The 50,242-nt window shown below is 34.9% G+C and carries 45 protein-coding genes, 1 tRNA gene and 1 pseudogene (1 of these 47 running past the window's edge); 23 read left to right on the top strand and 24 right to left on the bottom strand.

Annotated features, from left to right (window positions below; genetic code table 11):
• The 3 genes from HJ01_RS02210 to HJ01_RS02200 form a co-directional block, all read left to right on the top strand.
• Positions 1 to 1,305 (top strand): gliding motility-associated C-terminal domain-containing protein (locus tag HJ01_RS02210; protein ID WP_138984265.1); only part of this gene is annotated, 1,305 nt, incomplete at its 5' end.
• A gap of 55 nt (positions 1,306 to 1,360) precedes the next feature.
• On the top strand, positions 1,361 to 2,278 hold the full coding sequence (locus HJ01_RS02205; RefSeq protein WP_007136638.1) for a type IX secretion system membrane protein PorP/SprF: 918 nt from the start codon (positions 1,361 to 1,363) through the stop codon (positions 2,276 to 2,278).
• Positions 2,279 to 2,294: 16 nt separating this feature from the next.
• On the top strand, positions 2,295 to 4,169 hold the full coding sequence (locus tag HJ01_RS02200) for an OmpA family protein (RefSeq protein ID WP_007136637.1): 1,875 nt from the start codon (positions 2,295 to 2,297) through the stop codon (positions 4,167 to 4,169).
• 90 nt (positions 4,170 to 4,259) lie between these two features.
• Here the strand turns inward: HJ01_RS02200 and HJ01_RS02195 are convergent, their stop codons facing one another.
• Positions 4,260 to 4,841 (bottom strand): tRNA-(ms[2]io[6]A)-hydroxylase, encoded by a 582-nt coding sequence (locus HJ01_RS02195; protein ID WP_007136636.1) that lies wholly within the window; start codon positions 4,839 to 4,841, stop codon positions 4,260 to 4,262.
• Positions 4,842 to 4,948: 107 nt separating this feature from the next.
• On the opposite strand from HJ01_RS02195, the gene HJ01_RS02190 reads away from it, so the two are divergent.
• Positions 4,949 to 6,196: a glycosyltransferase gene (locus HJ01_RS02190; protein ID WP_007136635.1), complete on the top strand. Its 1,248-nt coding sequence runs from the start codon at positions 4,949 to 4,951 to the stop codon at positions 6,194 to 6,196.
• Positions 6,197 to 6,276: 80 nt separating this feature from the next.
• Here the strand turns inward: HJ01_RS02190 and HJ01_RS02185 are convergent, their stop codons facing one another.
• The 5 genes from HJ01_RS02185 to porU all read right to left on the bottom strand — a co-directional run bounded on the left by HJ01_RS02185 (position 6,277) and on the right by porU (position 14,666).
• Entirely contained in the window at positions 6,277 to 7,917 is a 1,641-nt protein-coding gene (locus HJ01_RS02185; RefSeq protein WP_007136634.1) for a pyruvate dehydrogenase complex dihydrolipoamide acetyltransferase, read from the bottom strand.
• Between the two features lie 7 nt (positions 7,918 to 7,924).
• A complete protein-coding gene (pdhA, locus tag HJ01_RS02180) occupies positions 7,925 to 8,923 on the bottom strand; it encodes a pyruvate dehydrogenase (acetyl-transferring) E1 component subunit alpha (protein WP_007136633.1) in 999 nt (332 codons plus the stop codon).
• A 146-nt stretch (positions 8,924 to 9,069) separates the two neighbouring features.
• Positions 9,070 to 9,552, bottom strand: coding sequence for a cytidine deaminase (cdd, locus tag HJ01_RS02175; RefSeq protein WP_007136632.1), 483 nt, complete (start codon positions 9,550 to 9,552; stop codon positions 9,070 to 9,072).
• 74 nt (positions 9,553 to 9,626) lie between these two features.
• On the bottom strand, positions 9,627 to 10,796 hold the full coding sequence (gene porV, locus HJ01_RS02170; protein WP_040473612.1) for a type IX secretion system outer membrane channel protein PorV: 1,170 nt from the start codon (positions 10,794 to 10,796) through the stop codon (positions 9,627 to 9,629).
• A 39-nt stretch (positions 10,797 to 10,835) separates the two neighbouring features.
• On the bottom strand, positions 10,836 to 14,666 hold the full coding sequence (porU, locus tag HJ01_RS02165; protein ID WP_007136630.1) for a type IX secretion system sortase PorU: 3,831 nt from the start codon (positions 14,664 to 14,666) through the stop codon (positions 10,836 to 10,838).
• A 211-nt stretch (positions 14,667 to 14,877) separates the two neighbouring features.
• Here porU and gldJ point away from each other — a divergent pair, with 211 nt between their 5' ends.
• Together gldJ and HJ01_RS02155 are read left to right on the top strand one after the other, a co-directional pair.
• The gene (gene gldJ, locus HJ01_RS02160; RefSeq protein ID WP_007136629.1) at positions 14,878 to 16,563 is read left to right on the top strand and encodes a gliding motility lipoprotein GldJ; all 1,686 of its coding nucleotides are present in this window, start codon (positions 14,878 to 14,880) and stop codon (positions 16,561 to 16,563) included.
• A 67-nt stretch (positions 16,564 to 16,630) separates the two neighbouring features.
• On the top strand, positions 16,631 to 17,917 hold the full coding sequence (locus HJ01_RS02155; protein WP_007136628.1) for a UDP-N-acetylmuramoyl-tripeptide--D-alanyl-D-alanine ligase: 1,287 nt from the start codon (positions 16,631 to 16,633) through the stop codon (positions 17,915 to 17,917).
• Positions 17,918 to 18,076: 159 nt separating this feature from the next.
• Here the strand turns inward: HJ01_RS02155 and HJ01_RS02150 are convergent.
• The 7 genes from HJ01_RS02150 to HJ01_RS02120 form a co-directional block, all read right to left on the bottom strand.
• Positions 18,077 to 18,151, bottom strand: a tRNA-Val gene (locus HJ01_RS02150).
• A gap of 86 nt (positions 18,152 to 18,237) precedes the next feature.
• On the bottom strand, positions 18,238 to 19,458 hold the full coding sequence (locus tag HJ01_RS02145) for a bifunctional folylpolyglutamate synthase/dihydrofolate synthase (protein ID WP_007136627.1): 1,221 nt from the start codon (positions 19,456 to 19,458) through the stop codon (positions 18,238 to 18,240).
• Between the two features lie 52 nt (positions 19,459 to 19,510).
• Positions 19,511 to 20,308, bottom strand: coding sequence for an energy transducer TonB (locus tag HJ01_RS02140; protein WP_007136626.1), 798 nt, complete (start codon positions 20,306 to 20,308; stop codon positions 19,511 to 19,513).
• Positions 20,309 to 20,342: 34 nt separating this feature from the next.
• Positions 20,343 to 20,735, bottom strand: coding sequence for an ExbD/TolR family protein (locus HJ01_RS02135; RefSeq protein WP_040473611.1), 393 nt, complete (start codon positions 20,733 to 20,735; stop codon positions 20,343 to 20,345).
• 33 nt (positions 20,736 to 20,768) lie between these two features.
• Positions 20,769 to 21,473 carry a MotA/TolQ/ExbB proton channel family protein gene (locus HJ01_RS02130; RefSeq protein WP_007136624.1) on the bottom strand — a complete coding sequence of 235 codons (705 nt, stop codon included), beginning with the start codon at positions 21,471 to 21,473 and terminating at the stop codon, positions 20,769 to 20,771.
• Positions 21,474 to 21,709: 236 nt separating this feature from the next.
• Positions 21,710 to 22,936, bottom strand: coding sequence for a Glu/Leu/Phe/Val dehydrogenase dimerization domain-containing protein (locus tag HJ01_RS02125; RefSeq protein ID WP_007136623.1), 1,227 nt, complete (start codon positions 22,934 to 22,936; stop codon positions 21,710 to 21,712).
• 68 nt (positions 22,937 to 23,004) lie between these two features.
• The gene (locus tag HJ01_RS02120) at positions 23,005 to 24,075 is read right to left on the bottom strand and encodes an anhydro-N-acetylmuramic acid kinase (protein WP_007136622.1); all 1,071 of its coding nucleotides are present in this window, start codon (positions 24,073 to 24,075) and stop codon (positions 23,005 to 23,007) included.
• A gap of 220 nt (positions 24,076 to 24,295) precedes the next feature.
• Between HJ01_RS02120 and HJ01_RS02115 the strand changes: the two genes are divergently transcribed.
• From HJ01_RS02115 to HJ01_RS02065, 11 genes are all read left to right on the top strand, one after another.
• The gene (locus HJ01_RS02115) at positions 24,296 to 25,435 is read left to right on the top strand and encodes an acyl-CoA dehydrogenase family protein (protein ID WP_007136621.1); all 1,140 of its coding nucleotides are present in this window, start codon (positions 24,296 to 24,298) and stop codon (positions 25,433 to 25,435) included.
• A 98-nt stretch (positions 25,436 to 25,533) separates the two neighbouring features.
• Positions 25,534 to 26,211, top strand: coding sequence for a Crp/Fnr family transcriptional regulator (locus HJ01_RS02110; protein ID WP_007136620.1), 678 nt, complete (start codon positions 25,534 to 25,536; stop codon positions 26,209 to 26,211).
• A gap of 80 nt (positions 26,212 to 26,291) precedes the next feature.
• Positions 26,292 to 26,750, top strand: a complete 459-nt coding sequence (locus HJ01_RS02105) for a YHS domain-containing (seleno)protein (protein ID WP_007136619.1) — start codon at positions 26,292 to 26,294, stop codon at positions 26,748 to 26,750.
• An 11-nt stretch (positions 26,751 to 26,761) separates the two neighbouring features.
• Positions 26,762 to 27,151: a DoxX family protein gene (locus HJ01_RS02100; protein ID WP_007136618.1), complete on the top strand. Its 390-nt coding sequence runs from the start codon at positions 26,762 to 26,764 to the stop codon at positions 27,149 to 27,151.
• A 1-nt stretch (position 27,152) separates the two neighbouring features.
• Entirely contained in the window at positions 27,153 to 27,641 is a 489-nt protein-coding gene (locus tag HJ01_RS02095; RefSeq protein ID WP_007136617.1) for a hypothetical protein, read from the top strand.
• Positions 27,629 to 28,339: an NRDE family protein gene (locus HJ01_RS02090; protein WP_007136616.1), complete on the top strand. Its 711-nt coding sequence runs from the start codon at positions 27,629 to 27,631 to the stop codon at positions 28,337 to 28,339. Before HJ01_RS02095 ends, HJ01_RS02090 begins: the two co-directional genes overlap by 13 nt.
• A 14-nt stretch (positions 28,340 to 28,353) precedes the next feature.
• Positions 28,354 to 29,403, top strand: coding sequence for a D-alanine--D-alanine ligase (locus HJ01_RS02085; protein ID WP_040473609.1), 1,050 nt, complete (start codon positions 28,354 to 28,356; stop codon positions 29,401 to 29,403).
• A 1-nt stretch (position 29,404) separates the two neighbouring features.
• Entirely contained in the window at positions 29,405 to 30,046 is a 642-nt protein-coding gene (locus HJ01_RS02080) for a hypothetical protein (protein WP_238531060.1), read from the top strand.
• A 30-nt stretch (positions 30,047 to 30,076) separates the two neighbouring features.
• Positions 30,077 to 31,054, top strand: a complete 978-nt coding sequence (locus HJ01_RS02075) for a M28 family peptidase (RefSeq protein ID WP_040473608.1) — start codon at positions 30,077 to 30,079, stop codon at positions 31,052 to 31,054.
• 48 nt (positions 31,055 to 31,102) lie between these two features.
• A complete protein-coding gene (locus HJ01_RS02070; RefSeq protein ID WP_007136612.1) occupies positions 31,103 to 31,780 on the top strand; it encodes an SDR family NAD(P)-dependent oxidoreductase in 678 nt (225 codons plus the stop codon).
• A 12-nt stretch (positions 31,781 to 31,792) separates the two neighbouring features.
• Entirely contained in the window at positions 31,793 to 32,392 is a 600-nt protein-coding gene (locus HJ01_RS02065; protein ID WP_007136611.1) for a SprT-like domain-containing protein, read from the top strand.
• Between the two features lie 21 nt (positions 32,393 to 32,413).
• Here the strand turns inward: HJ01_RS02065 and HJ01_RS02060 are convergent, their stop codons facing one another.
• The 6 genes from HJ01_RS02060 to gcvP all read right to left on the bottom strand — a co-directional run bounded on the left by HJ01_RS02060 (position 32,414) and on the right by gcvP (position 39,810).
• On the bottom strand, positions 32,414 to 33,175 hold the full coding sequence (locus tag HJ01_RS02060; protein WP_007136610.1) for an ABC transporter ATP-binding protein: 762 nt from the start codon (positions 33,173 to 33,175) through the stop codon (positions 32,414 to 32,416).
• Entirely contained in the window at positions 33,172 to 33,921 is a 750-nt protein-coding gene (locus HJ01_RS02055; RefSeq protein WP_007136609.1) for an MlaE family ABC transporter permease, read from the bottom strand. Before HJ01_RS02055 ends, HJ01_RS02060 begins: the two co-directional genes overlap by 4 nt.
• 81 nt (positions 33,922 to 34,002) lie before the next feature.
• Positions 34,003 to 34,863 (bottom strand): glycosyltransferase, encoded by an 861-nt coding sequence (locus tag HJ01_RS02050; RefSeq protein WP_007136608.1) that lies wholly within the window; start codon positions 34,861 to 34,863, stop codon positions 34,003 to 34,005.
• Entirely contained in the window at positions 34,863 to 35,387 is a 525-nt protein-coding gene (locus tag HJ01_RS02045) for a hypothetical protein (protein ID WP_007136607.1), read from the bottom strand. Before HJ01_RS02045 ends, HJ01_RS02050 begins: the two co-directional genes overlap by 1 nt.
• A gap of 215 nt (positions 35,388 to 35,602) precedes the next feature.
• Positions 35,603 to 36,661, bottom strand: a complete 1,059-nt coding sequence (locus HJ01_RS02040) for a 3-oxoacyl-ACP synthase III family protein (RefSeq protein WP_007136605.1) — start codon at positions 36,659 to 36,661, stop codon at positions 35,603 to 35,605.
• A 305-nt stretch (positions 36,662 to 36,966) separates the two neighbouring features.
• Positions 36,967 to 39,810, bottom strand: coding sequence for an aminomethyl-transferring glycine dehydrogenase (gene gcvP, locus HJ01_RS02035; RefSeq protein ID WP_007136604.1), 2,844 nt, complete (start codon positions 39,808 to 39,810; stop codon positions 36,967 to 36,969).
• Positions 39,811 to 39,947: 137 nt separating this feature from the next.
• Here gcvP and HJ01_RS02030 point away from each other — a divergent pair, with 137 nt between their 5' ends.
• Positions 39,948 to 40,760, top strand: a complete 813-nt coding sequence (locus HJ01_RS02030) for a hypothetical protein (RefSeq protein WP_040473607.1) — start codon at positions 39,948 to 39,950, stop codon at positions 40,758 to 40,760.
• Positions 40,761 to 40,901: 141 nt separating this feature from the next.
• Here HJ01_RS02030 and HJ01_RS02025 read toward each other — a convergent pair whose 3' ends face one another.
• Positions 40,902 to 42,929 (bottom strand): M3 family metallopeptidase, encoded by a 2,028-nt coding sequence (locus HJ01_RS02025; protein ID WP_040473623.1) that lies wholly within the window; start codon positions 42,927 to 42,929, stop codon positions 40,902 to 40,904.
• A gap of 235 nt (positions 42,930 to 43,164) precedes the next feature.
• Between HJ01_RS02025 and HJ01_RS02020 the strand changes: the two genes are divergently transcribed.
• Positions 43,165 to 43,833 (top strand): hypothetical protein, encoded by a 669-nt coding sequence (locus tag HJ01_RS02020; protein WP_007136601.1) that lies wholly within the window; start codon positions 43,165 to 43,167, stop codon positions 43,831 to 43,833.
• A gap of 71 nt (positions 43,834 to 43,904) precedes the next feature.
• Here HJ01_RS02020 and purE read toward each other — a convergent pair whose 3' ends face one another.
• The 3 genes from purE to HJ01_RS02005 all read right to left on the bottom strand — a co-directional run bounded on the left by purE (position 43,905) and on the right by HJ01_RS02005 (position 46,246).
• Complete coding sequence (purE, locus tag HJ01_RS02015; RefSeq protein WP_007136600.1) at positions 43,905 to 44,393, bottom strand: 5-(carboxyamino)imidazole ribonucleotide mutase; 489 nt, start codon at positions 44,391 to 44,393, stop codon at positions 43,905 to 43,907.
• Between the two features lie 114 nt (positions 44,394 to 44,507).
• Complete coding sequence (locus tag HJ01_RS02010) at positions 44,508 to 45,659, bottom strand: 5-(carboxyamino)imidazole ribonucleotide synthase (RefSeq protein WP_007136599.1); 1,152 nt, start codon at positions 45,657 to 45,659, stop codon at positions 44,508 to 44,510.
• 56 nt (positions 45,660 to 45,715) lie between these two features.
• Positions 45,716 to 46,246, bottom strand: coding sequence for a hypothetical protein (locus tag HJ01_RS02005; RefSeq protein WP_007136598.1), 531 nt, complete (start codon positions 46,244 to 46,246; stop codon positions 45,716 to 45,718).
• A 112-nt stretch (positions 46,247 to 46,358) separates the two neighbouring features.
• Between HJ01_RS02005 and hpt the strand changes: the two genes are divergently transcribed.
• The 4 genes from hpt to obgE all read left to right on the top strand — a co-directional run bounded on the left by hpt (position 46,359) and on the right by obgE (position 50,066).
• Complete coding sequence (hpt, locus tag HJ01_RS02000; RefSeq protein WP_007136597.1) at positions 46,359 to 46,889, top strand: hypoxanthine phosphoribosyltransferase; 531 nt, start codon at positions 46,359 to 46,361, stop codon at positions 46,887 to 46,889.
• A gap of 22 nt (positions 46,890 to 46,911) precedes the next feature.
• Complete coding sequence (locus HJ01_RS01995; RefSeq protein WP_007136596.1) at positions 46,912 to 47,484, top strand: adenylate kinase; 573 nt, start codon at positions 46,912 to 46,914, stop codon at positions 47,482 to 47,484.
• Between the two features lie 199 nt (positions 47,485 to 47,683).
• A complete protein-coding gene (locus HJ01_RS01990) occupies positions 47,684 to 48,907 on the top strand; it encodes a hemolysin family protein (protein ID WP_040473606.1) in 1,224 nt (407 codons plus the stop codon).
• Positions 48,908 to 49,064: 157 nt separating this feature from the next.
• Complete coding sequence (gene obgE / locus HJ01_RS01985) at positions 49,065 to 50,066, top strand: GTPase ObgE (protein WP_007136594.1); 1,002 nt, start codon at positions 49,065 to 49,067, stop codon at positions 50,064 to 50,066.
• Positions 50,067 to 50,178: 112 nt separating this feature from the next.
• Here obgE and HJ01_RS18060 read toward each other — a convergent pair.
• A pseudogene (locus HJ01_RS18060) lies at positions 50,179 to 50,242 on the bottom strand (hypothetical protein); its annotated part runs 236 nt beyond the window's last position; the annotation flags it as partial.

Genomic DNA, 50,242 nt, shown 5'->3' with positions numbered 1-50,242 from the left:
GTAGATGCGACCTGTGTGACTTTATCAGCATTACCTACGACTATCAACGTCTTGCCAGTTGTACTTGTTCCAACTGCATCAAGCGTAGCACAACCTACATGCGCCGTGCCATCGGGAACAATAGTAATAGCAACGCAAGTAGGGGTAGAGTATAGCTTGAATGGGACATTGTACCAAACTTCGAATACGTTTTCAACTTTGGTCCCAAATAATTATACGTTATATGTTAGAAATATAGTTGACCCAAGCTGTATGGCAATCTCAGCATCTGCGACGAAAATTAATGCAGTTCCTGTCCCACCTCTCGTTCCAACAATAGCAAGTGTGATTCAACCTTCTTGTGCGACGCCATCTGGAAGTATTAACATAGTATCTCAATCGGGAGTAGAGTATAGTTTGAATGGAACGACGTTTCAAAGTTCGAATTCATTTTCAGGTTTGGCTCCAAATAACTATGTTTTATATGTTAGAAATGTGGACGATAACAGCTGTGTGACTCAAAGTGTATCAAGTACTAAAATTGATCCACTTCCTGCTTTACCGATAGTGCCTACAGTGGCTTTATTAGTAAATCCTACATGCGCTGTACAAACTGGAACGATTAGAATTACTGCTCAAAATAACGTTCAGTATAGTTTAGGTGCTGGTTATCAAGACAATCCTGAATTTAGTAATTTAAGTCCTGGGGATTACACTATGAGTGTGCGATTCACAAGTAGTATCGCCTGTATAACTGTAGGTGCAAAAATCACTGTAAAACCTGTTCCTGCCCAAATTCAATTTGAGAGTGTGGGTGATTGTATTAGCAAGGAATATATAATTACGGCTTCACCACTGGCAAGTTCGTATGATCTGAATAATGTTGATTACCAATGGAAAGATAATTTAGGGAATCCTGTGGGGACAAATACTAACACTTTAAATGTATCAGATATTGTATCATCTAGTATTTCTGAAGTTGCTTTTCCTTTAAATTATTCCTTGACAATTACTTCAACTGCTACAGGTTGTGAAACAACAGAAAATATATTTATAGAATCGGTATTTTGTAATATTCAAAAAGGAATTTCTCCAGACGGAAACGGCTCAAATGAGTATTTTGATTTGAGATTAATGGACGTCAAAAAACTTACGATTTTTGATAGATACGGTATTAAGGTTTATAGCCAAATTAATTATACGGATCAATGGAAGGGCCAATCTGATAATGGGAACGATCTTCCAAGTGCAACTTATTATTATGTTATGGAATTTAATAACGGGAACTCCAAAACAGGTTGGATTTATCTAATCAGAGAAAAATAGTTATTTAATAAACTCATGTTGGTATTTAATATCAACAAAATGAAAACAAATTGATATGAACAAAATATTTTTGGCGACTCTTTTAGTTCTTATTACTTACGTAGATGTAATAGCGCAGCAAAATCCGCATTATACTCAATATATGTATAATATGAATGTTATTAATCCGGCATATGCTGGTTCAAAAGAAAGTATTTCTTTTGGTGCTTTATATAGAAAGCAGTGGGTAAATATTGAGGATGCACCTACTTCGTTTACTTTTTCTGGACATGCTCCAACCGGTAATAATGTTGGTTTAGGATTATCTTTCATATCTGACAAAATAGGTCCAGTTACAGAACAAAACGTATATGGTGATTTCTCTTATACGTTAAAATTAAATGATGAGCATAGACTTGCACTGGGTGTTAAAGCAGGTGTTTCATTTCATAAGGTAGGACTTAGGGATATACAATCTTCCTTGCCAGATCCTACTGAAGGAATCTTCGGAGAGGATATCAACGATGCTTCATTAAATTTAGGTGCTGGAGCTTTTTATTATACTGATAGGTATTATGTCGCCTTTTCAATCCCTAACTTAATGAAATCTGCGCATTTGGATTATAATGGGCGAGAATATGGTTCTGATGTATCACATTATTTCTTAACTGCGGGATATGTTTTTGATGTTAATTATGATTTGAAATTTAAGCCTTCTTTCATGTTAAAATCAGCATTTAATGTATCGCCCTCTTTAGATGTCTCTGCAAACTTTTTATATATGGAGAAAATCGAAGTTGGAGCTAGCTATCGGTTGGAAGACAGTTTCGGTGCCATGGTTAATTTTGCTATTACACCAGAGTTACGAATAGGGTATGCTTATGATCATATTGTTTCTGACTTGAAGGTGACAGCACCTTCATCTCATGAGTTTATTATTCTGTACGATTTGTTTACAGCAAAAAAGGTTTCTCGTTCACCTAGATTTTTCTAATATAAATTTGTAATTGATGAAAAAATATACAACAATTTTGTTTTTTGTGCTGAGTAGCATGGCTATCTTGGCACAAAGTAGACAAACTAAGTCTGCTGATAAATTATTTGACAGATATGAATTTGTTAAAGCGGCCAGCGCTTATGAAGTATTAGTCAAAAGCGGAAATTCTGATTCTTATGTTTTTAAGCAACTGGGGAAAAGTTATTACTACATGAATGACACTTCTCAATCTGAAAAATGGTATGAGAAGGCAATGCAAGTAGAACAGGATGCAGATACTCATTATAGATATGCGCAACTTTTGAAATCAAATGGTAAGTATGCTGATTCAGATACACAAATGAAAGTATTTGTTTCAATGCAGCCAAACGACCCAAGAGCACAAGAATTCGTAAATAATCCGGATTATTTATCTAAGATTTCCGGTATAGAAAAATTGTTTGACATAAAGAAGCTAAATATAAATTCTACTAAATCTGATTTTGGAGCGATTCAGTACAATAACGTATTGTATTTTGCTAGCTCAAGGAATGAAATTAGGAAGATATACGGTTTAAATAATGAGCCTTTCCTAGACCTTTATCAATCTGATTATACTGAAAAGGAAGCAACTTATTCTGAACCTACTCCAGTTTCTGATTTAAATTCTATTTACCACGAAGGTCCTTTGACTATGAGTCAAGATGGGAAAACAGTTTATTTTTCTAGTGAAAGTTTTAATGAAAAAATATTTAAGAAAAATAGGCAGAAAAACATAAAGGATGGTCAAGTAAATTTATATAAGGCGACTAAAGAAAATGGGAAATGGGTAAATATTACTCCGCTACCTTTTAATAGTAAAAACTATTCGGTTAGTAATCCATCTTTATCTAATGACGGGAACGTACTTTATTTCTCTTCTAATATGGTTGGGACGATAGGTGGTTTAGATATTTGGAAAGTCGCCGTTCATACTGACGGAAGTTTTGGAACTCCTGAAAATTTGGGTAGCAAAGTAAATACTAGTCAAGATGAAAGCTTTCCATTTGTTTCAGAAGAAGGGATTTTGTATTTTTCATCAAAAGGATTAACTGGTTTAGGTGGCTATGATATTTTTTCAATTGATTTAATTAAAAATCAATCTGCAAGTAATTTAGGAAAGCCTATTAACTCTGAAAAAGATGATTTTGCTTTTACTTTTGATAAAAAGAATAAGTTAGGGTATATTTCTAGTAATCGTGATGGTAAAGACCAGATATACTCTTCTGCTCCGGTGATTAGTAATGGAAAAATAAGTACTGTTGTTACTAATTCTGTAAATGGAGACCTCTTAAGGAATGCAAGAATAGTTATTTCAGATATGGATAAGACGATATTGGATAAACAATTAACAAATGAGATTGGATCTACTGTTTACAGTGCAAAAAATGATAAATCTTATTTAGTAGAGATTAGCAAAGATGGATTTGTTTCGAAATCATTTCCGATAACTGTTAGTAATGGTGATGAATTTAGGGTCGAGGCTAAACTTGATCCTATCGATGTTGTTGTTACTGATACAGAATTTATTTTTAATCCTATTTATTTCGAATTTGATAAAAGCGATATTACTACATCAGGTGCAGTTGAACTTGATAAGTTGGTGTATATAATGTCGCAAAATAGCAAACTAGTTATTTTTGTTAGGTCACACACTGACTCAAGAGGTAATGATAATTATAATTTAAAATTATCAGAGCGACGTGCTAAAGCGACTGTTCAATATATTATTTCAAAGGGAATAAGTAGTGATAAAATTTCAGCAAAAGGCTTTGGAGAAACAGAGCCAATAGTTGATTGTCATCAGGACTGTTCTGAAGAGCAACATGCTTTAAACAGGCGTTCTGAGTTTATAATTAGACAACAGTAGTTTTATATGAAAAAAAAAGAGCACATTAAGTGCTCTTTTTTTTATTCAAGTATTTTAAGAATTGAAATAAGGTTATTTTTCTAATTCCTATTAACCATGAACGGTTTCGTTCTTTCCGTAATTTGTGATGATTGAAGTTTCAAATTCAATCCATTGCTTCCAGCGTTTATCGACATCTATATTATCAGCATATTTTTTCGCAAAACCTAAGAAAGTAGTGTAGTGTCCAGCTTCGCTAATCATCAAATCACGGTAAAATTTAGCTAGTTCTGGATCTTTTATGTTTTCTGATAAGACCTTAAATCTTTCACAGCTTCTAGCTTCAATCATAGCCGAAAATAGCAAACGATCACATAGCGCATCTTTCCGGCTTCCATCTTTCTTCATAAACTTAAAAAGTTCGTTTACGTAATGGTCTTTACGCTCTCGCCCTAAAGTTAAACCTTTACTTTTTATTAAGTCATGAACCATTTGCAGGTGATCGAGCTCCTCCTTTGCAATAACTAATAGTTCTGTGACTAAGTCTTCTAATTCAGAATTATATGTTACTAGGCTTATCGCATTTGAAGCTGCCTTTTGCTCACACCAGGCATGGTCCGTCAAAATTTCTTCAATGTTTGATTCAACTATATTTACCCATCGTGGGTCAGTGGCTAATTTTAATCCTAACATGTTAGTGTGTTTTATTATTGCAAAATTAGTGTTTTCTTTCTGATTTATCATTGAAATGATGGTAATGCGCGGTAAATAGCATTATTTTGCAACTCAAATTATAAGTTATGAATCAGGTGAAAATACTTTTGATAATAGGTTTTGTATGGCCTGAGCCCAAATCATCGGCTGCCGGTGGTAGAATGATGCAGTTGATCTCCCTGTTTAAAGAGGAGGGCTATGATATTACTTTTGCTAGTCCGGCGATGGATAGTGTTTACATGGTAGATCTTTCCGCTTTGAATGTGAGAAAAGAGTCGGTTTTATTAAATAGTTCCAGTTTTGATGTTTTTATAAAGGAACTAAATCCATCAATTGTTCTGTTTGATCGTTTTATGATCGAAGAACAGTTTGGCTGGCGCGTTGCCGAAAGTTGTCCTAATGCCTTACGGATTTTAGATACAGAGGATTTACACAGTTTAAGATTAGCACGTCAAAGAGCTTTTAAGGAAATGCGTAAATTTGAATTAACTGATTTATTAAAAGAAGATGTCGCTAAAAGAGAAATTGCAAGTATTTTACGTTGTGATCTTTCTTTGATGATTTCTGAATTCGAAATGGATTTGTTAAAATCTGTATTCAAAATAGACAAATACCTATTGTATTATTTGCCTTTTTTATTAGAACCCATTGATGATTTACAGCTAAATGATTTACCAAGCTTTGAGGAAAGAAAAGATTTTGTATTTATTGGCAATTTTCTTCACGAACCCAATTGGAATGCAGTACAGTATTTAAAAGAAACAGTTTGGCCGTTAATTAAAAAGGGATTTCCAGAAGGGAAATTGCATGTTTATGGTGCTTATCCATCTCAAAAAGTAATGCAATTGCATAATACAAAAGAGGGTTTTTATATTATGGGTCGAGCGGCAGATGCACATGAAGTTGTCAAGAAGGCTCGGGTTGTGTTGGCTCCGCTACGTTTCGGTGCAGGATTAAAGGGGAAGTTGGTAGAAGCAATGTTGTGTGGTACGCCAAGTGTGACGACAAATATCGGGGCGGAAGGGATGTTGGGTAGCTTTTCGTGGAATGGTGTTATTGATGACGATCCTCAAATGTTTGCTAAATCGGCGGTTGTATTATATCAAAATAAAGAGAGGTGGTTGAAGTCACAGTTAAACGGTGTTAGAATTGTTAGTCGACGATTTTCAAAAGAGTTATTTGCAGATGATTTTAAGAAAACTATACAAAGTTTAATAATTAATTTAGAAGAACATCGGTTGGGAAATTTTATGGGCGCAATGTTACAACATCATACATTGACAAGTACAAGATATATGTCACGATGGATTGAAGAAAAGAATAAAATCAGATAGTTTAGTTATGGTCAATAAAAAAATCCCATTTTGAAATTTCAAAATGGGATTCTTATTATATAAAAATAGAAAGCTTAGTTTTATGCAAGCATCGTAACTGGGTTTTCTATAAATTGTTTTAATGTTTGCAAGAACTGCGCTCCGGTAGCTCCGTCAATTGTTCTATGGTCGCACGCTAAAGATAACATCATTGTGTTTCCTACTACGATCTGACCATTTTTGACAACTGGCTTTTCTACAATTGCTCCAACTGAAAGGATTGCTGAATTTGGTTGGTTGATGATCGAATTGAATTCAGTTATACCAAACATTCCAAGGTTTGAAACAGTAAAAGTGCTTCCTTCCATTTCTGTAGGCAATAACTTTTTGTTTTTTGCTCTTCCTGCAAGGTCTCTTACGTTTCCTCCAATTTGAGATAAACTCATAGCATCTGTAAATCGCAACACAGGAACCACTAATCCATCCTCAACTGCAACTGCAACACCAATGTTTACATGATGGTTGATAAGGATTGAATCTTCTCTCCATTGAGAATTGATTTTTGGATGTTTTTTCAAAGCCATTGCGCAAGCTTTTATCACCATATCATTAAACGATACTTTTGTATCTGGTACGCCATTAATGATAGATCTTGATTTCATCGCTTCGTCCATTGTTACCTCAATTACTAAATTGTAATGCGGCGCAGTGAATAATGACTCTGCCAAACGTTTAGCAATTATTTTTCGCATTTGCGAATTCTTGATTTCTTCGGTGAAAACTTCTCCAGCAGGGACAAATACTTTTGGAGCTGCTACTGGTTCAGCTTTTGCTGCTGTTGGTGCAGTTGCACTTGCTGCTTGTGGAGCAGCTGCTGTTGCAGGAGTGAAATTTTCAATATCGCTTTTTACAATACGTCCATTTTCACCTGAGCCTTTAACTTGAGTCAGCTGAATTCCTTTGTCATTAGCTATTTTCTTTGCTAATGGAGACGCTAGAATACGTTGACCATCTGTTGAAGCCTCTTGTACAATTGGTTCTACTTTCTCAGCTGGTGCTGATTTTGCGTCTTCAGTTGCTGCTTCTGGAGTACCTCCAGCTGTATAATTTTTAGCAATTCCACTAATATCAGTTCCTTCAGGACCTATGATAGCTAATAAGCTGTCAACGGGAGCTGATTCTCCATCTTGAATTCCTATGTACAATAAAGTTCCTTCGTTGAAAGATTCGAATTCCATTGTTGCTTTATCAGTTTCGATTTCAGCAAGGATATCACCTTCAGCTATTTTGTCTCCTACTTTCTTCAGCCAAGTAGCTACAGTTCCTTCCGTCATTGTATCACTAAGACGAGGCATAGTTACAACGACAACTCCTTCAGGTACTGAAGTTGTTGATGGAGTAGCAGTCTCTTCTTTTTTAACTTCGGTTTTTTCACTAGTTTCCTCTTCTACTTCTGCTGTAGTAGTTGCTGGTTTTTCGGCCAATAGTGCAGATATATCTTCACCTTCTTCACCTATAATTGCCAATAAAGAGTCAACTGATGCAGTTTCACCTGCTGGTATTCCAATATATAAAAGTGTTCCTTCATTAAAGGATTCAAATTCCATTGTTGCTTTGTCGGTTTCAATTTCTGCAAGGATATCTCCTTCGCTTATTTTGTCTCCTACGTTTTTAAGCCAAGCCGCTACAGTTCCTTCCGTCATAGTATCGCTCAAGCGAGGCATTGTTATAATTGTTGCCATAATTGATTTATAGTTTATGAGGGATGAATGGATAGTTTTCTTGTTCGTATACTACATCGTAAAGTTGTTGCACCGGAGGATATTCAGATTCTTCAGCAAAATCTACACATTCTTGAACTAAATCTTTTACTCTTTTGTCGATGATTTCAATTTCTTCGTCAGTAGCGTATTTCTGATCCTTAATCAAATCTAAGACTTGTGTGATTGGATCGATTTTTTTGTATTCTTCAACTTCGTCTTTCGAACGGTAAAGTTGGGCATCTGACATAGAGTGTCCTCTGTAACGGTATGTTTTCATTTCAAGAAACGTTGGTCCGTCACCACGTCGAGCTCTATCAATTGCCTCTGTCATTGCTTCAGCAACTTTTACTGGATTCATTCCGTCAACAGGTCCGCAAGGCATTTCATATCCTAGACCTAATTTCCAAATGTCAGTATGGTTTGCTGTTCTTTCTACAGAAGTTCCCATTGCATAACCGTTGTTTTCAACGATAAAAACAACAGGCAGCTTCCACAGCATAGCCATGTTAAAAGCTTCGTGCAAAGAACCTTGACGAGCAGCTCCGTCACCAAAGTAGGTCATCGTCACGCCGCCAGTTTCAAAATACTTATCTGCAAAAGCGAGTCCAGCTCCTACAGGAATTTGTCCTCCTACGATTCCGTGTCCACCATAAAAACGGTGTTCTTTTGAGAAAATGTGCATTGATCCACCCATTCCTTTTGATGTTCCAGTAACTTTTCCTAAAAGTTCCGCCATGACGCGTCTTGGATCAACTCCCATTCCAATTGGTTGAACGTGATTTCTGTATGCAGTAATCATTTTGTCTTTTGTCAAATCCATTGCGTGCAATGCACCTGCAAGGACAGCCTCTTGACCATTGTATAAATGTAAAAATCCACGGACTTTTTGTTGTATGTATAATGCTGCAAGTTTGTCTTCAAACTTTCTCCAAAGTAGCATGTCTTCATACCACTTTAAATAAACCTCTTTTGTAACTTCTTTCATCTCAATTGTTCTTTTGCTAAAGTTTTTAGTGTGTTATCAACTAGTACCTAAATGTCGCAAAAGAGTTTTCTTTCACAAATTTGCGAATTGCAAAAATATGACATTCCAACTGAGAAGTAAAATTAAAAGGATACTTTTTAGTTTTTTTACAAGAAATTTTTATCAAACATAAAAGGAAGTAAGTTTTTTAGGGACTCAGATTTATAGATGTCACCTAGTTCTCCCATAAAATATATTTCAATAGGGGTGTCTTGTTTTGTTTCGTACTCAGCGATTGACTGTCTGCAAGCGCCACAAGGAGGGATGGGACTCGTAGTTTTGTTTGTGTCTGATGCCGCAGTAATTGCCATTTTTATAATTTTAGCATCGGGATAAATGGCTCCTGCCTGAAAGATGGCGACGCGTTCAGCACAAAGTCCAGAAGGGTATGCTGCATTTTCTTGGTTCGAGCCTAAAACAATTTTTCCATTGTCTAGTAAAAGTGCAGTTCCTACCCTGAATTTCGAATATGGTGCGTAAGCATTTTTTCTAACAGCAATAGCTTGTTCCATAAGATTTTGAATGTCGTTTGGTAATTCGTCAATTGCATTGTATGCAGAGAATCGAGTGGTAATTGTTATTTCTTTCATTATTTTTTTGGGAAAAAAAATCCAAATTTCAATAGTATGAAATTTGGATTTTTAAATTAAATATTTATTTGTGACTAGTATTGATCGTATTTGTCTCCAAAGTTAAAGGTTAAAGAGAAACGTAAGGTGTTTTCTAAAGGGTTTTTTACTTTTGATGCCGAAAATAAATAGGATAAATCCACTTTTACTACATTGTATGTAAAACCAGCGCCAAGAGAGAAAAATTTGCGAGCTCCCTTTAAATCACTTTCATTAAAATAACCTAGGCGCATAGCGAATGAATCTTGATATGAATATTCAGCACCCAATGCGTATGTAAATTCTTTAAGCTCCTCACTAAACCCATCAGGCGCATCTCCGAATGATTTGAATATGCCGGAAACCCATCCTATCGAACGGTAGTTGTCTAAATTTTGCGATCTTTCCTCAGAAGTAATCGTTCCATCTCCGTTTAAATCTGGGGTTTGAGGTGTTGGTACCAATAGTTTGTTGAATTCTAAGTTTACGGCTACTTTATTATAATCGTCAAGAATAAAATCAAATCCGGTTCCTATTTTTAAATTTGCGGGTAAAAAGTTAGTACTAAACTCATCGTTATCATAACTTATTTTTGGACCTAAATTCTGAATGTTGAACCCAGCTCTCCATCTCCCATTAAATTCGCTGTATGCCATTTCTTCTGACTGGTAGAATCCAGCAACATCTATTGCGAATGAATTTGCTGCAGATGCATCACCATTATCTGTAACGACTTTTAGGTTAGAGCGAATATATCTTCCTGCTACTGCCATGGAAAAGGTTTCGCTTAGTTTTAATGAATAGGAGCCGTCTAATGCAAATTCATTTGGAGCTACAGTTCGTGGAACTTCAGTGGGGTCTCCGGTTTCACGTAATTCAATATCGCCAAAACCAAAATATCGAAGGCTAGTTGCAAATGCACTTCGTTCACTGATTTTGTTGTAATAGGTAATTTGCCCTAAGGATATATCATTTGCTAAATCTGTTAGGTAGGGAGTGTAGCTTATAGAAAAGCCTTGTTTGTCAATGGCAAATGCATATTTTGCTGGATTCCATTGTTGCGAAAAAACATCACTTGAAGTTGCGACGCCCACGTCAGCCATACCCGCAGCTCTTGCATCAGCAGAAACTAATAAAAACGGAACCGCTGTAGTTATGACTCTATCTTGAGCATGCGCAAAAGAAAGGCCAAGTAGGCAAGCCGTGAAAAGCATTAATTTTCTCATTTTATTATTAAAAATTGATTAAACAAATATAGTATTTTATTAAAGTATCACAAGTTTTTCAATCTTTTCAGCTTTACTATTTGTAAAGCTAGACTTGACAGTTAGTTTGTAAATGTAAACTCCTTTTCCAATTTTATTACCAAAATCATCTCTACCGTCCCAAGTGATCTCTTTTGATAAAAATCCTTCAGTTGATATAATTTGGTTTTTTGTCCAAACCACCTTTCCTGTAATGGTGATTACCTGAATCTGAACTACCAAAGGTTCGAATGGTCTGTTGTGTGAAAACCAAAATTGAGTATAATTGACAAATGGATTAGGGTAATTTAATACATGTGTCAAAGTTATTTTGTCATCTCCCATTACCACAAACTGAATTTCAGCAGTTATTGGGTTGTTATATACGTCCCAAGCTTTAAAAGTAATGGTGTGTAATCCAGCTGTTATATTTCGTAATGGAAATCGGAGGCTTCCACTTGTATAATCGTCTAAACTGGTTTGGTAATAATCATTTAGTAAGTAAGGATTGCTCACATCGCCATCTAAAACAGCGACAATATCATGACCGATTCCACTAGCTGTGTTGATCCCGTTTTCATCTTCGAGAAATGCCAGTAAAAAGGGTGATGTATTGGTTATACCCCCTGAAACAAAAGTCTCGTCATTCATATATAACTTTACTTTTGGACTAATATTGTCTGCGACTGCATTTTCATTGATTCCGCCTATTTTTATTTTTGTATCAAAACCTGTTTGATTTTCAAATAATTGGTTTTTTTTAGCGTAGAAGCTGATTTTTCCATTAGCTACAGGAATGCGAATGTCTCGAGGGACAACAAAACTAAATTCAAATTTTCCGTTTGTCACAGTTGCGTTTCCTCTAAATATGGTTTCGCCTGAAGTGCTAAAATTTATAGGCGGACTATTTTCATCATTATTATATGTTATTCTGGGGATTATTTTGTCAAAAATAGTCGTGTATAGCTCTCCGTTATAATTAGAAAGAGTGTTTTCGTTTTCGTCAGTTATTTCGCCTGTTAACTTGATGCGCGCCAAAGATTTGAAGTCGTCAATGGTTTGTGTTATTGGAACGTCATTGACCTTTGTTAGTCGTATTTTAGGCTTTGGTATTGCAAGAAATAAGGCAGGATCGCCAATGTAAAAAACTACGTTAGTAGCTGAGTTAGGGTTGCTGTTTTTTGAGATCCGTAATGTTTCAGCAATAGATGTATATTGGTTCGATCCAAAAGACAGTAAATTTTCAGTTAAAGTGTCATTAAAATTCTCGGCACTAAATTGGCCGATCGCTCTAATTGTTGTAATCATAGCGATAGCGCCACCTCTAGGATTCCAATAGGTGTATTCGCCGGCAGTGGGTCTACTAGGGTTGTCAAAGCGGGAGAATTCGCAGGTGATTGTAATGAATAAGGGGTACTTATATTGATTGCTCAAGTTTTGGCCATCTGATTTTTCCCAAATGCGTTCTGATGATAATCCGTCTTCACCTCCGTGACCAAGATAATTAAAAACTAATGCTCCTTTTTCGAAAGCATTGAATAAATCTGTCCGTGCTTTCGGATATCTGAAGCCTCCTGCTGACGCTTCTTGAGTATAAGAGTCCAAAATAATTTTGTTTACATTAAAAAAGGGTTTTTCAGTTGTGATTTTGTCGGCTAAGATGTTTTGTCTGTTTTGTAGACTTGCGTCAGATGTTTGGTCAGAGTCATCACTGATCATGACAAAATTGTTTCTCCAGCTGCCATATGATTTTTGGTCATGGTACTCTATAACTTTGTTTACCATCTCTTCGGCCTGTTTAGGATTGCTTACCAGCATTCTTCCCACCGCGATGTCAATACCTCCAAAAAACGAAATAATATTACCCTCGTTATCATCCATTAGTCCGAAAAAATCATCAGAGGCAAAGGAAGCTTCTCCAGTTGAATTACTGTTTAATGCATGATAAATAGGTACTATATTGGTGTTGTTGATTGTTTTGTCTTTATAATCATATGAAGCGTCCCCAAAAAGGTTTACGTATTTTATTGTGCTTGCTGAAGAAGAGGCATTTTCATAGATGTATTTAATGCAATTTCTTATGGCGGCTATGTCTTGTTTTCCAGAAGAAAATTCTTGGTAAATAGATTCGATGGTAATGACTTTAACGTTGAGCTTGGAATAGGAACGATGAAAATTAGCTAGTTTTTCAGCTTGAGTAATTAAGGAATTTGGAGTTATAATGACATAGTCAATGTCTTGAAAGCTTCCTTGGTTGTTGTTGAAAATGGTGCCTTTTATGTTTTGGTTGATAACTTTAGGATTATTGTCCTTTAAAGGAGTAAAATAATCCGCAGCATCTAAAGCAATGTATTTTCTAATTTCTCCTAAACTTGCTTTAAATGAGAATGAGGCTTGGTTAGGATTTTCAACTTTTGTGATATTGTATAGGTCGGTAACATCCCAAACTTGCGAAATTTCATTGGCATTTGATATAGTGTAGTTGACAATTCCTAAGTTCGAATTAGACAAGTCGTATTGAAAATGGAATTGTTTTCCGTATCCTTTAAGTTTGCTTTTGGCAGAGAGTCGAATGTTGTCCAGAAAGCCTTTCGAACCTGGTACACCACTATTATTATAAGTTAGTTTTATTTTTATATTTTCGGAAGCAGTTAAAGTAGTGTTAGCGGGTAAATATCTTACGTTAAATTCCGTGTCTGAATTTGCATTGATTGCAGGAAATGAAATTTGACCAATAGCTTGTCCATTTGAGCTCACTTGAAACGAAGTGGGGGTATATGCGGCAGAAGCCGCTGTTGTCATTATTTTTATTGGTGTGGTAGGATCAATGTTGGGAAAGTTGAATTCAAACTCTTGTTCTTGGTTAATGTCAAATGACTCGCCAAACCACTGTCGTCCCAGATGTGCAATGTTGGTTAAGTCTAATTCATGGTATTTGTGATCGTCAAAAGTCGTTAGGTTTATGGTGTTGACTCCTTGTGGCTGAATCATTTCATTTATTCTTTTTCCATTATCTCCTTTTATGGTGACATAGTAATAGGATTTGGAGTCATAAAGATTGCTGTGGGTTTGACTTTCTTCGTTCCAAGTGTCTACTCCTTCGGCATAAAATAAAATGTAATCCTCATTGTCAAATGTTCCGTCATTTTCTCCAAAAACTTGGATTGCATTTTCGGTCAGATCCGAAGGGTAATAAGTGGCATTTGACAAAGGAAGCATTTTTCCTCCATTACCGTAAATTTTGATTTTTTTTGGATCAATATTGCTTACATTAAGGCCTGTTTCTTCTAAGAATTTTTTGGATATTTTATATACTCCTGATTTCTCAACGTAAAAGCGATACCAATCTCCAGTAGCTAAAATAGAATTAGAAATGAGATTTGAGATTTTGTTTTGTTGTGAGGTTTTGTTAGTCTTATTATCTAAAGTATAGGAAAAGGATATGATCTTTTTAAATCCGAATTCAGTATTTATTATTGGCGATAGCGTAAGAAAAGATTGTTTAGTGCCTCTTGAGTTGGAGTTTTTTAAAGAACTGGTTATGGATTTTGGAATGTTCCTAATGTCTAAATTACCGAGTTCTGACGCGGAAATGGATTCGGATACTACATTGTTGATTTCAATGTTATTCTCTTCAAAAGATTCTGGTTCATTGATGTTTAATATGAAATAAAGGGCTTTGTCGGATGCATTATAATGATATTCGTTACCGGAAAATTGAGGGATATTAATTTTAAAATTCCCGTAATCCATTTCTGTTTTTTCCATCCATTGAATAGTAATGTTGCCTCTTGTTTGGGCAAATGTGGTAAAGGAAATTAGGAGTAAATTAAAGAAAAGAATTTTTCGCATTATTTTATAAAAGGCTATTAATAATCAAATATTATAATGAGTAAAAATATGTCATTTAGTATAAAAATAAATAATAAAAAGTATAAATTTGCGTTTGTTTTATATAATTCGTTGTATATAATACATCACAGTAAATTTATTAAATATGGTGTTGCCTGTTAATGGTTAATTATTATATTGCATCACTTAAAATTATTACCTTTAAAAGAGTATGAAAGTAAACAAAATTATAGCCTTGCGATTAATGTTATCTATGATAATGATTATAGGTTTTGCTAGTTGCAGTAAAAAGTCTAGTTCGAAAAGTGCTTCAAGGGGTACTGGTTGGGACGTCGATAGTAAAAGGGTTTCCAATGCTAAGAAACAAGAGGCTGGTCCTGGATTAATTTTCGTTGAAGGAGGAACTTTTACAATGGGTAAAGTGGAAGATGATGTAATGCACGATTGGAATAATACTCCAACTCAACAGCATGTACAGTCATTTTACATGGACGAAACAGAAGTAACAAACTTTATGTATAGAGAATACTTAGATTGGTTGAAAAATGTATTCCCTCCTACAGAAGATATTTATGAGCATATTTATGAAGGTGCATCACCTGATACTTTAGTTTGGAGAAATAGGTTAGGTTATAATGAAACTATGACTAATAACTACCTAAGGCACCCAGCATATGCAAGTTACCCTGTTGTTGGTGTGAATTGGATTCAGGCAGTTGAATTTAGTCAATGGAGAACAGATCGTGTGAACGAAGCTATATTAGAGAAAAAGGGATACTTGAAGAAAAATGCAAAAACACAAGATGTTACTGCAGAAGCTTCTTTTAGTACAGAAACTTATCTGAAAGCGCCAACTATGACGTATGGCGGAAATGAAGAAATTGTATTGAAAGGTGCGAAAGGGGCTAGAAAAAGTCCTAAGGCTGGAAAAGACGGAAAAGTGACAGAGCAAAAAAATGTCTATGCACAACGTTCATCAGGAATTCTTTTGCCAGAATACAGGCTTCCTACCGAAGCCGAATGGGAATATGCGGCAGCAGCTGATGTGGGACAAAGAGAGTATAATATCTATAAAGGACAAAAAAAATATCCATGGTCAGGAAGCTATACCCGTTCTGGAAAAAGGCAAAGTAAAGGCGATCAGTTAGCCAACTTTAAACAAGGAAACGGAGATTACGGAGGTATTGCAGGTTGGTCTGATGATGGAGCTGATATAACGAATGAAGTAAAGAAATACCCAGCTAATGATTTTGGTCTCTATGATATGGCAGGAAATGTTGCGGAATGGGTACTTGATGTTTACAGACCAGTTATAGATAATGAGTCAAATGACTTCAATTATTTTAGAGGGAATCGCTACACTAAAAATAAAATTGGGTCAGATGGAAAAGTGGAGATCGTTACTTTAGAAACGATGAAAAGAGATACTTTGAGTAATGGTAAAGTAATTGTAAGAAGTTTTCCTGGTCAAATTGCTCAAGTTCCAGTTGATGAAAACGAAACTTATTTGAGACAGAATTTTGATAAAAGTAATAATATTAACTATAGAGACGGTGATAAGCAATCTTCTAAGTATTATAATTTTGGTAATTCTGAGTCAGATACTGAGAAAGAAAAAGACGATAAAAAAATGTATAACTCACCTAAGCATAATGTAACTACTGACAGTTTAGGAATGATGGTTAGAAAATATGATGTGTCAAGCAAAAGAACAACTTTAATAAATGATGAAGTAAGAGTTTATAAAGGAGGTTCTTGGAGAGACAGAGCTTATTGGCTAGATCCGGCGCAAAGAAGATATTTTCCGCAGGATATGGCTACTGACTATATTGGATTTAGATGTGCAATGTCTAAGGTTGGGCCAAAAGCGGAAAAAAGAAAATCTGCAAGAAATTAAATTATTAATATATTATATATACGAAAGCCCTTTGATTAGGGCTTTTGTTTTTTTAAATCGTTTTTAAATGGATATCAAGTACATTCATAGTTTGTTTTTAAAATGCAATGCGGTTTCAATTGATACGCGAAAAATAGAGTCTAATTCACTATTCGTTGCGATAAAAGGGGAGCGTTTTGATGCTAATACATTTGCTGAGGAAGCTTTAATCAAAGGCGCTTCTTATGTTATTATAGATGACGAGTCGTTTTACATTGACGAAAGAACAATTTTAGTAGAGGACAGTTTAGTTGCTTTGCAAGAGTTGGCTCAATTTCATAGAAAATATCTGAAGTTGCCTATCATTGCGCTTACAGGGAGTAATGGTAAGACAACTACTAAGGAATTGATACATGTGGTACTTTCGAAGAAGTATAATACAAAAGCCACTGTTGGTAATTTAAATAATCATATTGGTGTTCCTTTAACTTTATTGTCCTTTAATTCAGAAACTGAAATTGGGATTGTAGAAATGGGGGCTAATCATAAAAAGGAAATTGAATTTCTTTGTGAGTTAGCAAATCCTGATTATGGTTATATAACTAATTTTGGAAAGGCACATTTGGAAGGTTTTGGCGGCGTTGCAGGCGTTATTGAGGGTAAAAGTGAGATGTATCATTTTTTGTCTCAAAATGATAACTTAGCGTTTGTAAATCTAGAAGATTCAATTCAAGTTGAAAGATCTAAGAATTTAAGATGCTATTCATTTGGATTAAATAATAAAAATGCTGATTTGGAAATTAGATCGATAAAAGCAGATCCATTTGTTGAATTGTGTTATTCTAATATTACCATCACATCTCATTTAATAGGGCTTTATAACGCTAATAATGTTAATGCAGCAATCGCCATAGGAAAGTACTTTGATGTCGAAGATAAGTCCATTAAAGAAGCTTTAGAAAGTTATATTCCAGAGAACAATAGGTCGCAATTAGTTTCAAATGGAAATAATGAAATTATATTAGATGCCTACAATGCAAACCCAAGTAGTATGGCTGTTGCAATTGAAAACTTCTTGCAGTTAGAGAAGCTTAATAAAGTGATTATTTTAGGAGATATGTTTGAGCTTGGAAGTGAAAGTCAAAAAGAACATAAAGAGTTAATTGAATCCCTTATAAAGGAAGATACAGTTCAATGTTTTTTTATTGGTTCTGCTTTTTATGGCAATAGAATAGATAAGAACAATTTTCAGTTTTACGATTCATTTGATGCTTTTTCTGCGTTTTTAAAAGAGTACAAAATAGAACAGAGCACAATTCTTATAAAGGGGTCAAGAGGAATGGCGCTGGAGCGAACGTTAGAATATCTGTCTTAGAGTTAAGTTTTAAAAATAAAAAAAGCACTATTGATTAAATATCAATAGTGCTTTTTTTATAAATCGATCGGAGAAATTGTTTGTTTAGCTTCTGCTTGTTGTATTCATTCGGCGTAATTTTACATAAAAAAACTCCATTATTTCTAATGGAGTTTTTTGTGGGCGATGAGGGGTTCGAACCCCCGACCCCCTCGGTGTAAACGAGGTGCTCTGAACCAGCTGAGCTAATCGCCCTAGTGCAATTTGTTAATTTTCATTTCCTTATTGCGAGTGCAAATATAAGCCTCTTTTTTAGATATACAAGCAAAAAACAAAAAAAATTATAAAATTTCTGCAACAACAAATGTACTCCCGCCAATGTAGACAAAGTCAGTGCCTTTTGCTGTTTGTTTTGCTTTTTTGTAAGCAGTTGTAATTGAATTAAATACTTCTCCTTTTAGGTTAAACTCTTGCGCTTTTTCATATAAGGTTTGAGCATTTAATCCTCTTGGGTTATTTGGTCGGCTAAAATAATAAATTGCATTTTTGGGTAATAAAGGCATAATCTCCTCTAAGTTTTTGTCATTAACTACCCCAAAGACAATATGTAAAGTATCAAAAGTTTCTTTTTCTATTTGATTTAGTACAATAGATAGGCCTTCTTTGTTATGAGCTGTATCGCAAATTATTTTTGGTGAATCTCCTAGTTGTTGCCATCTCCCTTGAAGGTGCGTGTTTTTTACGACATTTAATAGCCCAGATTTTAATTGGTCTTCAGATATAAGAAATTCTGTTTGAGTGTTTAGAATATTGATTGTCTGTAGCACTGTTTTTTTATTGTGGATTTGATAATCCCCAATTAAGTCAGATGGATAGCTTTTTGAAATTAGATTGGAAGCAAAATAAATTTCAGAATTGCATTCTTCGGCTTTAGCCAAAAAAACCGGTTTTGTTTCAGCAGTGTATTCGCCAATAACAACTGCTATGCCTGGCTTTATAATGCCTGCTTTTTCAAAAGCAACCGCCTGCAGGGTATTTCCTAAGAATTGGGTGTGGTCTAATCCTATATTGGTAATTACGGATACAAGTGGTGTGATAATATTGGTTGCATCAAGTCTTCCGCCCATTCCCACTTCAATGATGGCAATATCTACTTTTTCTGTCGAAAAATAGTCAAATGCTAAGCCAACACTCATTTCGAAAAAACTGATATCCTTAGATTCAAAAAAGCTTTTGTTAGTATTGATGAATTCACAAACAAATTCTTCTGAAATATCTGCTCCGTTAATTTTAATTCGTTCTCGGAAGTCTTTTAAGTGAGGTGACGTGTAGAGGCCCACTTTATAACCAGCTTCTTGTAATATGGCTGACAACATGTGCGAAGTGGAACCTTTTCCATTGGTGCCTGCGACATGAATGCACTTTAAATTTTGTTGTGGATTATCAAGATGATTAACCAATAGGTGGGTGTTTGTTAAATCCTTTTTATAGGCAGATGCACCCTGAAGTTGATACATAGGAAGTTGATTAAACATCCATTCTGTAGTTTCTTGATAATTCATTGTTTTTTGATGTTTTGATAACTAGATAGTGTCTTGAATTATCAATTGGATATTATTCCCCTAGTTTAAAATTAACGGTAATGAAACCTATTTGGGTTTCAGGGGCATTTGAATCAGCCTGCCACTTGTATTTTCTGGCTGTTGCCAATGCAGGTTCAACAAGACATGGGTTTGTATTTGTAGTTCCCTTAGTATATTTGGCCGCAACTACATTTCCGTTTCTGTTTACCGTGATTTGAACCACTACAGTACCAAATTCATTGCATTTTTGTACTTCTTTGCCTCTTGTGCTGATACTTCTTCCGTTCAGCCCCCAGCCGCTTCCATTTCCGGTCCCGCTTCCAGAACCATAATAGCTGTTTGCGTATGGATCGCCATTTAAGCTCCCTTTATCGCCAGCAACATTGTCGTTTCCTTCACCTCCTTTTGCTTTTCCGTCTGATTTAGGACCGTTAATTAAGCTGGACAGTGCATCCGAGGTGCTTTTTGAAGGTTTTGGGCTTTCTTTTGGTTTTGGTTTAACTTCTTCTTTTGCTACTTCTTTTGTAGGTTGGGCTTTTTTGACTTGCTTCATTACCACTGCTTCCTCGATGTCTTGAGAAAGAATTTCCTCCTCACTTGAGGCTGCTTGTTTTGCGGCGGTCGTCTTAGGTGCTGATTGAATCGCTTCAGTAGGTTGTATTTCTCCAGAGCCAAACTCAGTTGTTCCAAAGTTAATGGCGATTCCGTTTTCAGGAGGAGGGTCTAAAGAAGTTAATCCTAAATAAAAAAACAAAACCAACATGATCACAAAAAGAACTGATGTGATGACAAATGATTTTTTTTCTTCTTTTGTTTCTAAATATTTCATGTAGAATCTATCTTTTTTTGAAGGTCAACTGAAATTATTTTGGCCTTACGGCTAAAACAACTTTGATTTGGTTTCTGTTTGCGATATCCAAAACATTGACTGCTTTCTCAATTGGGACACCTTCTTCTGCTCTTAAAATGATCGCTCGCTCCTTGTCTGCAGAAAACAGTGTTAATAGTTTTGCCTCTAACTCAGTTTCTGATACAGGCTCTTTATCAATGAAAAACTCTAGTTTTTTATTGATGCTCACTGCGATATTCTTATTGCTATCTGTTTTTCCTTTTGCTTTAGGGAGTACTAAATCCAAAGCATTTGTGGTTACCATGGTAGATGTTAGCATAAAGAATATTAGTAATAAGAATACAATATCTGTCATGGATGACATATTAAATTCAGCACTAACTTTATTTCGTCCTCTTAAATTCATAAGTAGATTATTTTTTTGTTGGAATCCTAAATATTAAGCAGGGTCATTTAATAAATCCAAAAAGTCAACCGCATTGGCTTCCATTTGATGAACAATTTTATCCGTTTTTACAACTAAATGATTGTAGCCCACATAGGCGATAATTCCCACAACTAAACCAACTACTGTTGTTGTCATTGCGGTGTAAATACCTTCGGACAGTGCTCCAACCTCAATTTGTCCTCCAGCAGTTGCCATTTTATGAAATGCTTGGATCATTCCCACAACCGTGCCCAGGAAACCGGTCATAGGACCTGCTCCAGAAATAGTGGCTAGCATACTTACATTTTTTTCAAGCTTGTATATTTCTAATTTTCCGGCGTTTTCAATCGCAGTATTAATGTCTTCAAGTGGTCTGCCTATTCTTGAGATTCCTTTTTCAATTAATCGCGCAACAGGGGATTTAGAATGTGCGCATGCAATTTTTGCGTTGTCAATGCGGCCATTTTTAATGTTTTCTCTGATTTGTCCCATGAAGTTGGGGTCAATTTTTGAGGCAGCATTTATTGCCATTAAACGCTCAAAGTATAAATACAATGCGGCAAAAAACATCAAAAACAAGGCGGTCATTATAATCTGACCCGCTAGTCCTCCGCTTGTTAGTAATTCAATAATTGATAATGTTTTCTCAACAGGAACAGCATCGGCTAAATTTTCTTGTGCAACAGATAGGGTATCTGCTTGTAACAATATACTCATAGAAATTTTCTTTATTATGGAAACGCTAATATATTATAAAAATTGTTACTTTTTTGAGATAATAATATCAAACAAAAAAGATTCTTAATTGTCGCTATAGGCTTCAATATTCGGGCCAACTTTTAGATTTTACAAAAAAAATCAGTTCGATAAATTCACGTTACGGTGACTTCATCAAACTGACTTAAGTATTATTGTGGACTATCAAAAAATTGAAGCGACCCAAAACTGATTTGTTACACTAATTGTTTTAGGGCAATTTCAAAAGCAGTAGCGCTTATGTTTGTTTTTGAGCTATTTAATGCATGTGCTTTTTTAATAGCATTTTTAATAGTTGTTGAAGTATCCTGGAATATGGCTTCATCAGTCATTTGAACTTTCTTTTCCATAAAATAAGCAAAAACTCTTGCCATACCACAGTTTGAAATAAAGTCGGGGATTAAGCTCACTTTGTGATCAACATCTTCCATTATTGAGCCAAAAAATATCTCTTTATCAGCAAAAGGTACATTAGCGCCACAAGAAATAACTTCTAGACCATTAGCAATTAAACTGTCGATTTGAGATTGTGCAACTAATCTTGAAGCTGCGCATGGAGTAAATATTTCAGCACCAATTGTCCAGATTTTTTGGTTGATTTCCTCAAAAGGAATCATGTTTTCTGCAACTAATTTATTACCATCCTTAGAAAGGAATAATGATTTTATTTCTTCAAAAGAGAATCCTTCTTCGTTTATTAATCCACCATCTCTATCGATTATACCAATTACTTTAGCACCCATTTCGGCTAAATAGAAAGCTGCTGCTGAACCTACATTTCCAAAACCTTGCACAATCGCTTTCTTTCCTTTTACATCTCCACCATAAGTAGAGTAGAAGTGGCGAACTGCTTCTGCAACACCAAAACCGGTGATCATATCAGCAATTGTATATTTACGAGAAACATCTGGTGAGAATTTTGGATTTTCGATTACCTTAACAACACCTTGACGCAATTGACCAATTCTATTGATTTTGTCTGCTTCTGTAGGTTTAAAGTGACCGTTAAAAACACCTTCTTGTGGATGCCACACACCGCATTCTTCCGTCATTGGGATTACTTCGTGAATTTCATCAACATTTAAATCACCACCTGTTCCATAATAACTTTTCAATAATGGAGATACCGCTTTATACCAACGTTGTAGAACTCCTTTTTTTCTTGAGTCATTTGGATCAAAGTTAATTCCAGATTTAGCACCACCAATAGCTGGTCCAGATACAGTAAACTTTACTTCCATGGTTTTTGCCAAAGACAATACTTCATTTATATCTAAGCCTTTTCTCATTCTGGTACCACCACCAGCTGCACCGCCACGAAGCGAATTGATCACTGTCCATCCTTCGGCATCTGTTTCGGTATCTTTCCAGTTAAAAATAATTTCAGGCTGTTTATTTTCAAATTTCTTTAATAAATCTTTCATTTAGTTGCGATATGTTTAATTTGTACAAATATAAAAAATAGAATATTGTGAATAGTGTATTTTTATTTTTATTTCAAGTGGTGAATTACACCTGAACTATGGTCTTTTTTTGCTCCAGTTACACTGCATAATACGTTGTTTTCTTCTCGTAATTTTAGAATTCCTAGTAATGCAAAAATCAAGGCTTCTTTAAATTCCAGAATTTTAGCTGATGGGATTATTATTTTTATTTCGGGAAGGTAGCTTTGCACTGTTTCGATAAAGAAAGTATTATAGGCGCCACCACCAGTTATAAAAAGACTGCCTTTTTTATTTGGCAACGCTGATGCTATTTGAATGGCCGCATGCTCCGTGAAAGTCCTTAATTTATCCTCAATATTAATTTCGAAATTTTCAATCAAAGGCATAACAGTTTCTTTTACAAATTCAAACCCCAATGATTTAGGGTATTTTGTGTGGTAATAAGACAAGTTGTTTAGCTTGTCTAATAAATTTTGGTTGGTTTTTCCTGATCTTGAAATTGTCCCTTTATCGTCATAATCCAATCCCAATTGGTTAGCATAGAAATTTAATACCGTATTGACCGGAGAGATATCAAAGGCAATGCGTTTTCCGTTTTCCTCAAAAGAAACATTCGAAAATCCACCTAAATTCATGCAATAATCGTATTCTGGAAATAAAATACGATCACCTATAGGGACCAAAGGTGCGCCCTGTCCTCCTAACTGCACATCTTGTACTCTAAAATCACAAACGACAAGTTGTTGAATCAAGTTTGAAATTTCGGGTAGGTTTCCAATTTGAAGTGTTATTCCGTTTTGGGGTTGATGTAAAATGGTGTGTCCATGTGAACAAACAGCGTCTAGATTTTTAATTTTATGCTTATCTATAAAACTTGAAATAACGAAAGCCAGAAGTTTAGTGTATTCTTGGTTCGTCTTTTTTAGATCGTCTTCAGAGAAATCAACTGCTAATTTTAGAATATCTACCCACTCTTTACTATAAGGTACGGTTTCGCTTTCAAGGATTTTAAAATCCCATTTTTCGCCCTTTTTTTGGAATTCAATATGGGCCAAATCGATTCCGTCAAGTGATGTTCCTGACATAACTCCTATAACGTTGTAATAATCCTCTTTCATGTGGCAAATTTACAAATCAAAATTGATAATTTCACAAGAATAAAGTATCTTTGCCTACTTTATTTAAACAAAAAGCAGGATAAATTAAACAATGTAAAATAATCGTCAATTCTTCAGTTGAATAATAAATAAATTAGGTTCTAAATTTAAATCTAAGTTATGGATTTATATTTTTGTTTTCTAAGAAGAGTTTGCAAACTAATAAAAAAGTTATATCGTTATGGATTTTAATCTAACAGAAGAGCAGTTAATGATTCAACAAGCCGCTAGAGATTTTGCTCAAACCGAATTGTTGCCGGGAGTAATTGAAAGAGATGAGTTTTCGAAATTCCCAACCGAGCAAATTAAAAAAATGGCAGAGCTTGGCTTTTTAGGAATGATGGTTGACCCAAAATACGGGGGGTCTGGATTGGATAGTGTTTCTTATGTTTTAGCTATTACGGAAATCGCAAAAATAGATGCTTCTGCAGCTGTTATTATGTCTGTGAATAATTCTTTAGTTTGTGCCGGATTAGAGAAATACTGTAATGAAGAGCAAAAAATGAAATATCTAGTTCCTCTTGCTACAGGGGAAGTAATAGGTGCTTTTTGTTTGTCAGAGCCAGAAGCTGGTTCTGATGCGACTTCGCAAAAAACAACGGCAATTGATAAAGGAGATCATTATTTGTTAAATGGTACGAAAAACTGGATTACAAACGGATCTTCAGCTTCTACCTATATTATCATTGCACAAACGGATATCGAAAAAGGACATAAAGGAATCAATGCCTTTATAGTAGAGAAAGGTTGGGCTGGATTTGATATTGGTCCAAAAGAAAAGAAAATGGGGATTCGTGGATCAGATACACACTCTCTACTTTTTAATGACGTAAAAGTACCAAAGGAAAATAGAATTGGTGAAGACGGATTTGGATTCAATTTTGCAATGGCCGTATTAAACGGAGGAAGAATTGGAATTGCTTCCCAAGCTTTAGGAATAGCAACTGGTTCGTATGAGTTAGCATTGAAATATTCTCAAGAACGTAAAGCTTTTGGAAAAGAAATTTTCAAGCATCAAGCGATAGCTTTTAAATTGGCAGATATGGCGACTCAAATTATGGCAGCCAAAATGTTATGTTTGAAAGCTGCAGTTGAAAAAGATGAAGGAAAAGACATTTCTCAATCAGGAGCGATGGCGAAATTATTTGCCTCTCAAACAGCTATGGATACGACAATTGAAGCAGTACAAATTCACGGTGGGAATGGATATGTGGCAGAATACCATGTGGAACGTATGATGCGTGATGCAAAAATCACCCAAATATATGAAGGAACTTCAGAAATACAACGTATTGTGATTTCTAGAACTTTAGTTTCTTAAATAAAATTTAATAACTTTTTTAAAACCCTTTCAAGTTTCGATTTGAAAGGGTTTTTATTTTTTATTCGAATTTTTAATACATTTACCAAAACACATTTATGTACGAAGATTTAAAATATTGGTATTTGCGCGATCATAAATTGTTTAGAACTTTAAGTTTTGGACAAATAAAACAATTGTGTATTATCATGGGTTTTAAAAAAGCACAAAAAGGAGAGATTATCTATTTCTCTGCATCAGATGTACCTAGGATTTTTTTATTGAAAAAAGGGAATATCAAAATTGTTGCTGTTGATGAAGATGGGAATGAAACGATTAAAGATATTATTCAAAAAGGGGATCTCTTTGGCGAATTGACTTTAGAAGTAGACAGTCAGGCTAATGAATACGCAAAAGTGCTTTCGGATGATGTGGCTATTTGTAGTTTTCTACTTTCAGATTTTGAAGATGTTTTGTTGAAAAATCCAAGCTTAGCCTTATCTTATACTAAATTTGTTGGCTTAAAAATGAAACGGATTAAGAATAGTTATTCTAATCTGATTTCAAAAGACTCTAAAACTAGACTGTCTTTGTTTTTGAAAGCTTGGGGAGAAACGGAAGGGATTAGAACAGAAAACAAAATAGTTATCGAGAATTATTTGACACAAAATGATATTGCCCAGATCATTTGTACCTCGAGACAAACTGCAACCCAATTACTAAACGAAATGGTGGCAAACGGTATTATTGGATACAATCGAAAAGAAATAATTATAAACGATGTTTGCAGTTTCTAATTATTTTATAGGAACTGCAATGTAGCTGACATTTCTCTTTAAAATACTTAAGTAGTTTTGCATTAATCAAATATAACACTATGAAAAAAGTAGCAATCATTATTTGCGTATTATTTAGCCTTAATGGATTTTCGCAAAATGCCAATAAGCTAACTTCTGAATTTAATTTAGAAAAGAAAGTCGCCATTCAAGGATATGATCCTGTTACTTATTTTAAGCAGTCTAAAGCAGTAAAGGGTAATAAAGAACTGAGTGCTGTTTTTGAAGGAGTAAATTATTATTTTTCATCTTCAGAAAATAAAGAAGCTTTCCTAAAAAAACCATCCGCTTATGAGCCGCAATATGGTGGTTGGTGTGCTTTTGCGATGGGAGATTCTGGCGAAAAAGTAACAGTAAATCCTTATACTTTCAAAATTATAGATGGTAAACTATATCTTTTCTATAATGCTTACTTTACTAATACCTTGAAGAGCTGGAATAAAGACCAGGATAATTTAAAGACTAAGGCTGATGTAAATTGGAGAAAGATTATTAATTGAAACTAAAACACATGAAATCATCATTAGTATCCTGGATATTGCGTGTTGTTGTTGCCACAATATTACTTCAGACTTTGTATTTTAAATTTACGGGAGCTGATGAAAGTATTTATATTTTCTCCATTTTGGGTATGGAACCTTATGGTAGAATTGGTTCTGGAGTAGCAGAGTTAATCGCTTCTATTTTAATACTAATACCAAGAACAACTTTACTGGGTGCCTTGATAGGATTAGGAATTATGGCTGGAGCTATTTTGTCACATTTGCTTGTTTTAGGGATTGAAGTACAGAACGATAGGGGTGTCCTTTTTATTATGGCGCTAATTAGCTTTCTTTGTTGTTCTGCTTTAGTGTATCAAAATAAGAATGCAATACCCAACTTATTAAAATTAAAGTTCTAATATGCTTATACTATCTATAAAAAATAGCTTAAACGAGTTGGGTGATTTGCTCAATCAAATCTCAAATTCAGAGTACTCAAAGCAATGTGCCGCGTTGAGTAATTCTACTATCGGAGAGCATTCAAGACATATTATCGAAATGTTTCAATGCCTTCAAAAAAATTATGATTCGGCTATTGTCAATTATGATAAACGGGAGCGAAATATACTAATTCAAACTGATACTAATTTCGCGATTAGTCAGATTAGAATTATCCAAAATTCATTGGAAAGAGAAAATAAGAAAATGGAATTACAGCAAATAGTTGATGGTGAAGAAATTATCGTTGAAAGTAATTACCTGAGAGAATTACTTTATAATTTAGAGCATTGCATCCATCACCAAGCTTTGATAAAAGTGGCTGTTTTGCAAAATACCGCTATTTTAGTTGGTGAAAATTTCGGAGTTGCCCGTTCAACAATTGAATACAGAAGGCAATGTGTACAGTAAGTTTTGTAAAATACTTTGATAAAGTCATCATTACCTCAAACCGTGACGAAAAGGTAGTAAGAGCCAGTGCAATTGCTCCCCAAAATTATATTGTAAAAGGTAAAAATGTTATTTTTCCAAAGGATCCGAAAGCGGGTGGAACCTGGTATGTTGTAGATGAAATGGGAACTGTTTTAGTGTTATTAAATGGTGCCAGCGAAAAACACCAAGTCGAACTACCATATAGGAAAAGTAGAGGGTTGATTGTTTTAGATCTTATCGGAAGTGTTTCACCAAGGGATTTTTGGGAGGAATTGGATTTGGAAAATATAGAGCCTTTTACTCTGGTGTTGTTTCAAAATCAACAGTTATTTCAGTTGCGCTGGAATGGAGACAACAAAGAGTCAACCGAACTCAATTCTGACGAAAAGCATATTTGGTCTTCGTCAACTTTGTATCCAGCTGACATTCGAAAAGAGCGTTCTAATGCATTTTATTCTTTTTTAGATCATACTCCTATAGTTTCAGAAAATGAAATGTATCAATTTCACCGATACTCAGACTCTGAAAATCAAGAAAACGGATTGGTCATCAACAGGAATAACGAGTTGAAAACCTTGAGTATTACCCAGTCAGTGATAGAAAGCAATAAAGTGTCCTTACTGCATGATGATTTGGTTACAGGAAAAGACAGCGTCACCTCATTTATAATTATTTAAATTTAATCCGAGTGATGAAAAATAGCAGAAACAAACTACTGTTTCATAAAATCACCCATTGGGAATATTGGCCTTTTCAGGTTGTTTATATTCCAATTTATTTTCTGTGGATCTTTTACTCGTTTAAAGCAAAGTCTATTTTCTTCTTTAATGCATCTAATCCATCGATAAAGAATGGCGGCTTTATTATGGAATCGAAGAAAGCCATTTATAATTTAATTCCGTCGCACTATTACCCAAAAACCGAACTTATAAAGGAAGGTACTCCAGTAGAGCAAGTAGAAAAAATAATCAATGATGCAGGTATAAAATATCCATTGATAGCGAAACCAGACATAGGTTTGCGTGGATCTGGAGTAATGAAAATTAATACGGTCGCTGATTTAGAACAATATGCGCGAAAGGCAAATTTTGATTACGTAATTCAAGATTTGATTCCTTTTAAAAATGAAGTTGGAATTTTTTATGTGCGTTATCCAGATCAAAAATCGGGAAAGCTTACTGGAATTGTGTCTAAGGAATTCATGATACTAACCGGAACCGGTAAAGCAACTATAGAAGATTTAATAAGAGAGAATCCAAGGTACGAATTGCAATTAAAAGTATTGAGGCAAGAATTTGGAGATAAACTGCAAGAGATATTGCCAAAAGGAGAAAAGTTGAATTTGGTTCCTTATGGGAATCATGCTCGTGGCGCAAAGTTTATTGATGGAAGTCAGTGGATTACTCCAAAACTAGAAGAGACTATTAATGAAATGTGTCTACAGATACCGGGCTTTTATTTCGGAAGATTGGATGTTATGTACAATACAATTGAAGAATTAGAACGCGGAGAAAATTTTTCGATAGTGGAGTTAAATGGAGCTGCAAGTGAACCAACTCATATTTATGACCCTAAACATTCTTTGTTTTTTGCGTGGAAAGAATTAGCTAGACATATTACGTATATGTATGAAATAAGTGTAGCTAATAATAAAATGGGGACTCCTTATCTTAACCATAAACTGGGAATGCGCGAATATCGAATGCATTTGGAACAAAGCAATAAAATTGTCAATTTCTAATATGATGATAAGATTTAAAAATATTCTTGTTGGTTTTTCGGTTAGCTTTCTTGGTTCGATTCCGCTTGGGTATTTGAATATTGTTGGATTCGAAATCTATTCTGCTTTTGGTGTTCAAGAACTACTTTTATATTTATTGGGCGTCATTTTTATTGAAGCCTTTTTCATTTACTTCACCTTAGTTTTTGCAAATAGGTTAGCGAGTAACAAGAAACTAATGAAAGTTATTGACATCGTTGGTGTTCTCTTTTTGTTGATTTTGGCTTATTCCTTTTATTCACTTTCAAGCGAAGCAATTGGAAATAGAAACTATTTAGCAAAATATGTTAGCTATTCCTCTTTTTTAATTGGCTTAATGTTGAGCAGTTTGAATTTTTTGCAGCTTCCTTTCTGGGCCGGATGGAATTTATATTTGATTAATGGAAAATATATAAAAACAGAGAAATCCCTCAAGTTCTATTATTTGGCTGGAACATTAATTGGAACATTTTCAGGCATGATTGGACTTGTATATTTCTTACATTCGCTTTCTCAAAATACTGAAAACTTTTCAAAATACTTGGTTCCAGTAATTATCCCTGTATTTTTTATAATTTTGGCTTTTGTCCAAGGATATAAAGTATTTAAGAAATATTTTAGCTAAAAAAAAGTCTCAAATTCGAAAGCTCAAACTATGAGAAATTTTATAATACTACTTCCATTGATCTTTTTATGCTGTAAACCAAACTCTAGATTGCTTACTGATGTTATTAGTGAAACGTCACATCAATCAGCGGTCATTAAGTATCAAGTCAAAGAGCATGAAGTATCGGATATGCTAAAATATCTTTCTTCAGATGAGTTAGAGGGCAGAGCAACGGGCACAGCAGGGATGGAGAAAGCTGCAGTTTATTTGGAAGAGTTTTTAAAAAGGAATGATGTTGCTCCTTATTTTGCGTCTTATCGAGACACTTTGTCTAATTTTAAGGGAACGGCTTATAATATTGTAGGTTATATCGAAGGAAGTGATCCCATACTAAAAAAAGAATTTGTTTTGATTAGTGGGCATTATGATCATATTGGATTAGCTAAAACAGCTGTTAATGGAGATTTTATTAATAATGGCGCAAATGATGATGCTTCTGGCACTACAGCGGTAGCCGAAATGGCAAAGTATTTCAGTGTTACTAAATCCAATAAAAGGAGCGTCTTGTTTGTGTTCTTTGTGGGAGAAGAAAAAGGATTGCTAGGGTCTAAACATTTGGCAAAAAAACTGAAAGAGCAAAATTTCAATCTTTATGCGCAGTTTAATATTGAGATGATTGGTGTTCCTATGAAAAGGGATTATCTAGCTTATATATCCGGTTTTGACAAGTCTAATATGGCGAGTAAGATTAATCAATATACAGGGAAAAGCACTATTGGTTTTCTTCGTAAAGAAGCAGAATTAAGATTGTTTTACAGATCAGATAATTACTCCTTTTATGATGTTTTTGATGTGCCTTGCCATTCGGTGAGTACTTTTGATTTTGATAATTTCGACTACTACCACCATGTCTCAGATGAATTTAAAATGATGGATATGATACATATGACTTCTTTTATTCAGGAGATGCTACCAGCAGTGACAGAAATGACCCGAACAGCAAGTCGTGAAATTCACATGAATTAGTTTTTCTTGTATAGCTGCCATTAGTGATGTTTTGTTTATTTTTGCTTTATGAAAAATATTATAGTAACAGGTACAAGTAGAGGAATAGGATATGAGTTGGCTTTAAAATTTGCCAATGCAGGGCATCAAGTTCTCGCTATTTCCAGAAAAACGCCCCGAATTCTTATTGAAAACAAAAACATCACCTGTCTGCCTGTTGATCTGTCAAATGAAGCTGATTTAGACAAAGTGCAGGACTTCTTGTCAACGACTTGGAAAAAAGTAGATGCAATTGTTCATAATGCAGGGAGCTTTATGTTGAAACCTTTTTCAGAAACGGAACAAAAAGATTTTGAAGATATCTATAAGGTAAATGTTTTTGCTGTTGCAAATTTGACTCGTATTTGCTTGCCTTTTCTACAAAAAGGAAGTCATGTTGTTACCATAAGTTCTATGGGAGGAATACAAGGCAGTCTTAAATTTGCAGGATTAGCAGCTTATAGTTCAAGTAAGGGAGCTGTGATTACCTTATCAGAATTATTGGCAGAAGAATATAAAGAAAGAGGTATTTCTTTTAATGTTTTGGCATTGGGTGCAGTACAAACAGAAATGTTAGAAGAAGCTTTCCCAGGGTATCAAGCACCAATAAAAGCCAACGAAATGGCTGATTATATTTTTGACTTTACATTGACAGGAAATAAATACTACAATGGGAAAGTACTACAAGTATCCTCAACAAACCCATAATACATAATTGCTTTGAGCGAAACACTTGCAAGATATATTCCAGAACACGCAGTAAAACCAGTTTTTGAGTTAATTGTTGTTAATCGTGTGCATCTCAAAATTGTAAACGAAAGACAAACACGTCATGGGGATTACAGAAAGGGGTTGAACGGCAAGCACGAAATTACGGTTAATTCAAATCTGAATAAGTATAAGTTTTTGATTACGCTAATTCACGAAATTTCTCATTTGGTAGCTTTTGAGAAATTTGGGCGAAATATAAAACCGCATGGGAATGAGTGGAAATATTCCTTTCAGCAAATTATGGTTCCATTTATTCGGCCAGAAATTTTCCCCAATCAATTACTACCATTACTCGCAAAGCATTTTAGAAATCCCACTGCAAGTAGTGATACTGACGCGACTTTGTCTCTGGCGCTGAAGCAGTTTGACAAGCAAAATGATAAAAACTACGTATTTGAGATCCCGTACGGAAGTATTTTTAGGATACAAAACGGAAAGATTTTTAAGAAAATAGCGATCCGAACCAAGCGTTTTGAATGCTTGGAAGTGAGTTCGGGAAAAATGTATCTATTTAACCCAAATGCTGAGGTTGAGTTATTGCCGAATTGATTTTATAGTATTAGTAAGCAGCTACTCCTTTAAGTAGGCTTCTCTCACTTTCTTGAATAAATTTGATGAATAAACGAAGTCTACAACATCTTGATTGTCGGTTTTGAAAATCTCTTCCTTTGTTCCTTGCCAAGCTTTTAATCCGTTTTTTAGGAATAAAATATTTTCACCAATTTCCATTACGGAGTTCATATCGTGGGTATTGATAACAGTAGTTATGTCGTACTCTTCAGTAATTTGTTTGATAAGGTTATCAATTAATATGGCAGTGTTTGGGTCTAAGCCCGAGTTGGGTTCGTCACAAAAAAGATATTTGGGTCTGTTCACAATTGCTCTCGCAATAGCAACACGTTTTTGCATTCCCCCAGATATTTGCGAAGGCAGTTTATTATGTGCGTCAACTAGATCAACTCTTTTTAGAACTAGATCAACTCTTTTTTGAATTTTAGCACTATTATCGTTGGTGAACATCCTTAGCGGGAAACCTACGTTTTCGGCTACGGTCATTGAATCGAATAAGGCACTGCCTTGAAAAACCATTCCAATTTCAGTTCTCAGTTCTCTTTTTTCATCATCTTCTAATTCAGAATATATCCTTCCATCAAAACAGATTTTTCCTGATTCAGGAGTGTGAATTCCCAAAAGACTTTTTAATAAAACAGTTTTACCCGATCCGCTCTGTCCAATAATCAGATTTGTTTTTCCAGTTTCAAAAACGCTTGAAATTCCCTTAAGAATTTTGCTGTCTCCAAATGATTTTTCTAGGTTTATTATCTCTATCATGATCCTAATAACAACTGCGTTAGTATATAATTGAAAAGTATTATTGAAACCGAAGTCCATACGAAAGCTACGGTACTGGCTTTACCCACTTCTAATGCTCCACCTTTCATATAATAGCCGTGAAATGATGGGATAGTAGCTAATAACATAGCAAATATTAGTGTCTTTATGAAAGCATATACAATATGGAAAGGGATGAAATCCATTTGGGCTCCATTAACAAATTCAGCACTTGAGGTAAAACCACCATATACGCCAGCCATCCATCCTCCTAGAATTCCTAGAAACATAGCTATTCCAATAAGGAATGGGTACAATAGCAAAGCAATTATTTTTGGGAATACAAGGTAGTTAAGTGAATTGACTCCCATGACTTCCAAAGCATCAATTTGTTCCGTTACTCTCATTGTTCCTATACTAGATGTGATGAAAGAGCCCATTTTTCCAGCCATAATTACAGAGATGAAAGTGGGGGCAAATTCCAATATTATCGATTGTCGCGTGGCAAAGCCGATAAGGTATTTTGGAATTAATGGATTGGTAAGGTTGAGTGCCGTTTGTATGGCTACAACTCCTCCAACAAAGAAAGAGATGAAGGCAACTATACCTAATGATTCAATTATTAAATCATCAATTTCCTTGAAGATAAGTTTTTTCATTACAGACCATTTGGTTTGTTTACTGAAAATTTCCTGTAGCATCAAGAAGTATCTTCCTATTTGCGTTATATATCGAATGAGCATCATGTGTTTTACGATTATGGGCTAAATTACAAAAATAGTTATGAGTAATAAGTTATCGGTAATGAGTTTTTTTAATTATCCGATTCAGCAGATATTTAAAAAAGTTTTTTTTTTCATTTTTTCCAAGCGATACTTCCTTATGAATTTTGCTTGTTCTGGAGTAACCAATAGGGGAGTTTTTGCAGCTTTTGCTTTCAAGAAACCTTTTATATAGTCTATAAAGAGTAAAGGTTTCTTTTTCATCATTGCCAGCTTTGCCGAGGCAATTGTTGTAATTACAAAGCCATATCCCAGAGTATAAAATGCCTCTCCTTGTTTGTAGCGTGCCGTTTTATTGTAGTTTGCACCAGTTGGTTTAAGGTGCTTTACGTGTAAGGAAGGATCGGTTATTACTTTCCAATTGTAGAACTTACAAAGTAATTCATCAACAGTATCCCAACCCATTTGAGGTTTTAGCCCGCCAATTTGTTTGAAAGTTTCTTTTCGGTAGGCTTTAAGTGCACCACGTATATGATCTTTATCGGTTAAGTTTTCCAAAACCCATTGCCCTTTTTTTTCAATATAACAAAAACCGCCAACCATACCAGTTTTGCTGTCTGATTTAAAGTGCTTTACGATTGTTTCAAAGTAGTTATTAGGAAAAACCAAATCTGCATCGGCTTTCATCATAATATCATAACCATCATCCAGCGTTTCTAATCCAGCGTTAAAGGCTTGAATTACCTTGCTTCCTGGTAAATGTATAGCGCTCGAAGTTTTGTTGACCAATGTTATAAACGGATTTTCCTTGGCGAAAGCCAAAACAATTTCGGCAGTTTTATCAGTAGAATTGTCATTGACCACTACTACCTTTTTAGGTAAATGCGTTTGCGAAATCAATGATTGCAATGTTAACGAAATAAAAGCTTCTTCGTTGTGAGCCGGTATAACAATATAATATTCCATTATTTTATTCTTTCGGCATAAACGATATAATACCTATTAGTGAAACGACGTAATAGGGGACGGATTCCAATTTTATTAACTGGATTAGTCCATTTTTCACGATCGATAATTTTCCATCCTGTTTTTTCCAAAAGCCAGTCTAGCTGCCAATCTTCAAATTCATGGTAATGTCTGTCCCACATATCTGTTTTGCTTCTGTATGCTGGTGAAAACCACAAACGCATTGGGATGGATATAAATAGCTTATCGGATTTTATTTCGCTTAAAATGGTAAATGGATTCAGTAGGTGTTCAAAAATTTCAAAAGCAGTTACCACATCTTGTTTTTCTGTTGAAAAGACGGATTGATCAAGGTCTAAATCTTCACCAGTTGTGTTTTTAACCGAGTAACCTTCCACTTTCATGATTTTTGAAAAAGGGTTTTCGACGCCTAAATCCAGAACCGTTTCAGCAGTCGAGATGTGTTTGTTTAAAAATTCTAAAGTGTGTTTGAATCTTTTATTGGGAAACGTTTTTTCGTACATTTTTTTAATGGGTATAAACAAAGGTGCAAAGGTACAAAGATATATTTCTTGTTTAGCAGATTTTTAGCCCAGATAGAAATGAAAAGGCCACAATTAAAAAAGGTAGTTTTTATTAGCTTAAAAAAGCGACCAAAAGAAGCTCTTTTTGAGTTTTGTAAAAACACTTTTTTTAAGTGTGGACTTGTAGTGTATAGCTGGATTAGCTACAAATAATACTAATATCTGTATACGAAGGCATTTACATTCATTCCTGCTCCAACAGAAGCAAACAGAAGCACATCTCCTTTTTGGATAGATTGATTTTTTATCTCACCTCGTATGAGCAGGTCAAAAAGAGTTGGTACAGTGGCAACGCTGCTATTTCCTAGCTCGCTTATACTCATAGGCATAATGTCTTGAGGTACTGGTCTGTCGTGTAATTTGTAAAAACGTTGGATGATGGCTTCGTCCATTTTCTCATTCGCTTGGTGAATCAATATTTTTTTGACATCATCAATAGCGATACCGCTTTTATCTAAACAACTTTTCATTGCCGCGGGAACAGTAGTTAAAGCAAATTCGTAAATTTTACGTCCATGCATTTTTATGTAGCGTGTGTCAGGATCTAAATCAGTATTGTATGATTTGCCAAAAAACAAATAATTAGCTTCATCCATGGCGTAAGTTCCACTTTCATAGGAAAGCATACCTGCTTCGTCATCAGAAGCTTCAATAATTGCTGCGCCTGCGCCATCCGAGTAAATCATGGAGTCTCTGTCGTGATCATCAACCACTCTAGATAAGGTTTCAGAGCCTATTACTAAACAGCGCTTAGCCATACCTGATTTGATGTATGCATTTGCTTGCAAAACACCTTCTATCCAGCCTGGACACCCAAAAAGGATATCATAAGCTACAGATTTTGGGTTTTTTATTTGCAATTTATTCTTAACTCGTGTAGCAAGACTTGGAAGCATGTCAGATTGAGTTGTTCCGTATTTTACATCACCAAAGTTATGTGCAAAAATTATGTAGTCAATGGTTTCAGGATCTATACCTGCATTTGCTATTGCTTTTTGGGCTGCCATAAAGGCTAGGTCAGAGGAGTTTAAATTATCTTCTGCATATCGCCTAAACTCAATTCCTGTGATTCCTTTGAATTTGTTGATTATGATATCATTTGGTTTCCCAAATGGCGTTCCGTCTTCATTTAAAAAAACATGATTGCCAAAGTCAGTATTACTTACTTTTTTCTCAGGAACATAACTTCCTATTCCAGTTATTTTTATTTTCATGGGTTTATTTTGAAAAAAATTTTATGCTAATTTAAAGATAAAAAAATGATTATAGCTATGTTATTTACTATGCATGCATATAATTATGATATAGTAATTATTTGGCTAATTTACTGATGATTTTTTAATAAATAATCGAAATCGATATAGTTTTTATTACGCTTATTGTGATTGTCGAAATAGCGCTTGTTTGTAGTGTTATTTTATAAGGTAGGTATCGCTAAAATAAACGAGTTAAATCTTGATAAAAAAATGCCTCGATTGATTTCGAGGCATTTAATAATATTGATAAAAGAAGGTTTGATTTACATGTATGCCTCAATAGGTGCGCAGCTACACACTAAATTTCTATCACCATAAGTTTCGTCTACACGACGAACACTTGGCCAAAATTTATTCTCTGCTACGTACTCTAATGGATATGCAGCTTTTTCTCTTGAATAGGGAAATATCCAAGTATCAGCTGTTAACATAGCTAAAGTGTGTGGTGCATTTTTTAATGCATTATTTGGTTCATCTGCTGAAGCCTCTTCAATTTCTTTACGAATAGAGATCATTGCTTCACAGAAGCGGTCTAGTTCAGCAACATCTTCAGATTCTGTAGGCTCAACCATCAGAGTACCTGCCACAGGGAAAGAAACTGTTGGAGCATGAAAACCATAATCCATTAAACGTTTTGCAATATCAGAAACTTCTATTCCTCTTTCTTTAAACCCTCTACAATCTAAAATCATCTCATGTGCAGCTCTTCCTTTTTCTCCAGAATATAAAATAGGATAGTGCTCTTCCAGTCGCGCTTTCATGTAGTTTGCGTTTAGAATTGCATATTTGGTAGCGTTAGTGATTCCTTCAGCACCTAACATACAAATGTATCCATAAGAGATTAAGCAAACCAAAGCAGATCCATAAGGTGCACCTGAAATAGCCGTTATCGCTTTTTCTCCACCAACCTGAACTAAAGGATTGCTTGGTAAAAATGGAACTAATTTTTCGTTTACACAAATTGGTCCTACACCTGGTCCACCACCTCCATGAGGGATAGCGAATGTTTTGTGCAAGTTTAAGTGACAAACATCAGCGCCAATTGTAGCGGGATTTGTTAGTCCTACTTGTGCATTCATATTAGCACCATCCATATAAACTAAACCACCATTATCGTGAATAATTTGAGTAATTTCTCTAATAGCACTTTCAAAAACCCCATGTGTAGATGGATAAGTAATCATTAAACATGACAATTGGTCTTTATATAAAAGCGCTTTTTCTTTAACATCCTCAACATCAATATTACCGTTTTCCATTGTTTTGGTAACGATGATTTTCATGCCAGCCATTGCAGCCGAAGCAGGATTTGTTCCGTGTGCCGAAGCGGGAATCAAACAAATTTTTCTTTGATCATCACCTCTTGATTGGTGGTATGCTCTAATGGTCATTAAGCCAGCATATTCTCCTTGAGCGCCAGAATTTGGTTGAAGCGTAGTTCCTGCAAAACCAGTTATTACATTTAATTGATGCTCTAATTTTTTAAGCATTTTAGTATAGCCTTCAACTTGGTCTAAAGGAGCAAAGGGGTGAATCGTATTCCAATATGGCATGCTTAATGGCAACATCTCTGAAGCCGCATTCAATTTCATGGTGCAAGAACCCAAAGCAATCATCGAATGGTTTAATGATAAATCTTTGCGCTCTAATTTCTTGATGTAACGCATCATACTGGTTTCAGAATGGTATTTGTTAAATACTTCGTGCGTTAAGAATTCCGATTTTCTGTCTAAAAGCATCGGGTAATTGTTTTCTGAAACATATTCCGAAACTTCAAAAGCTTCTTTTCCTGTGGCTTCCGCAAAAATAGCAATCACTTGATTGATATCTGATGGTAAAATAGTCTCGTTTACAGAGATAGAGATGGTTTCATTATCAATATAAAAGAAATTCACTTCATTTTTTTCAGCAATCGCTTTTACTTTTTGAGCATCTGCTTTCACTACGATTGTGTCAAAAAATGCCGTGTTAGTTTGAAAAACCCCTAATTTATTTAAAGCTTCAGCTAAAGTTGCAGCAGAAGAATGTACTTTGTTAGCAATATACTTTAATCCTTTTGGACCGTGATAAACAGCAAACATTCCTGCCATAACAGACAATAATACCTGAGCTGTACAAATATTTGAAGTTGCTTTTTCACGTTTAATGTGTTGTTCGCGTGTTTGCAATGCCATACGTAATGCACGGTTACCATCTGTGTCTTGTGAAACTCCAATGATTCTTCCGGGCATAGAACGTTTGTACTCGTCCTTTGTGGCAAAATAAGCAGCGTGTGGTCCACCATAACCCATTGGGATTCCAAAACGTTGTGTTGTTCCAACTACAACTGCAGCTCCCATTTCTCCTGGAGGTGTTAATTTTACTAATGATAAAATATCTGCAGCAACAGCTACTTTTATTTCGTTATCATTCGCTTTTTTGATAAAATCAGCATAATCAAAAACCTGACCGTATTTTCCAGGGTATTGCAATATCGCACCATAAAAATCATTTGAAAAATTAAACTCTTGGTGGTTTCCAATCACTAATTCTACACCAATAGGAGCAGAACGTGTTTGTAAAACAGATAAAGTTTGCGGTAAAATTTCTTCAGAAACGAAGAATTTACACACGTTATTTTTCTTTTGGTCTCGAGAACGAACGTCAAATAGTAGAGCCATTGCTTCAGCTGCGGCAGTACTTTCGTCAAGTAAAGAGGCATTTGCAATTTCCATTCCAGTTAACTCAATAACCATCGTTTGAAAATTCAAGATTGCTTCTAAACGACCTTGAGCAATTTCTGCTTGGTATGGAGTGTAGGCTGTATACCATCCTGGGTTTTCAAATATATTCCTTTGAATAGCAGCAGGAACAATTGTTGGGTGGTAACCTAAGCCGATATATGATTTGTATACTTTGTTCGTACGACCTAATAATCGAATATGATTTGCATATTCGTATTCAGTCATAATATGCTCCAATTCCAATGGTTTTTTTAAACGAATGTCAGAAGGAATAGTTTCGGCGATTAACTGATCTAAAGTATCAACACCTATGGTTTCTAACATTTTTGGAATATCGTTTTCCCTTGGGCCTAAGTGTCTTAAAGCAAATGAGTCTGTTTTCATGTAAGTATGGTAATGTTGTGTTTTTTTAGTGCTGCAAAAATAAGTATTATAAATAATCTAATTCGTGTTTTGAATTGATTTTTTAGGAATTTTTCAACTAAAGTGTGTATTTGTTCACAATTGACTAATTTTGTTTAATGATTAGTTTTAAACAGATATTTGATTTCTATCTCAGAAGCAGTATTCATGTGGCTTTGTCCGTCTATGCTTTAGTTCGGATGACCCATTTTATGTTCAACATAACTGCCGATGAACCTATAGCTAATTTTGCTTTTTTGGGAACTATTGTTGGGTATAACTTTGTGAAGTATGATGCTTTGGCTAGAGCCAAAAAAAGAGAAATGCGTAACGAGCTAAAACTAATCGCTTTGTTGAGCTTTATTTCCTTGCTAGGTGTTGCTTATTATTTTTTTCAGTTGGAATTGATTACTCAAGCAGTGTCTGTAGCTGTATTGCTGCTGACGCTATTGTATACCTTACCTTTCTTTCCAAATAGAAAGAATGCACGAAATTGGGCTGGAGTTAAAATTTATATTGTGGCTTTATGTTGGGTAGGAGTGACGTTGGTTTTGCCTTTGTTGAATGCAGATGTTCCACTTGGATTTGATTTTTTCCTTAAATGTATCCAGCGCTTTATATTGGTTTTTGTTTTAATCTTAATTTTTGAGATATTGGATTTGGCTAATGATGATCCACATTTAAAAACCGTGCCACAACAAATAGGTGTTAAGCGGACAAAATATGCGGGTTTACTGTTATTGATCCCTTTTTATTTTTTAGAGTTTTTAAAGAATAATTTTATAGAGGAACAATTGATTGTCAATGGAATTCTGGTTATCGCACTTTCTTTGTTTTTGGCTTTCGCCAATGAAAAAAGGCAAAAATATTATACTTCTTTTTGGGTAGAAAGTATCCCGATTTTTTGGTGGCTAATGGTGGTTTTCTTTTAAAAATAGCGATTTTGGTGAATACGTTCACTCAAAACACTATAATATTGGTGAATAGGGTTTGATTTAATTCTCTATGTTGTAAATAAAAAAAACCGAAGCATTATTGCCTCGGTTTGAAATCAAATGTCTTTAATCGATTCTTTATATCAATCCAGCTCTTTTTAATAAAGCATCTGGACTCGGTTCGTGTCCTCTGAAACGTTTATACAGAATCATTGGATGTTCCGTTCCTCCTTTTGAAAGGATATTGTCTTTGAATTTATCAGCTACTTCTTTATTGAAAATTCCTTTTTCCTGGAAAAATTCAAAAGCATCTGCATCCAGAACTTCCGCCCATTTATAACTGTAGTAACCAGAAGAATATCCGCCTTGAAAAATGTGTGAGAATGACGTACTCATGGCATTTTCTGCTACATCAGGATACAACTGCGTATCGGCAAATTGCTCCAATTCAAAAGTTTTTATGTCCTTGATGCTCGAAGGATCTTGTGCGTGCCATCCCATGTCTAAGATTCCAAAACTCAATTGTCGCATAGTTGCCATTCCTTCTTGGAAACTAGCGCTTTCTTTAATTTTAGTTACAAATTCCATCGGAATGATTTCGTCTGTCTGGTAATGATAAGCAAATAAAGCCAAAGCTTCGGGTTCGTAGCACCAGTTTTCCATGATTTGGCTTGGCAATTCTACAAAATCCCAATAAACAGAAGTTCCTGACAAACTTGGGTAGGTTGTATTGGCTAACATTCCGTGTAAGGCATGACCAAATTCATGAAATAAGGTAGTGACTTCATTAAAGGTTAATAGCGATGGTTTTGTTTCAGTTGCTTTTGTAAAATTGCAAACAATAGAGATATGTGGTCTTTCGTTTGTTCCTTCTTTTATGAACTGTGATTTGTATGAAGTCATCCATGCACCATTTCGTTTTCCTTTTCTAGGAAAAAAATCAGCGTAGAATACGGCAACTAGGTTATTATCGATGTCTTTTACTTCATAAGTGGTTACTTCCTCGTGGTATTTGTCGATTTCGAAAGACTCTTCGAAAGTAAGTCCGTATAATTTTTGGGCTACTGTGAAAGCACCGTCTAATACCTTTTCCAATTGGAAGTATGGTTTTAGCTTTTCGTCATCCAAATTGAACAACTCTTGCTTTAATTTCTCAGAGTAATATGCTCCATCCCATTTCTCTAATTGTTCAATGCCGTCTCGTTTTTTGGCGAAAGCCGATAACTCAGCAAACTCTCTTAAAGCAGCCGGTTTTGCTTTCTCCAATAGATCGGTAGCGAAAGTTTTTACTTTTTCTGGATTCTCGGCCATTCGCTCTTCAAGCACAAAATGGGCATGAGTCGCGTACCCTAAAACTTGTGCTCTGTCAAAGCGCAATTGGGCAATTTTAAGCACATTTTCCTGATTGTCAAATTTGTTGTTTTGAAAACCTTTGGCACCAGAAGCGATTGCCATTTGTTTTCTAAGCTCACGGTTGTCAGCATAAGTCACAAAGGGAATATAACTTGGATAGTCTAAAGTAAAAATCCAGCCCTCGCTTTCCTGGCTCTTTGCCAATGAACGAGCTGCTTCAATCGTTCCTTCTGGTAAACCTGAAAGATCGTTCTCGTCAATAATATGCAATTGAAACCCTTGTGTTTCGGCTAAAACATTTTCACCAAACTTAAGACTTGTCTTAGATAGTTCTTTGTCTATTTCTCTAAGAATGTTTTTTTTGTCTTCCGGTAAATTAGCCCCATTTCTAGAGAATCCCTTGTATTTTTTGTCTAGTAAGGTAGCTTGTTCTGGGTTGAGGTTTAAACTGTCCTTTTGATCGTAAACTGCTTTTACTTTGGAAAATAAATCAGCATTTAGAGTTATGTCGTTTCCAAATTCAGATAATAACGGGGAAACTTCTTGGGCGATTTTCTGAATTTCGTCATTAGTTTCTGCTGAGTTCAGATTGAAAAAGATACTGGAAAGGCGATCTAGCGTATACCCACTAAAATCTAAAGCTTCGATAGTATTCTCGAATGTGGGTTTGTCATTGTTTGCGACAATAGCATCAATTTCGGCTTTTGCTAGTGCAATTCCTTCTTGAAAAGCGGGAAGATAATCTTCGTTATTAATTTTCGAAAAAGGAGCCGTATCGTATTTAGTGTTGAATTTTGAAGTTAAGACTTTCATTGTATTATAATTAGTTTTCATTAATTGAAACGAAATATTTTTGCAATACAAATGTAGCGATTTATAGAAAAATGGCAGACTAAAACTGGATTGATTTCTGACTGATAACTTTAAGACAGTTATGTTATAGTTATGTTATTTATTTTAGTTAGCACTTTAAAAAAGCCTAAATTGTGAGATAAGATTAGATTTTGAATTGACTAATCAGAAATAACAATAAATAATAAAATAACAAATGAATTACCAAATTATAATAAAGCGTATTGATACTATAAATGAAGTAGAAGGGTATTGGTCAGATGAAGATTTTATTCATCTATTAGGAAAGTTCAATTTTCCAGATGCAGCTACAGCAGAAAAAAAGAATTTACCAGAATTATTAGAAATGGCCATATCTGATTATGAGCCAAATGAAGCTGCTGAAATTGTACTAGCTTACAAGCTAGGTGAAGAATTAAATGAAGGGCAAATTGAGCAAATTTCGCACAATATGTTAATTGATAAAGTATGTGAAGAATATCCTGAAATTCATATGCAGGCAAGATTGTTCCATGTTAATCAATTGCTTTTTAAAGCCTACAACGGAAAATTCCCTAATACTAAAGCGTCTGTTGTTCATTTCTCAATGACACCAACGGATGGTGAGGTGAAAGAACTAACGGCTGAAAATGTATTGAAGTTATTAAACAACGGATTGTCTGATAGAAATTTGATCAAAAGATTGTTTGAAGATCAAATGACTAAAAATATTCCTTTTCCTACAGCCGAAGGAATTGTTTGGGAACTAAATACAGCCGATAATGTGAATTTCAGCTTGGTTACTTCTGAGAATTGGATTAATAATGATGATGTAATTGCATCTGAATTTGAGAGCGTCCTGGAAGAAATTGAAGTAGAGGACTAATTTCGAATATAAAAAGATTAAAAACAATAAAGGCTTCCTTAATGGGAAGCCTTTATTTGTCTAAGTAAATGTTATTTTTTTAGAATACTTTCTGATGCAATAATTACCGCTTCTTTTAATCCTGTTTTGTATTGGATTACTTTTTCTAATACAGCTTTGTCATGACTCCCTAAAATTTGTGCTGCTAGTATTCCTGCATTTTTCGCGCCGTTTAGTGCAACCGTTGCTACGGGAACGCCGCTAGGCATTTGTAAAATAGAAAGAATACTATCCCAACCATCGATAGAGTTGCTTGATTTTACTGGAACACCAATAATAGGTAATGGAGACATAGAAGCGACCATCCCGGGTAAATGTGCGGCTCCACCGGCACCAGCTATAATTACCGAAATGCCACGCGTATGTGCGTTTTTGCTAAAATCGAATAGTTTCTCTGGTGTTCTATGTGCCGAAACAATATCAACTTCAATTTCAATTTCAAACCCTTTTAGGATATCTATGGCTTCTTGCATTACGGGCATGTCTGAGATACTTCCCATTATTATCGCTACTTTGCTCATTGTTATTTTTATTTAAAGATTTAAAGATTTAAGAATTTAAAGATTTTTCGCAGAGTCCTAAATTTGAGACAAAGTGATTTTTTAATCTTTTAGTTTTTCAATCTTTTAATATATTTATGCAATTACTCTTATTGTATTTTTCACATCCTCAGCAATTCTTCTGGCCTCTTTGATGTCTGCATTTACGATTGTAACATGTCCCATTTTACGAAATGGACGCGTTTGTTTTTTACCATAAATATGTGGCGTAACACCATTCCAACCTAATATTTTTTCGATATTTTCGTAAATGACATTTCCAGAATAACCTGCTTCGCCAACTAAATTAACCATTATTCCTGCTACTTTACTGTCTGTGTTTCCTAAAGGCAAGTCTAGTATAGCGCGTAAATGGTTTTCAAATTGTGAGGTGTAGCTACCTTCTATAGAATAATGTCCTGAATTGTGTGGGCGCGGAGCAACTTCATTTACTATGATTTCGTCGTCTTCAGTTTGAAACATTTCAACCGCAAGTAATCCTACGTGGTTGAATTTTTCAGATACGCTTAATGCAATGACTCTCGCTTTGTCAGCTACTTTGTCATCAATTCTGGCAGGACAGATTACGTATTCCACCTGATTGGCTTCTGGATGAAACTCCATTTCCACTACTGGGTAGGTTCTGATTTCTCCTGATGGATTTCGGCAAACAATAACCGCCAATTCATTTTTAAAAGGAATCATTTCTTCGGCAATGCATTCTACATTAGGTAGCTCATCTAAATCAGCGATTTCTCTAATGACTTTTACACCGTTTCCGTCATAACCAAATTCAGTACATTTCCACACGAAAGGCATACTTGTTTTAGAGTCTAAGATGTCAACGATTAGGCTTTTTAGATTGTTAAATCGGCCGTATTTTGCAGTAGGGATATTATTTTTAGTGTAAAAATCTTTCTGAACACCTTTATTTTGGATTAGTTTTAGTGTTTTTGGCGAAGGATAAACTTTCAATCCTTCTTCTTCTAATTTTACCAAAGCGGCAAGGTTTACCAGTTCAATTTCGAAGGTCAAAACATCGACTTGTTTTCCGAAATTATATACGGTTTCAAAATCCATTAAATCCCCTTTAAAGAATTTATCGCAGGCAATTTTGCAAGGTGCTTCCTCACTTGGATCAAGAACATAGGTTTGTATGTCAAATTTCCTAGTGTCAAAAAGCATCATTTTACCTAATTGTCCACCGCCTAAAATCCCTAATTTAAAACCAGAAGAAAAATAATTCATTGTATTGAAAGTTTGTTGAGAGCAAAGATACTTTATATAGCGCAAACAGAGAAATGCTATTTTATTTTCTTCAAAATTTCTCTTGCTACAGCTTTGTAAGCAGCAGTATGTTTTCTGTAATCATCAGTAAGAATACGTTTCAATTCAGGATAAATCCAATCTTGTTTTTTGCCTAGCTCATACAAGGTTCGAATGGAGTAGGCTTTTGTCGCTACTTTACATTTTTCCTGAATAAGCCAGTCAAAACATTTTTCCGTAATTTGTTCCTCTTGTAAAGGAGTCAAGGAAATATGCTGGCTAAGAAACATGCAGATTTTTGAAATTGGACGCAAGGCACTTTCGTTGCTGAATTTTGAAAGATTTTCACAAAAATCATCAAGGTAATCGCTCAGTAGATGGGGCTGCTTTTCAAGTACTAACTCCAGAATCCAACAGGCCTTGTGGTGGTTTTTGTCCCCAGTGTTAAAAGCAATCGCGAATAGATGTGGGAATAACTGCGAGTTAGTCAAAATAAGCTGTGCGTTTTCGTCTCGACTTGATCGATAGGCAGAGCTATTTACTACATTTTTATAAAATTCGCTATTCATCTATGGTCAAAAATAGCTAATATTTTTAATTGTACCTTATTCTTATAGTTTTAAAAACGAATTGGCAACTCAGAAATTCCTATCTTTGCCCATTATTTTAAATAGGATAATAATGATTCAACTTCACGATAAACAATTTGTTCCGTTTATTTCTGCTAAAGAAATAGAGTTTGCCATCACAAAAATGGTACAACAAGTGGAAGACGATTTTATAGACGAAACACCAGTGTTTGTAGGCGTTTTAAATGGCTCTTTTATGGTAGTTTCTGACTTCATGAAAAAATACACAAAACCCTGCGAAGTAAGTTTTATAAAAATGGCTTCTTATGAGGGTACTTCCTCGACAGATGAGGTCAAACAATTAATTGGTTTAAACCAGGATTTAACTGGTCGATCAGTTGTTATCATTGAAGATATTGTAGATACGGGTAATACTTTGGTTGAACTAAAGGAATTATTCAAAAAACAAAATGTCAAACATTTTAAAATAGCTACGCTTTTCTTTAAACCTGAAGCATACAAAAAAGATATCAAGATCGATTATGTTGGAATCAGAATTCCAAATAAATTTATTGTTGGATATGGCTTGGATTATGATGGACTTGGAAGAAATTTACCAGAAGTATATAAACTAAAAGAATAACTACAACTACTCAACACACATTATGATCAACATCGTTTTATTTGGAAAACCAGGAGCAGGAAAGGGTACTCAAGCAGAATTTTTGAAAGAAAAATACAATTTAACACATATATCTACTGGTGATGTGTTTCGTTTCAATTTGAAAAATGACACTGACCTTGGGAAGCAAGCGAGAGTTTATATGGATGCCGGAGATTTGGTGCCAGATGAATTGACAACAAAAATGCTGATTGATGAGGTAAATAAACATCCAGATACAAACGGAATTTTATTTGATGGCTACCCAAGAACAATTTCACAAGCTGAAGCTTTGGATGCTTTTCTTGAGTCAATTGGGTCAAAAGTTGATGCTACAGTTGCACTAGAAGCAGATGATGAAATCTTGATTCAACGTTTGTTAGAAAGAGGAAAAACAAGTGGTAGAATTGACGATCAAGATGAAGATAAAATAAGAAATCGTTACCAAGAATATAACGAAAAAACAGCTCCACTGATGGGGTATTATAATGAACAAGGAAAGTTTTACGCCGTAAATGGAATAGGAACAATCCAAGAGATTACGGAGCGTTTAAGTACCGTTATAGATAATTTATAGGAGCAATTACCAGCTGTACGTTGCAAGTCTTCGTCCCGTTGTCTATTTTATAAAGTACCCATAAAGCTTCTTTTAGTCGCTTTTCGTCACTAATAAAAATGGTACAACAAGACTGTGGGCTTTTCACTGCGATCTGGGCTAAAATAATATGGAAATACTAATAATATTTTTTTTAATACTATTGAATGGGGTTTTCTCCATGTCTGAAATCGCATTGATTTCAGCGAGGAAAAATAGATTAGAAACGGCTGCAAAAAAGGGAAATAAAAGCGCTAAAATCGCTTTGGAGTTAGCTAATTCGCCAAACAAATTTTTGTCCACTGTTCAAATTGGAATAACACTGATAGGAATCCTGACAGGAATCTATAGTGGTGATAGGATAACAATGAATGTAGAGACTTTTGTCAAAACGTTTGCTATAATGACACCGTATGCACATACCATTGCAGTAGGAATAGTTGTTGTGATATTAACTTTTTTCTCACTAGTGTTAGGAGAGTTGTTGCCTAAAAGGATCGGGATGAATCACCCTGTTGCTATTGCTAAAGCCGTAGCTATGCCTATGAAGATGGTTTCGATCGTAACGGCGCCATTTATTTGGTTGTTAACGCAAGCAACGGAATTTTTATTGAAAGTGTTACAGATAAAGCCTAATACAGACGGTAAGGTAACAGAAGAGGAGATTAAGGCTTTTATTAGAGAAGGAACAGAAGGCGGAGAAGTTCAGGAAATTGAACAGGATATTGTAGAGCGTGTTTTTCATATTGGGGATAGAAGAGTTAACTCTTTGATGACCCATAGAAAATCAGTTATTTTTTTGCCCTTACATTCAAATAAAGCTCAGATAAAGGAATACATGTTACAAGAGTTGCATTCTATTTATCCAGTTTATGGGAAAGATTATGATGACATTGTAGGTGTTGTGAATTTAAAAAATATTTTTGCTCACATCGATGATGAAAACATCAATTTATCTGAGATCATGACAGAAGCTCCATTTATGATGGAGCATACAACTGCTTACAAAGCCTTAGAGAAATTTAAGAAAACGAATATTCATTACGCTTTTGTGGCTGATGAGTATGGTATTTTTCAAGGTGTGATAACGTTGAATGATATTTTGGAAGCATTGGTGGGTGACGCTTCAGAATTTGATAAAGAGGATTTTCAATTGGTTGAAAGAGAAGATGGAAGCTGGTTGGTCGACGGACATTATTCCTTGCATGACTTTCTAACCTACTTTGAGCTGGACGAATTAATAAATGATTACAATGTGACTACGGTCAGTGGATTAATAATGACGGAGCTTTCACATATACCAAAACAAGGACAAAAATTGATCTGGCATAAATTTGAATTGGAAGTCATAGACATGGATGGAGTGAAGATTGATAAAGTAATGGTGAAATCATTGCGGAAATAAAAATAACTTGCCGTATTTAAAGTATAGAAAAAGTGCTGAATACGACAACTGAATATTGAATACTAAAAAAAAGAGTACAGAGGATTTAAAATTACGAGGAGAACAGCAAGTGGCTGTTTGGTATTTTAGATCAATGTCGAAGTAAAAGAAAAGAGTTATGACTGAAGGGAATTTCGTAGATTACGTAAAAATATTTGTTTCATCCGGAAAAGGAGGAAAAGGATCTACGCATTTGCACAGAGAGAAATTTATTGAAAAAGGTGGCCCAGATGGTGGAGATGGTGGACGTGGTGGACACGTTTATCTTGTGGGAAATAAAGGGCTTTGGACCTTGTTTCACCTGAAATTTGCCCGTCACATTAAAGCTGGATACGGTGGTGATGGTGGTGGTGACAGGAGTACTGGGGCTGATGGAGATGACAAGTTTATTGAAGTACCTTTAGGAACTGTTGTTAGAGATAAAGAAACTGGCGAAATATTATTTGAAATCACTGAAAATGGTGAAAAGCAAATTCTTTCCAGAGGTGGTAAAGGTGGATTAGGAAACTGGCACTTTAGAAGTTCTACAAATCAAACTCCAAGATATTCGCAACCGGGATTGCCTGGAACTGAAATGGATGTTATTCTAGAACTTAAGGTTTTGGCTGATGTAGGTTTAGTTGGATTTCCTAATGCAGGAAAATCGACATTGCTATCTGTATTGACTTCTGCTAAACCAAAAATCGCAGATTATCCGTTTACAACGCTTAAGCCAAATCTTGGGATTGTTGCATACAGAGATTTTCAATCTTTTGTAATTGCTGATATTCCTGGAATCATTGAAGGTGCTGCTGAAGGAAAAGGATTGGGGCATTATTTCTTGCGTCATATTGAGCGTAACTCAACCTTATTGTTTCTTGTGCCTGTTGATACTCCGGATATCAAAGGAGAATATGATATTTTGGTAAACGAGTTGACAAAATATAACCCAGAAATGTTGGATAAAGAACGTCTATTGGTAATATCAAAATGTGATATGCTAGATGATGAACTGAGAGCAGAACTAAAAGAAGAATTGGATGTTTCCTTTAAAGGGATTCCTTATATGTTTATTTCATCTGTAGCTCAACAAGGGTTAACAGAGTTGAAAGATAAACTATGGAAAATGTTGAATGACTAAATAGTGGTTTAGATTTTATTAAAATAGAAAAACCGTTTCAAGTAATTGAAACGGTTTTTTGCTTTTCGATTAATTTAGTTCTCCACTTTTATTTGGATTCCATTGCTGTGGCTCATAATTCAGGATCATACATACTTTGTATTGTCGTAATTCCGTTAGAAAAACTTCTTTTGTTA

It is taken from the genome of Flavobacterium frigoris PS1, from assembly GCF_000252125.1.
GTDB classification, from domain to species: domain Bacteria; phylum Bacteroidota; class Bacteroidia; order Flavobacteriales; family Flavobacteriaceae; genus Flavobacterium; species Flavobacterium frigoris_A.
The sequence above is the reverse complement of the archived record's forward strand: the minus strand, read 5'-3'. Positions and strand labels throughout refer to the sequence as shown.

Coding starts and splice junctions, on each gene's coding strand:
- HJ01_RS02205 (WP_007136638.1), top strand. CDS start 1,361: ATGAACAAAATATTTTTGGCGACTCTTTTAGTTCTTATTACTTACGTA.
- HJ01_RS02200 (WP_007136637.1), top strand. CDS start 2,295: ATGAAAAAATATACAACAATTTTGTTTTTTGTGCTGAGTAGCATGGCT.
- HJ01_RS02195 (WP_007136636.1), bottom strand. CDS start 4,841: ATGTTAGGATTAAAATTAGCCACTGACCCACGATGGGTAAATATAGTT.
- HJ01_RS02190 (WP_007136635.1), top strand. CDS start 4,949: ATGAATCAGGTGAAAATACTTTTGATAATAGGTTTTGTATGGCCTGAG.
- HJ01_RS02185 (WP_007136634.1), bottom strand. CDS start 7,917: ATGGCAACAATTATAACAATGCCTCGCTTGAGCGATACTATGACGGAA.
- pdhA (WP_007136633.1), bottom strand. CDS start 8,923: ATGAAAGAAGTTACAAAAGAGGTTTATTTAAAGTGGTATGAAGACATG.
- cdd (WP_007136632.1), bottom strand. CDS start 9,552: ATGAAAGAAATAACAATTACCACTCGATTCTCTGCATACAATGCAATT.
- porV (WP_040473612.1), bottom strand. CDS start 10,796: ATGAGAAAATTAATGCTTTTCACGGCTTGCCTACTTGGCCTTTCTTTT.
- porU (WP_007136630.1), bottom strand. CDS start 14,666: ATGCGAAAAATTCTTTTCTTTAATTTACTCCTAATTTCCTTTACCACA.
- gldJ (WP_007136629.1), top strand. CDS start 14,878: ATGAAAGTAAACAAAATTATAGCCTTGCGATTAATGTTATCTATGATA.
- HJ01_RS02155 (WP_007136628.1), top strand. CDS start 16,631: ATGGATATCAAGTACATTCATAGTTTGTTTTTAAAATGCAATGCGGTT.
- HJ01_RS02145 (WP_007136627.1), bottom strand. CDS start 19,458: ATGAATTATCAAGAAACTACAGAATGGATGTTTAATCAACTTCCTATG.
- HJ01_RS02140 (WP_007136626.1), bottom strand. CDS start 20,308: ATGAAATATTTAGAAACAAAAGAAGAAAAAAAATCATTTGTCATCACA.
- HJ01_RS02135 (WP_040473611.1), bottom strand. CDS start 20,735: ATGAATTTAAGAGGACGAAATAAAGTTAGTGCTGAATTTAATATGTCA.
- HJ01_RS02130 (WP_007136624.1), bottom strand. CDS start 21,473: ATGAGTATATTGTTACAAGCAGATACCCTATCTGTTGCACAAGAAAAT.
- HJ01_RS02125 (WP_007136623.1), bottom strand. CDS start 22,936: ATGAAAGATTTATTAAAGAAATTTGAAAATAAACAGCCTGAAATTATT.
- HJ01_RS02120 (WP_007136622.1), bottom strand. CDS start 24,075: ATGAAAGAGGATTATTACAACGTTATAGGAGTTATGTCAGGAACATCA.
- HJ01_RS02115 (WP_007136621.1), top strand. CDS start 24,296: ATGGATTTTAATCTAACAGAAGAGCAGTTAATGATTCAACAAGCCGCT.
- HJ01_RS02110 (WP_007136620.1), top strand. CDS start 25,534: ATGTACGAAGATTTAAAATATTGGTATTTGCGCGATCATAAATTGTTT.
- HJ01_RS02105 (WP_007136619.1), top strand. CDS start 26,292: ATGAAAAAAGTAGCAATCATTATTTGCGTATTATTTAGCCTTAATGGA.
- HJ01_RS02100 (WP_007136618.1), top strand. CDS start 26,762: ATGAAATCATCATTAGTATCCTGGATATTGCGTGTTGTTGTTGCCACA.
- HJ01_RS02095 (WP_007136617.1), top strand. CDS start 27,153: ATGCTTATACTATCTATAAAAAATAGCTTAAACGAGTTGGGTGATTTG.
- HJ01_RS02090 (WP_007136616.1), top strand. CDS start 27,629: ATGTGTACAGTAAGTTTTGTAAAATACTTTGATAAAGTCATCATTACC.
- HJ01_RS02085 (WP_040473609.1), top strand. CDS start 28,354: ATGAAAAATAGCAGAAACAAACTACTGTTTCATAAAATCACCCATTGG.
- HJ01_RS02080 (WP_238531060.1), top strand. CDS start 29,405: ATGATGATAAGATTTAAAAATATTCTTGTTGGTTTTTCGGTTAGCTTT.
- HJ01_RS02075 (WP_040473608.1), top strand. CDS start 30,077: ATGAGAAATTTTATAATACTACTTCCATTGATCTTTTTATGCTGTAAA.
- HJ01_RS02070 (WP_007136612.1), top strand. CDS start 31,103: ATGAAAAATATTATAGTAACAGGTACAAGTAGAGGAATAGGATATGAG.
- HJ01_RS02060 (WP_007136610.1), bottom strand. CDS start 33,175: ATGATAGAGATAATAAACCTAGAAAAATCATTTGGAGACAGCAAAATT.
- HJ01_RS02055 (WP_007136609.1), bottom strand. CDS start 33,921: ATGATGCTCATTCGATATATAACGCAAATAGGAAGATACTTCTTGATG.
- HJ01_RS02050 (WP_007136608.1), bottom strand. CDS start 34,863: ATGGAATATTATATTGTTATACCGGCTCACAACGAAGAAGCTTTTATT.
- HJ01_RS02045 (WP_007136607.1), bottom strand. CDS start 35,387: ATGTACGAAAAAACGTTTCCCAATAAAAGATTCAAACACACTTTAGAA.
- HJ01_RS02040 (WP_007136605.1), bottom strand. CDS start 36,661: ATGAAAATAAAAATAACTGGAATAGGAAGTTATGTTCCTGAGAAAAAA.
- gcvP (WP_007136604.1), bottom strand. CDS start 39,810: ATGAAAACAGACTCATTTGCTTTAAGACACTTAGGCCCAAGGGAAAAC.
- HJ01_RS02030 (WP_040473607.1), top strand. CDS start 39,948: ATGATTAGTTTTAAACAGATATTTGATTTCTATCTCAGAAGCAGTATT.
- HJ01_RS02025 (WP_040473623.1), bottom strand. CDS start 42,929: ATGAAAGTCTTAACTTCAAAATTCAACACTAAATACGATACGGCTCCT.
- HJ01_RS02020 (WP_007136601.1), top strand. CDS start 43,165: ATGAATTACCAAATTATAATAAAGCGTATTGATACTATAAATGAAGTA.
- purE (WP_007136600.1), bottom strand. CDS start 44,393: ATGAGCAAAGTAGCGATAATAATGGGAAGTATCTCAGACATGCCCGTA.
- HJ01_RS02010 (WP_007136599.1), bottom strand. CDS start 45,659: ATGAATTATTTTTCTTCTGGTTTTAAATTAGGGATTTTAGGCGGTGGA.
- HJ01_RS02005 (WP_007136598.1), bottom strand. CDS start 46,246: ATGAATAGCGAATTTTATAAAAATGTAGTAAATAGCTCTGCCTATCGA.
- hpt (WP_007136597.1), top strand. CDS start 46,359: ATGATTCAACTTCACGATAAACAATTTGTTCCGTTTATTTCTGCTAAA.
- HJ01_RS01995 (WP_007136596.1), top strand. CDS start 46,912: ATGATCAACATCGTTTTATTTGGAAAACCAGGAGCAGGAAAGGGTACT.
- HJ01_RS01990 (WP_040473606.1), top strand. CDS start 47,684: ATGTCTGAAATCGCATTGATTTCAGCGAGGAAAAATAGATTAGAAACG.
- obgE (WP_007136594.1), top strand. CDS start 49,065: ATGACTGAAGGGAATTTCGTAGATTACGTAAAAATATTTGTTTCATCC.